50 protein-coding genes and 1 pseudogene (2 of these 51 cut by a window edge) are annotated in these 56,383 nt (G+C 68.5%); 24 read left to right on the top strand and 27 right to left on the bottom strand.

Annotated features, from left to right (window positions below; genetic code table 11):
- Positions 1-446, bottom strand: the 5' portion of a protein-coding gene (locus tag ASD78_RS21340) for a metalloregulator ArsR/SmtB family transcription factor (RefSeq protein ID WP_235566419.1). Its footprint begins 139 nt before the window's first position; only the first 446 of its 585 coding nucleotides appear in the window; it begins with the start codon at positions 444-446; the stop codon falls past the left edge of the window.
- Between ASD78_RS21340 and ASD78_RS02170 the strand changes: the two genes are divergently transcribed.
- Positions 423-1,079, top strand: a complete 657-nt coding sequence (locus ASD78_RS02170; RefSeq protein ID WP_056098049.1) for a phytanoyl-CoA dioxygenase family protein — start codon at positions 423-425, stop codon at positions 1,077-1,079. The two genes, ASD78_RS21340 and ASD78_RS02170, sit on opposite strands and share 24 nt — an antisense overlap.
- A gap of 376 nt (positions 1,080-1,455) precedes the next feature.
- On the opposite strand, the gene ASD78_RS02165 is transcribed toward ASD78_RS02170, so the two are convergent.
- The 4 genes from ASD78_RS02165 to ASD78_RS02150 form a co-directional block, all read right to left on the bottom strand.
- Positions 1,456-2,658: a Shedu immune nuclease family protein gene (locus ASD78_RS02165; RefSeq protein WP_056098047.1), complete on the bottom strand. Its 1,203-nt coding sequence runs from the start codon at positions 2,656-2,658 to the stop codon at positions 1,456-1,458.
- A 266-nt stretch (positions 2,659-2,924) separates the two neighbouring features.
- Entirely contained in the window at positions 2,925-3,710 is a 786-nt protein-coding gene (locus ASD78_RS02160; protein ID WP_056098044.1) for an NrdJb, read from the bottom strand.
- A 115-nt stretch (positions 3,711-3,825) separates the two neighbouring features.
- On the bottom strand, positions 3,826-4,356 hold the full coding sequence (locus ASD78_RS02155; RefSeq protein WP_056098042.1) for a hypothetical protein: 531 nt from the start codon (positions 4,354-4,356) through the stop codon (positions 3,826-3,828).
- 287 nt (positions 4,357-4,643) lie between these two features.
- Positions 4,644-6,797 carry an adenosylcobalamin-dependent ribonucleoside-diphosphate reductase gene (locus ASD78_RS02150; RefSeq protein ID WP_056098039.1) on the bottom strand — a complete coding sequence of 718 codons (2,154 nt, stop codon included), beginning with the start codon at positions 6,795-6,797 and terminating at the stop codon, positions 4,644-4,646.
- 608 nt (positions 6,798-7,405) lie between these two features.
- On the opposite strand from ASD78_RS02150, the gene ASD78_RS02145 reads away from it, so the two are divergent.
- The 13 genes from ASD78_RS02145 to ASD78_RS02085 all read left to right on the top strand — a co-directional run bounded on the left by ASD78_RS02145 (position 7,406) and on the right by ASD78_RS02085 (position 22,912).
- A complete protein-coding gene (locus ASD78_RS02145) occupies positions 7,406-8,836 on the top strand; it encodes a Do family serine endopeptidase (protein ID WP_056098037.1) in 1,431 nt (476 codons plus the stop codon).
- Between the two features lie 76 nt (positions 8,837-8,912).
- Positions 8,913-9,275, top strand: coding sequence for a hypothetical protein (locus ASD78_RS02140; protein WP_055908332.1), 363 nt, complete (start codon positions 8,913-8,915; stop codon positions 9,273-9,275).
- A gap of 8 nt (positions 9,276-9,283) precedes the next feature.
- Complete coding sequence (locus ASD78_RS02135) at positions 9,284-9,850, top strand: phage holin family protein (RefSeq protein WP_235565888.1); 567 nt, start codon at positions 9,284-9,286, stop codon at positions 9,848-9,850.
- 46 nt (positions 9,851-9,896) lie between these two features.
- The gene (locus tag ASD78_RS02130) at positions 9,897-10,301 is read left to right on the top strand and encodes a hypothetical protein (protein WP_056098035.1); all 405 of its coding nucleotides are present in this window, start codon (positions 9,897-9,899) and stop codon (positions 10,299-10,301) included.
- Positions 10,302-10,408: 107 nt separating this feature from the next.
- Positions 10,409-11,428 (top strand): AI-2E family transporter, encoded by a 1,020-nt coding sequence (locus tag ASD78_RS02125; protein ID WP_235566427.1) that lies wholly within the window; start codon positions 10,409-10,411, stop codon positions 11,426-11,428.
- 77 nt (positions 11,429-11,505) lie between these two features.
- The gene (locus ASD78_RS02120; protein ID WP_055908323.1) at positions 11,506-12,237 is read left to right on the top strand and encodes an HAD-IA family hydrolase; all 732 of its coding nucleotides are present in this window, start codon (positions 11,506-11,508) and stop codon (positions 12,235-12,237) included.
- The gene (locus ASD78_RS02115) at positions 12,234-13,616 is read left to right on the top strand and encodes a leucyl aminopeptidase family protein (RefSeq protein WP_056098031.1); all 1,383 of its coding nucleotides are present in this window, start codon (positions 12,234-12,236) and stop codon (positions 13,614-13,616) included. Before ASD78_RS02120 ends, ASD78_RS02115 begins: the two co-directional genes overlap by 4 nt.
- Before the next feature lie 155 nt (positions 13,617-13,771).
- Complete coding sequence (locus ASD78_RS02110) at positions 13,772-15,793, top strand: CshA/CshB family fibrillar adhesin-related protein (RefSeq protein ID WP_056098028.1); 2,022 nt, start codon at positions 13,772-13,774, stop codon at positions 15,791-15,793.
- A 455-nt stretch (positions 15,794-16,248) separates the two neighbouring features.
- Positions 16,249-18,120 carry a DUF11 domain-containing protein gene (locus tag ASD78_RS02105; protein WP_056098026.1) on the top strand — a complete coding sequence of 624 codons (1,872 nt, stop codon included), beginning with the start codon at positions 16,249-16,251 and terminating at the stop codon, positions 18,118-18,120.
- A gap of 161 nt (positions 18,121-18,281) precedes the next feature.
- Entirely contained in the window at positions 18,282-19,562 is a 1,281-nt protein-coding gene (locus ASD78_RS02100; RefSeq protein ID WP_056098024.1) for an efflux RND transporter periplasmic adaptor subunit, read from the top strand.
- A gap of 41 nt (positions 19,563-19,603) precedes the next feature.
- Positions 19,604-20,293 carry an ABC transporter ATP-binding protein gene (locus ASD78_RS02095; RefSeq protein WP_055908307.1) on the top strand — a complete coding sequence of 230 codons (690 nt, stop codon included), beginning with the start codon at positions 19,604-19,606 and terminating at the stop codon, positions 20,291-20,293.
- A 141-nt stretch (positions 20,294-20,434) separates the two neighbouring features.
- Entirely contained in the window at positions 20,435-21,592 is a 1,158-nt protein-coding gene (locus ASD78_RS02090) for an ABC transporter permease (protein WP_056098022.1), read from the top strand.
- 12 nt (positions 21,593-21,604) lie between these two features.
- Positions 21,605-22,912 (top strand): ABC transporter permease, encoded by a 1,308-nt coding sequence (locus tag ASD78_RS02085; protein ID WP_056098020.1) that lies wholly within the window; start codon positions 21,605-21,607, stop codon positions 22,910-22,912.
- A 190-nt stretch (positions 22,913-23,102) separates the two neighbouring features.
- Here the strand turns inward: ASD78_RS02085 and rarD are convergent, their stop codons facing one another.
- The 3 genes from rarD to ASD78_RS02070 form a co-directional block, all read right to left on the bottom strand.
- Positions 23,103-24,014: an EamA family transporter RarD gene (gene rarD, locus ASD78_RS02080; protein ID WP_055908298.1), complete on the bottom strand. Its 912-nt coding sequence runs from the start codon at positions 24,012-24,014 to the stop codon at positions 23,103-23,105.
- Positions 24,011-24,949 (bottom strand): drug/metabolite exporter YedA, encoded by a 939-nt coding sequence (gene yedA / locus ASD78_RS02075; protein WP_056098018.1) that lies wholly within the window; start codon positions 24,947-24,949, stop codon positions 24,011-24,013. Before yedA ends, rarD begins: the two co-directional genes overlap by 4 nt.
- Before the next feature lie 76 nt (positions 24,950-25,025).
- Positions 25,026-25,574, bottom strand: coding sequence for a GNAT family N-acetyltransferase (locus ASD78_RS02070; protein ID WP_056098016.1), 549 nt, complete (start codon positions 25,572-25,574; stop codon positions 25,026-25,028).
- A 90-nt stretch (positions 25,575-25,664) separates the two neighbouring features.
- On the opposite strand from ASD78_RS02070, the gene ASD78_RS02065 reads away from it, so the two are divergent.
- The gene (locus ASD78_RS02065; protein ID WP_055908289.1) at positions 25,665-26,165 is read left to right on the top strand and encodes an Lrp/AsnC family transcriptional regulator; all 501 of its coding nucleotides are present in this window, start codon (positions 25,665-25,667) and stop codon (positions 26,163-26,165) included.
- A 394-nt stretch (positions 26,166-26,559) separates the two neighbouring features.
- Here the strand turns inward: ASD78_RS02065 and ASD78_RS02060 are convergent, their stop codons facing one another.
- The 5 genes from ASD78_RS02060 to ASD78_RS02040 all read right to left on the bottom strand — a co-directional run bounded on the left by ASD78_RS02060 (position 26,560) and on the right by ASD78_RS02040 (position 32,303).
- Positions 26,560-27,405 (bottom strand): methylated-DNA--[protein]-cysteine S-methyltransferase, encoded by an 846-nt coding sequence (locus ASD78_RS02060; protein WP_235566418.1) that lies wholly within the window; start codon positions 27,403-27,405, stop codon positions 26,560-26,562.
- A 170-nt stretch (positions 27,406-27,575) separates the two neighbouring features.
- Positions 27,576-29,762, bottom strand: a complete 2,187-nt coding sequence (locus ASD78_RS02055; RefSeq protein WP_156087546.1) for a carboxy terminal-processing peptidase — start codon at positions 29,760-29,762, stop codon at positions 27,576-27,578.
- Between the two features lie 331 nt (positions 29,763-30,093).
- A complete protein-coding gene (gene lipA, locus ASD78_RS02050) occupies positions 30,094-31,122 on the bottom strand; it encodes a lipoyl synthase (RefSeq protein WP_055908282.1) in 1,029 nt (342 codons plus the stop codon).
- Between the two features lie 222 nt (positions 31,123-31,344).
- Positions 31,345-32,025 carry a lipoyl(octanoyl) transferase LipB gene (lipB, locus tag ASD78_RS02045; protein WP_156087545.1) on the bottom strand — a complete coding sequence of 227 codons (681 nt, stop codon included), beginning with the start codon at positions 32,023-32,025 and terminating at the stop codon, positions 31,345-31,347.
- The gene (locus ASD78_RS02040) at positions 32,025-32,303 is read right to left on the bottom strand and encodes a DUF493 family protein (RefSeq protein WP_056098011.1); all 279 of its coding nucleotides are present in this window, start codon (positions 32,301-32,303) and stop codon (positions 32,025-32,027) included. Before ASD78_RS02040 ends, lipB begins: the two co-directional genes overlap by 1 nt.
- 81 nt (positions 32,304-32,384) lie before the next feature.
- Here ASD78_RS02040 and ASD78_RS02035 point away from each other — a divergent pair, with 81 nt between their 5' ends.
- Positions 32,385-32,588, top strand: coding sequence for a hypothetical protein (locus ASD78_RS02035; protein ID WP_055908273.1), 204 nt, complete (start codon positions 32,385-32,387; stop codon positions 32,586-32,588).
- A 167-nt stretch (positions 32,589-32,755) separates the two neighbouring features.
- On the top strand, positions 32,756-33,289 hold the full coding sequence (locus ASD78_RS02030) for a transposase (RefSeq protein ID WP_056098009.1): 534 nt from the start codon (positions 32,756-32,758) through the stop codon (positions 33,287-33,289).
- 207 nt (positions 33,290-33,496) lie between these two features.
- Here ASD78_RS02030 and ASD78_RS02025 read toward each other — a convergent pair whose 3' ends face one another.
- The 8 genes and pseudogenes from ASD78_RS02025 to ASD78_RS01990 form a co-directional block, all read right to left on the bottom strand.
- Complete coding sequence (locus tag ASD78_RS02025) at positions 33,497-34,729, bottom strand: D-alanyl-D-alanine carboxypeptidase family protein (protein ID WP_056098007.1); 1,233 nt, start codon at positions 34,727-34,729, stop codon at positions 33,497-33,499.
- Positions 34,730-34,940: 211 nt separating this feature from the next.
- Entirely contained in the window at positions 34,941-36,362 is a 1,422-nt protein-coding gene (locus ASD78_RS02020) for a septal ring lytic transglycosylase RlpA family protein (RefSeq protein ID WP_056098005.1), read from the bottom strand.
- Positions 36,359-37,522, bottom strand: a complete 1,164-nt coding sequence (gene mltB / locus ASD78_RS02015; RefSeq protein WP_056098003.1) for a lytic murein transglycosylase B — start codon at positions 37,520-37,522, stop codon at positions 36,359-36,361. Before mltB ends, ASD78_RS02020 begins: the two co-directional genes overlap by 4 nt.
- 300 nt (positions 37,523-37,822) lie before the next feature.
- On the bottom strand, positions 37,823-38,938 hold the full coding sequence (gene rodA, locus ASD78_RS02010) for a rod shape-determining protein RodA (RefSeq protein WP_055908261.1): 1,116 nt from the start codon (positions 38,936-38,938) through the stop codon (positions 37,823-37,825).
- Between the two features lie 374 nt (positions 38,939-39,312).
- A pseudogene (mrdA, locus tag ASD78_RS02005) lies at positions 39,313-41,181 on the bottom strand (penicillin-binding protein 2); the annotation flags it as partial.
- 3 nt (positions 41,182-41,184) lie between these two features.
- Positions 41,185-41,670: a rod shape-determining protein MreD gene (gene mreD / locus ASD78_RS02000; protein WP_055908258.1), complete on the bottom strand. Its 486-nt coding sequence runs from the start codon at positions 41,668-41,670 to the stop codon at positions 41,185-41,187.
- Complete coding sequence (gene mreC, locus ASD78_RS01995) at positions 41,667-42,659, bottom strand: rod shape-determining protein MreC (RefSeq protein ID WP_343123530.1); 993 nt, start codon at positions 42,657-42,659, stop codon at positions 41,667-41,669. Before mreC ends, mreD begins: the two co-directional genes overlap by 4 nt.
- A 245-nt stretch (positions 42,660-42,904) precedes the next feature.
- On the bottom strand, positions 42,905-43,951 hold the full coding sequence (locus tag ASD78_RS01990; protein ID WP_055908252.1) for a rod shape-determining protein: 1,047 nt from the start codon (positions 43,949-43,951) through the stop codon (positions 42,905-42,907).
- 337 nt (positions 43,952-44,288) lie between these two features.
- On the opposite strand from ASD78_RS01990, the gene ASD78_RS01985 reads away from it, so the two are divergent.
- Positions 44,289-45,221 (top strand): carbohydrate kinase family protein, encoded by a 933-nt coding sequence (locus tag ASD78_RS01985; protein ID WP_055908245.1) that lies wholly within the window; start codon positions 44,289-44,291, stop codon positions 45,219-45,221.
- A 346-nt stretch (positions 45,222-45,567) separates the two neighbouring features.
- On the opposite strand, the gene ASD78_RS01980 is transcribed toward ASD78_RS01985, so the two are convergent.
- The 4 genes from ASD78_RS01980 to ASD78_RS01965 are packed head-to-tail and all read right to left on the bottom strand — an operon-like array spanning position 45,568 to position 49,987.
- On the bottom strand, positions 45,568-46,299 hold the full coding sequence (locus ASD78_RS01980; protein ID WP_200944109.1) for a GH25 family lysozyme: 732 nt from the start codon (positions 46,297-46,299) through the stop codon (positions 45,568-45,570).
- Positions 46,296-47,021: a hypothetical protein gene (locus ASD78_RS01975; protein WP_235566417.1), complete on the bottom strand. Its 726-nt coding sequence runs from the start codon at positions 47,019-47,021 to the stop codon at positions 46,296-46,298. The genes ASD78_RS01980 and ASD78_RS01975 overlap by 4 nt, the downstream gene beginning before the upstream one ends.
- 46 nt (positions 47,022-47,067) lie before the next feature.
- Positions 47,068-48,021, bottom strand: a complete 954-nt coding sequence (locus tag ASD78_RS01970) for an alpha/beta hydrolase (protein WP_056097999.1) — start codon at positions 48,019-48,021, stop codon at positions 47,068-47,070.
- 22 nt (positions 48,022-48,043) lie between these two features.
- Positions 48,044-49,987 carry a M1 family metallopeptidase gene (locus ASD78_RS01965; protein WP_056097997.1) on the bottom strand — a complete coding sequence of 648 codons (1,944 nt, stop codon included), beginning with the start codon at positions 49,985-49,987 and terminating at the stop codon, positions 48,044-48,046.
- 217 nt (positions 49,988-50,204) lie between these two features.
- Here ASD78_RS01965 and ASD78_RS01960 point away from each other — a divergent pair, with 217 nt between their 5' ends.
- Both ASD78_RS01960 and ASD78_RS01955 read left to right on the top strand, forming a co-directional pair.
- Positions 50,205-50,945, top strand: a complete 741-nt coding sequence (locus tag ASD78_RS01960; RefSeq protein ID WP_056097995.1) for a 3-oxoacyl-ACP reductase family protein — start codon at positions 50,205-50,207, stop codon at positions 50,943-50,945.
- 7 nt (positions 50,946-50,952) lie between these two features.
- On the top strand, positions 50,953-51,285 hold the full coding sequence (locus ASD78_RS01955; RefSeq protein ID WP_082575383.1) for a multidrug efflux SMR transporter: 333 nt from the start codon (positions 50,953-50,955) through the stop codon (positions 51,283-51,285).
- A gap of 153 nt (positions 51,286-51,438) precedes the next feature.
- Here the strand turns inward: ASD78_RS01955 and ubiE are convergent, their stop codons facing one another.
- Positions 51,439-52,203, bottom strand: a complete 765-nt coding sequence (ubiE, locus tag ASD78_RS01950) for a bifunctional demethylmenaquinone methyltransferase/2-methoxy-6-polyprenyl-1,4-benzoquinol methylase UbiE (protein WP_055908231.1) — start codon at positions 52,201-52,203, stop codon at positions 51,439-51,441.
- 182 nt (positions 52,204-52,385) lie between these two features.
- Here ubiE and ASD78_RS01945 point away from each other — a divergent pair, with 182 nt between their 5' ends.
- Both ASD78_RS01945 and ASD78_RS01940 read left to right on the top strand, forming a co-directional pair.
- Positions 52,386-52,862, top strand: a complete 477-nt coding sequence (locus tag ASD78_RS01945) for a GNAT family N-acetyltransferase (protein WP_056097993.1) — start codon at positions 52,386-52,388, stop codon at positions 52,860-52,862.
- A gap of 114 nt (positions 52,863-52,976) precedes the next feature.
- The gene (locus tag ASD78_RS01940; protein ID WP_082575382.1) at positions 52,977-53,639 is read left to right on the top strand and encodes a DUF2306 domain-containing protein; all 663 of its coding nucleotides are present in this window, start codon (positions 52,977-52,979) and stop codon (positions 53,637-53,639) included.
- On the opposite strand, the gene ASD78_RS01935 is transcribed toward ASD78_RS01940, so the two are convergent.
- A complete protein-coding gene (locus ASD78_RS01935) occupies positions 53,619-54,743 on the bottom strand; it encodes a helix-turn-helix transcriptional regulator (RefSeq protein WP_056097987.1) in 1,125 nt (374 codons plus the stop codon). The genes ASD78_RS01940 and ASD78_RS01935 overlap by 21 nt on opposite strands.
- 111 nt (positions 54,744-54,854) lie before the next feature.
- Between ASD78_RS01935 and ASD78_RS01930 the strand changes: the two genes are divergently transcribed.
- Positions 54,855-55,310, top strand: coding sequence for a nucleoside deaminase (locus tag ASD78_RS01930; protein WP_056097985.1), 456 nt, complete (start codon positions 54,855-54,857; stop codon positions 55,308-55,310).
- A 160-nt stretch (positions 55,311-55,470) separates the two neighbouring features.
- Positions 55,471-56,383 carry the 5' portion of a hypothetical protein gene (locus ASD78_RS01925; protein WP_156087532.1) on the top strand. The gene runs 335 nt beyond the window's last position, so the window shows 913 of its 1,248 coding nt (coding positions 1-913); its start codon is at positions 55,471-55,473; the stop codon falls past the right edge of the window.

Here is a 56,383-nt window from a genome sequence, read left to right as displayed (position 1 = left end):
CCGAGCTTGCAGGTCCGTACACGACCGACCTTCTCCGTGGTCACCAGCCCCGCCTGCTCCAAGACGCTGACGTGCTTCTTCATGCCCGTGAGGGTCATGTGGAATTTTTCGGCAAGATCGGTGATGGAGGCTTCCGAGCCGCCCAGGTGCTCGAGCACGCCGCGTCGGGTGACGTCAGAGAGCGCGGCGAAGGTTGCGTCGAGACGGGCTTGATAGTGAACCATGTGGTTCACTGTAGAATACGCGCGGGCGCTTTGCAAGCGGATGGCCGCATGGGCGCGAATCGCAGCCGGCGCCGGCCTCGTGGCGAGTGGCGGCCCGCGCCCGAGCGGCCGCTCATCACGTTTGGTCCGTCTTCGGGCTGTCTTTCCGCGCACCGAACCGGTAAAAGAACCGGCACGCGCAGGCGAAGCCGGAAGCCCATGATCGACCGCGAGCAACTCCATCGCGACGGATACGTCCTGCTGCGCCGCGAAATTCCGGCGCAGTGGCTGGCCGATCTGCGCCGCGCATTCGATGCGGGCGTGCAGCCATCGGAGCAATGGCCGGTCCCGCGCGATCCGGGCTGGCGTCATTCGCTGCTGGACCATGATCCGACCGTGCAGGCGGTCTGCCGGCTGCCGCGCTTGCTGGCCGCGGTCGGCGCGCTGATCGGCGAACGGTTCTTCCTGGCACAGGTCGAGGGTCGCGAGCCCTTGCCGGGATGTGGCCATCAGGGCCTGCATCGCGACCTCTCGGCGCAGCGACCCGGCGATACGGTGAACGCGCTGGCTTTCTTCGACGATTACGGCGCAGACAACGGCGCGACCCGTCTCGTGCCCGGCAGCCATCGCCCGACACGCGACGCACCGCCGCTCGGCCTCGACGACGAATCCCGGGGCACGCAACTCGCGGGCGCTGCGGGCGACATTCTGGTGTTCGACGCCGACCTGGCCCACGCGGGCAGCCGCAATCCGGGCGATCTACGCCGCCGCTCCGTGCTCATCGGCTACTTCGCGGAATCCAACTACGCAGCGCACTTGGAAACGGTGCGACTGCGCGGCATCCGGATGGACACCAGCGAGCGGTTCGAGCCGTAGGGCGCATCGGCGAAGCGTCATGCCTCAAGGCAATATCTGCAAAAGACTCTCAGGCACTACCAGATGCCCCGAGTCGACTTCATCCGAGTCGTGCCACCATTGAGTAGGCCGTCCATCAGGACCCCACTCCGCCAAATGGACCCGAAACGATTCAGGAAATGCTCGATCGAATGGATAGAGAAGACAAACAACTGGAAGCAGTCGCCAAGAAGGCTCGCCGGGAGGCGAGGTGGCGATTAGTACCTAAGGGAGCAGGATGACTGTGCCACCCATTGCTGGCGGAAGCGTGCGGATCTTCCTGCGACCAAGCTGCTCAACCAGCTAAGACTTCGATGTGGCTGCTAACAGCCCAGAGTGATCAGGCGAAGTTGCCACCTCAATCTGAGGTCTCAACCATAAGCTTTGCCCTTTCGAGCAACTCATCGAAAGTCACGATCTCAGGTCCCTGTAAGTGGCGCCGGAACAACTCGAAGCTCGTGTACTTATCTTCATTTACGCCAAGTGGCGTAACAAATTGTTCTAAGTCTCCACAAATAAGGACGGAACGCGGCCGTATGAGATACGCGTCATCGCTGATCGGGTTGCCATTGCTGTCGGTCGGCCGCAATGACTTCTCGATGGTGCGCTCTGCCAGTTGGATGGTGCGCTGGACTTGCGATATCGCACCAACTATCTGTTCGGAAGGCGCCCAAACCCCCGGCCGATATTGTGTGGACTTGAGCAATGGCGTGGTGTGGCACTTAATCTCCACGAAGCACAATGCTCCAATGCGCCCGCGCGTCCTGAGCAACGCATCGGTTCGCTTGCCATAGCCAGCTACTGAGGCACCTGCTACAGCACGCTCCAACTTACCGCTGTCGATTGATCCGGCTGAGGTCAGAAATAGAGTTCCGCCGAAGATCCAGTGATTCTCTTCGAAGAAGCTTTGCCAAACGGCTTCGGCACCGTTACCGGCGGCTCTCTCTTGCTCTTCTTTGAAGTACACGGGATCTCGGAGAAGCGATTCGAAGCGCTTGACCTGTTGCTTTCGGTAGGCCACGGCGACGACATCTTTCTCTGTCACCTCGTTTCGCAGAACGTTTTCCAAGAGTCCTGTATCTGACCCAACGAGAGCGCGAACGGCTTCGGGTGTGATATCGAGACGCTGCAACTGATTCACGCCGATACGAAACTTGCCGCTGACTTGGAAGTCTCCTTCGCGGGCTAATGAGGCGATCTCTAAAAGGTCGTCTATTTCCTGACCAAAGAGCGAAAAGTGGGTGTTCCTACTGGGGGTGTCGCCCCCATCACCCATATTGAAATTTTGTAGCACTAGGGAGCGTATGCCCCGAGGGTCTTCGACTACGTACAACTTGATCTGCCGCTTGCCCGTCGTGGTCGTCCGAAGCACGAGCTCGTGCTTCACGACTGCGAGAACTTCTCCTTCGACGTCGGGAAACACCCGGTCCAGATATCGCGCCCGTCTAGGAGGCCGCTCAGTCCGCCCCTCAGCCAGAGGTTGTTCCTTGATTTCGAACGATTTGGATCCGTAAATCCTCCCTGGAATTTTGTTCCCAACGTAATACTCATCGTCGGACATAACCGTCTCCCTGCGCCCGATTGCCTAGTCGCTAAGAACTATATAACGCCGACGATTGAGCTATCCGGACGACATGCCGATCGTCATGTTAGCTACTTCGCAGGCGGCCACTTTGCGTCGGAAGCAGTCCAGAAAAAGGGGCTCCGGAGAGCCCCATTTGGGTACTAGCGGCTTCTAGGCGCCCTACCAGCAACTTCTGGGTGCCCAACTAGCGGCTTTAAGATGCCCGCACATTTCCGTCGTTCAGCGGCGGCGCATGCCGGCGCTCAACCGCACTTGGAGTAACCGCAGTTCAGGCAGGTCGCGCAGCCGTCCATGATCACCACGGCCTTGGTGCTGCACTTGTGGCACATGGTCGCCGAGGGCGGGAAGGACACGCCTTCGCCGGTGACTTCGATGTCTTCGTGGCCGCCCTCGCCGGTGACAGCGGGAGCGGCGACGCCGACCGGGTCTACGTCAGAGTTTTTTTTTGAGCGCTGCTCGTAGGCGGAGCGCTTTTCGGCGATGAGGGCGCGCTGGGCGTCGCTCATTTCCGGGTCGTGCATCATGCCGATCGACTTGAGGTGGTCCTCGACGATGGCGCCCATTTCGGCGACCAGCGAGGGCATGTAGACGCCGCCGGGCTTGAAGTAGCCGCCGCGCGGGTCGAACACGGCCTTCATCTCGTCGACCAGGAAGGTGACGTCGCCGCCCTTGCGGAACACGGCGGACATGATGCGGGTCAGGGCCACGATCCACTGGAAGTGGTCCATGTTCTTCGAGTTGATGAAGATCTCGAAGGGACGACGCAGTTCGTGCTCGGTGCCGGCGTTGAGGACGATGTCGTTGATCGTCACGTACAGCGCGTGCTCGAACAGCGGCGATTTGATCTTGTAGGTGGAGCCGATCAGGATCTCGGGACGCTCGATGCGCTCGTGCATCTGGATGACGTCGGCGCTGGGCAGTTCTTCGACCTTGCGCGCGGCGGCTTCGGACCGGGCCGATTCCTTCGCCTTGTCTTCCGGGGTGACGACGCTGTAGCCCTTGATTTTCTTTTCGATCTTGACGGCCATGGGCCAGACTCCTGTTGCGGTGGCGCTTTTCTAGTTTTGGCGTGTGTTGCGCGACTGCGGCGCGGCCCTCGCCCCGACCCTCTCCCGCGAGCGGGAGAGGGGGCGGAGCACGGGCTTACATCTTCTTCGCGGCCTTCTTGACGGCCTTCTTCTTGGCCGGCTGGCGCGGAACCTTCTTCGCGGCCTTGGCGGCCTTCTTGACGACCTTCTTGGCCGCCTTCTTCGCAGGCTTCTTGGCGACCTTCTTGGCGGCTTTCTTAGCTGCCGGCTTCTTGGCGACCTTCTTCGCTGCCTTCTTAGCCGCCGGCTTCTTGGCGACCTTCTTCGCCGCCTTCTTGGCCGCGGGCTTCTTGGCGACCTTCTTCGCGGCTTTCTTCGCTGCCTTCTTGGCCGGCTTCTTGCCGGTGGCCTTGGCCTTCAGCGCGGTCGCTTCCTTCTTGGCCTTGGCGCTGGCCGTAGCGAGCTTCTTCTTGGCGGTGCCGACGGCCTTCTTGGCGGCCTTGCGGGCCTTGGTGGCGGTCTTCTTGACCGACTTCACCGCGTCTTCGGCGCGCGTGGCGATGGCGCTGCCGATGTTGGACGCGGTTTCTTTGACGTTCTCGGCGGCCTGGGTCAGGGTCGCCGTCACTCCATTACCGTTGCTCATATGCCCTCCTCGTGGGCGCTTTTCTCGGCGTTACGTCTTGGCTATGTGTAATCGGGGTGTTGCAGGAGCGATGCTATACCCGCTGCGCGCGCAAATAACAGTGATGTCACGCACGCGCATCCGGCCTGGCCTGAACGCGCACCGCTGGCCGGGCGGCGCGTGAGGCGATGAAAACGGTCGCCTCCGCCGTGAAACCGCGAGCTCCGAACCGGGGTCCGCGCGCAGCTGCGCCGGCGCGGTGATCCCCCTGCCCCCCTCTTCAAAAGAGGGGCAGGCGCCGGAGGCGGTCAGAACTTGCCGTAATAGCCTTCCTTGAGGGCGTCGAACAGGTTGGCGGCGGTGTGCATTTCGCCGTCGTACTCGATCTGCTCGTTGCCCTTGACCTCGAGCACGCTGCCGTCTTCGAGTTCGAAGCGGTAGGTGGTGTTCTCCAGGTCGGCTTCCTTGACCAGCACGCCCTGGAAAGCGGCCGGGTTGAAGCGGAAGGTGGTGCAGCCCTTGAGGCCCTGCTCGTGGGCGTAGCGGTAGATGTCCTTGAAGTCCTCGTACGGGTAATCCGTGGGGACGTTGGCGGTCTTGGAGATCGAGCTGTCGACCCATTTCTGGGCGGCGGCCTGGACGTCGACGTGTTCCTTGGGGGTGATGTCGTCGGCGGAGATGAAGTAGTCGGGCAGCTGGGTGGCGGCGTCTTCGCTGAACGGCATCGCCTTGGCGTTGATCAGCTCGCGGTAGGCGAGCAGCTCGAACGAGTAGACGTCGACCTTTTCCTTGGACTTCTTGCCTTCGCGGATCACGTTGCGGCTGTAGTGGTGCGCGAACGAGGGCTCGATGCCGTTGGAGGCGTTGTTGGCCAGCGACAGCGAAATCGTGCCGGTCGGCGCGATCGAGCTGTGGTGGGTGAAGCGGGCGCCGGCCTCGGCCAGTTCCTCGACCAGTTCCGGGGCGACTTCGGCCATGCGCTGCATGTAGCGCGAGTAGCGCGCGTGCAGGAGCTTGCCGGGGATCTCCTGGCCGACCTTCCAGCCGTCCTTCTTCATCTCCGGGCGCTTGCGCAGCATTTCGGCGGTGACGGCGAAGCGCTCTTCCATGATCGGGGCGGCGCCCTTCTCCTTGGCCAGGGCCAGGCCCATTTCCCAGCCGGCCACGGCCATTTCGCGGGCGATGCGCTCGGTGAATTCGCACGAGGCCTTGGAGCCGTACTTCATCTTCAGCATGGTCACGGTGCTGCCCAGGCCGAGGAAGCCCATGCCGTGGCGGCGCTTGCGCATGATCTCGGCGCGCTGCTGTTCCAGCGGCAGGCCGTTGACCTCGACCACGTTGTCGAGCATGCGGGTGAACACGCGCACGACTTCCTTGTATTCCTCCCAGTCGAACTGCGCCTGGTCGGTGAAGGCGTTGCGCACGAACTTGGTCAGGTTGACCGAACCCAGCAGGCAGGCGCCGTAGGGCGGCAGCGGCTGTTCGCCGCAGGGGTTGGTGGCGCGGATGGTCTCGCACCACCAGTTGTTGTTCATCTCGTTGACGCGGTCGATGAGGATGAACCCGGGCTCGGCGTAGTCGTACGTCGAGACCATGATCATGTCCCACAGATGGCGGGCGCGGATGTGGCCGTAGATCTTGCAGGCGACCAGGCCGTCGTCGCGGGAGATGTAGTTCTTGTGGGTCGGCCACTCGCGCCAGACGACCTTTTCGGCGTCGTTGAGGTCGAGGTCGCCGCGCTCCTTGATGTTGACCGGGAATACCAGCGGCCAGTCGGCGTCGGTCTTGACCGCTTCCATGAAGCCGTCGGTGATCAGCAGCGACAGATTGAACTGGCGCAGGCGGCCGTCTTCGCGCTTGGCGCGGATGAAGTCCTTCACGTCGGGGTGGCTGACGTCGAAGGTGCCCATCTGGGCGCCGCGACGGCCGCCGGCCGAGGACACGGTGAAGCACATCTTGTCGTAGATATCCATGAAGGACATCGGACCTGACGTGTAGGCGCCGGCGCCGGCGACGAAGGCGCCGCGCGGCCGCAGGGTCGAGAATTCGTAGCCGATGCCGCAACCGGCCTTAAGGGTCAGGCCGGCTTCGTGGACTTTCTCCAGGATGCCGTCCATCGAGTCTTCGATGGTGCCCGAGACGGTGCAGTTGATCGTCGAGGTGGCGGGCTTGTGCTCCAGCGCGCCGGCGTTGGAGGTGATGCGGCCGGCCGGTATCGCGCCGCGGCGCAGGGCCCAGACGAAACGCTCGAACCAGTACTGCTGCTTCTCGGACGTGGGCTCGGCGTCGGCCAGGGCCTTGGCGACGCGCTGGTAGGTGGAGTCGATGTCGGCGTCCACCGCCTCTCCGGTCTTGGTCTTCAGCCGGTACTTCTTGTCCCAGATGTCCTGGGATGCGGGCTGCAGCGGGATGTCCTTGTCAGCCGCTTCCGTCTTGACCGCCTCGAGGCGAACCGTACTCATGCCTGTCCTGTCTCCTTAACTGGGGCGGGCCGTGCTGTTGCGCCCGCCGCCGGGTGAGTCTTGTTTGTGATTGCTGGTAATCGGGGTGTGTCTGGGAACGCTGTTACACCGTGGGTGGTGCCTGTTGCCTGCCGCTGCCGCGATGGTGGCTGGCCACCGACGGCTACGCGCGCGATCGCGCCATTACGCGCCGCGTGCGAGATTGTGTGATGGCATCGGGCCGAGCCTGCTCCTGTCATGCGCCGCCCCCCGTTGGCGCCTAACCGACCCAAGCCGAACCCCTAAGCTTGGGCTCCCGTCGCTGCGGCAACCACTACATGTAGTGTCGAAGCGAGGCCTCAAGCTACGCCCGGCCTCGGACGGTGTCAACGGTTTTTTTGATCGCAGTCACGTGTCGGGACTAGGCTGAACACCACACGCGCGCGTTACGAAAACGCCTGCCAAATACGGCCACACCTCGTGTGCAGGCCGCGCATATGAACCCTGAAGAGGAACACTTCATCGCATATTTAACGCCGTTGCCGGACACTGCCGTTCAGCAACCCGCGGCGGGCGGTTCTGCCCGGCCGCCGGCCCCCATCACCGAACCCAACCGGAACCGTTTCACGATGCGTCCTCGTCCTTTGCCGACCTTGCTCGCCCTGACCCTGGCCGCCGCTTTCGGCGGTTTCGCCGCGACCGCGATCCGCGACGGCCTGGAGGCGCCGGCCCAGGCCTCGCCCGCCGCGGCCGCGCTGCCGGCGGTATCGGCGCTGCCGACCGCGGTCGGCGGGCAGCCGGTGCCGTCGCTGGCGCCGATGCTGGCGCGGGTGACGCCGGCGGTGGTCAGCGTGCACGCCAAGCAGACCGTGCGCACCCCGTTCGCCAACAATCCGATGTTCCGGCGCATGTTCCCGAACGTGCCGCAGGAGCGGATCAACGAGTCGCTGGGCTCGGGCGTGATCATCGACGCCAAGAACGGCTACGTGCTGACCAACCACCATGTGATCGAGGGCGCCGACGCGGTCTCGGTCACGCTCAGCGACGGGCGCACGCTCAAGGCCGATTTCGTCGGCTCCGACCCGGACACCGACATCGCGGTGATGAAGATCGCGGCCGAGAACCTGAGCGCGCTCAGCCTGACCGACTCCGACGCGCTCAAGGTCGGCGATTTCGTGGTCGCGGTCGGCAATCCGTTCGGAATCGGCCAGACGGTGACCTCGGGCATCGTTTCGGCGGTCGGCCGCAGCGGCCTGCGCGGGCTGGGCTACCAGAACTTCATCCAGACCGACGCCTCGATCAATCCGGGCAATTCCGGCGGCGCGCTGGTCAACCTCAACGGCGAGCTGATCGGCATCAACACCGCCAGCTTCAATCCGCAGGGCAGCATGGCCGGCAACATCGGCCTGGGCTTCGCGATCCCGGCCAATCTGGCGCGCAACATCAAGGACCAGCTGATCGCCAACGACGGCGTGGTCCGGCGCGGTTCGCTGGGGCTGGAATCACAGGACGTGGACGCCGCGCTGGCGCAGGCGCTGAAGCTGGACGAGCCGCGCGGCGCGCTGGTGACGCGGGTGTTCGCCGGCAGCGCCGCGACCGCGGCCGGGCTGAAGCCGGGCGACGTGATCCTGGCCGCCAACGGACAACGCATCGACAGCCGCGACGCGCTGCGCAACTTCGAGGGCCTGCAGCCGATCGGCGGGCGCGTGTCGCTGGAGGTGCGCCGCGAGGGCAAGCCGCTGCAGCTGGCCGCGACCCTGCGCGAGCAACCCAAGGCCTACGCGGGCAACGAACTCGACGAACGCCTGGCCGGCGCCCGCTTCGCCGAGCTGCCCGAGCGCCTGCGCCAGGCCGGCGCATCGGGCGTGCTGCTGGAGTCGGTGGCGCGGGGCAGCCGGGCCGAACGCAACGGCTTGCGCGCCGGCGACGTGGTGATCGCGGCCAATGCCGGCGATTTCGACGATTTGCCGGGCTTCCGCGCGAGCTTCACGCGGCCTCCGGCACAGTTGGTCCTGCGCGTCATGCGCGGCGGCGCTGTCGCCAATCTGCTGATGCAATAACGCGGCCCTGCGGCTGAGCGATCATCGCAAGGACGCGTACCGCCGACGAGTTCCGCCCCATTCCCAGGAGAACGCAATGACCCCTACCTCGACCGACGCCATGAAGGCCAACCTCGGTGAAGCCGGATCTCACCTCAAACAAGCCGCGGCCGATGCCGGCGTGGCGATCCGCGGCGCCGCCGGCGCGGCGGGCGACGAACTCAAGATCGGCAAGGCCAACGTCAAGGCCGACCTGGCCGACGGCGCGCTGGCGGGCATCGCCGCCGCCGAGCACGCGGGCGGCGCAGCGCGCGAGCAGGTCGACGTGCTGATGGACAAGGGCCGCGACCTGATCGAAAGCGCGGCCGAGCTGGTGCGGGAGCGTCCGCTGGCTTCGTTCGGCGTGGCCTTCGCGGCCGGCTTCATCATCGCCAAGCTCGCCCGCGGCAGCGACAAGTAAGCCGCCGCATGCAAGTCACGGGGGACGAACGCGAGCCGCAGCCGCCGGGCGAGGATCCCCCGCCGGCGGATGCGGCGCCGGATCTGCTGGAATCGCTGCGCCAGCTCGGCGATACCGGCCGCGCCGGCCTGGGCGCGGCCGGCGATACCGTCAAGGCGCTGCGCAGTCTGGTCGCGGCCGACATCTCGCTGGCGCGCAGCGCCTTGGGCCGCGCGCTGGCGCTGATGGGCGTGGCGATCGCGTTCGGCGGTTCGGCCTGGTTGCTGCTGATGGCGACCCTGATCGTGTTCCTCAACCGCAGCCTGGGCATGCCGTGGTCGCTCGCGCTGCTGCTGAGCGCGCTGCTGAGCCTGGTGGTGACGGGCTGGGCCGGATGGCAGGCGGCGCGCTATTTCGAACATACCCGCATGCAGGCCACGCGCCGGCAGCTGGCGCGGCTGGGCATCGGCGAACTGGCCGACGTCACCCCGACCCCGGGTTCGCCGGAGTCGGCGCGCGAGGCCACCCGGCGTTGGCCGCCGGATCAGCCCGGCGGCGACAAGGACGAGCGCGGCATCGACGTGACCCCGCCCTGAGCCGTCGCGCATCACTTCCGATCCACCGTCCTGCGAGGCACGCCCCGTGAGTTTCGAACAGCTGATCACCAAGGTGCACCAGGCCGAGGACGTGGTCGAGGCACAGGAGCGGCGCCTGGTCGCCCACTTCGACCGGATCAAAGGCTCCTGGCGCGAAGCCTGGACGCCCGGCCGGATCGTGATCGCCGGGCTGGCGAGCGGCTTCGTGGTCGGCCGCGCCGAACCCCTGCGGGTGGCGGCCAAGAGCGGCGGCCTGATGCAGGTGGTGTCGATGCTGTCGAGCCTGTTCGCCGGCACCACGGCCGGCGTCGCCGCGGGCCAGGCCGAGCGCGCGGCCGAGAACACCGAGGCGGTCGCCGCCGCGGTCGAGGACGGTGACGAAGCCGTCATGGCGCGCGCCGAGGCGACGGTGCAAGCTGTGCGTTCCACTGCCGACCCGATCGACTTTTGAACGCCGCGCCTGCCGATAACGACCCAGAACCCGAGCCCGCCGCACCTGCACCGAACGAGGACGGCGGCGCGCGGCGCTCGCCGCCGCGGCCGCGCGCACCGGCTTCGGTGGTGGTGCTGGCGACGCTGGCGGTCGGCGCCACCCTGTGGGCCGCGCAGGCGCTGATCCTGCCGATCCTGCTGGCGGCGTTCTTCGCCCTGATCGGCAATCCGATCATCCGCGGCCTGCACAAGCTGTGGCTGCCGCGTTTCGCCGGGGCGCTGATCGTGCTGATCGGCGGCCTGGCGGCGGCCGGGCTGTTGGCCAACCAACTGATCGAACCGGCCGGCGAGTGGGTGCGCCAGGTGCCGCGCGAGATGAAGCAGCTCGCGCCGAAACTGCGCGAGATGACCAGGCCGATGCAGGAAGCCAACCGCGCCGCGCAGAACATCGCCCGCGCCGCCGGCGGCGAAAGCACGGCCAAGCCGGTGCAGGTGGTCAAGACCGAACTCAACGACCCTTACAGGTCGCTCACCTCCACGCCCAAGTACGTGGCCTCGGTGCTGGCGGTGGTGCTGCTGACCTTCTTCTTCATGGTCTACGGCGAAAGCCTGCAGCGCAACGCGATCGGCTTGTTGCCGGGCTTGCGCGAGCGCAAGGTCACCGTCGACATCCTGCAGTCGATCGAGCGCGAGATCTCGCGCTACGTGCTCACCATCAGCCTGATCAACACCGCGCTGGGACTGGCCCTGGCCGGCGCGCTGTTCTGGCTGGGCGTGCCGCTGCCGGAGGCGCTGCTGTGGGGCACGATGGCGGCGGTGCTGAACTTCGCGCCGTATGTCGGCCCGCTGATCGGCATGGTGACCATGCTGCTGATGGGTTTCGTCGCCTTCGACGAGGTCTGGCGCGCGCTGCTGCCGGCCGGCCTGTACCTGGTGCTGCACACCATCGAGGGCCAGATCGTGACCCCGATCGTGCTCGGCCGGCGCATGCGCCTGTCGCCGCTGGTGCTGATCCTGGCGCTGATGATCTTCGGCTGGCTGTGGGGCATCGTCGGCCTGTTGCTGGCGGTGCCGATGCTGGTCTGCGTGAAGCTGGTGCTGGCGCGGATCGAAGGCCTGGAGAAGTGGTCCAAGCTGCTGGAGTGACGGCCTGGGTGAAAACCCCCAGGCGTTCGCCGTGGATCCGGCGGGGTCGCACAGGCAATACGCGCTAAAATGGCGGGATGACTTTCCCCGTCCGCGCCATCACCCTCGATCTCGACGACACCCTCTGGCCGATCGCCCCGGTGATGATCCACGCCGAACGCGTGCTGGGCGAATGGCTGCGCCAACACGCCCCGCGCACCGCCGAGCGCTGGCCGGCCGCCGCGATGCGCGCCCTGCGCGATCAAGTCGCGGCCGAACACCCGCACCTGGCGCACGACTTCACCCACCAGCGCAAACTCACCCTGGAACGCATGCTGCGCGATTCCGGCGACGATCCGGCCCTGGTCGCGCCGGCGTTCGATGTGTTCTTCGCCGCGCGCTGCGAGGTCGAGCACTACGACGACAGCCTGGCCGCGCTGGACCGCCTGGCCGCGCGCGTGCCGCTGGCCGCGCTCAGCAACGGCAATGCCGATCTGGAACGGATCGGGCTGATGCATCTGTTCCGGTTCCAGCTCGGCGCGCGCGAACACGGCGAAGCCAAGCCGGCCGCCAGCATCTTCCACGCCGCCTGCACGCGCCTGGACTGCGAGCCGCAGCACGTGCTGCACGTGGGCGACGACATCGAGCTGGACGTGGTCGGCGCGCACCGCGCCGGGCTGCGCAGCTGCTGGATCAACCGCGTCGACGGCGCCGGCCAACGCCGCCAATGGCCGCATGCCGGCCTGCGTCCCGACCTCGAATTCGACACCCTCGCCGCGCTCGCCGACTGGCTGGACGCGGCCCAGACTCCGGATACCGCCGCCGCATGAACCTGCCCCTGGGCTTTACCGACTCCGCCACCGACGCGCTGCCGCTGCATCTGGTCGCGCGCGCGGATTTCGCCGCCTGGCGCGCGACGCTGCCGGCGCCGGCCGCGGCCTGGATCGCTGCGCAGGGCTTCGACGCCTCGCCGGGCACGCTGCTGAGCCTGCCCGCCGCCGACGGCGGCCTGGGCGGCGCGGTGCTCGGCATCGCCGACGCGCTGGATCCGTACTCCTACAGCCATGCCGCGTTCGGCCTGCCGGCGCGGACCTGGCGCGTGGAAGGCGCGCCCGACGCCGCGACCCTGGCCGCGCTGCGCCTGGGCTGGGGCCTGGGCAGCTACCGTTTCAGCCGCTACAAGCAGCCGCCGCGCGCGCCGGCGCTGTTGCTGGTCGACGGCGACAACAGCGAAACCTTCGCCGTGCTCGCCGCCTGCGTGCGCGTGCGCGACCTGATCAACACCCCGACCGAGCACATGGGCCCGGAACAGCTGGAAGCGGTCGCGCGCGAGATCGCCCAGCAGCACGGCGCGCGCATCGACGCGGTCACCGGCGACGAACTGCTGGCGCAGAACTTCCCCGCGATCCACGCGGTCGGCCGCGCTTCGCACCGCGCGCCGCGCCTGATCCGCCTGAGCTGGGGCGACGAGGCGCATCCGCACATCGCCCTGGTCGGCAAGGGCGTGTGCTTCGACACCGGCGGCCTCGATCTCAAGCCGGCCGACGGCATGCGCAATATGAAGAAGGACATGGGCGGCGCCGCGCACGCGATCGCCCTGGCCGAACTGGTGATGGCGCGCAAGCTGCCGCTGCGCATCACCCTGCTGGTGCCGGCCGTGGAGAACGCGATCGGCCCGGACGCCTTCCGTCCCGGCGAGGTCATCGCCACCCGCCAGGGCATCAGCGTGGAGATCGACAACACCGACGCCGAAGGCCGGGTGGTGCTGTGCGACGCGCTGACCCACGCCGGCGAACTGTCGCCGGCGCTGGTGCTGGACTTCGCCACCCTGACCGGCGCGGCGCGGATCGCGCTGGGCCCGGACCTGCCGGCGCTGTACAGCAACGACGAGGCCCTGGCCCAGCGCTGGCTCGACGCCGGCCTGCAGCAGCGCGACCCGCTGTGGCGGATGCCGCTGTGGCGCCCCTACCTGCGCTACCTCACCAGCCCGATCGCCGACATCGCCAATGCCGGGCCCTCGAAGATGGCCGGCTCGGTCACCGCGGCCTTGTACCTGGAGCGCTTCGTCCCGGCCGCCCTGCCCTGGGCGCACCTGGACGTGTACAGCTGGAACGACGCCGACCGCCCCGGCCGCCCCGCCGGCGGCGAGGCCCAGGGCCTGCGCGCGGCCTACGCCCTGCTGCAATCGCAGGCGAATCCGGGGCAGTAAAGCGGCACACTAAAAACGCTTTCAGGCACAACAAATACCCGTTAGAGTGCGCGGCTTGGGCCGAGATTGTGACAGCCGTCACTAGAATCCAGCCGGCCCGCACCACCGGCGACCGCGGCCCCGTGCCGCTCGCCGGCATTCAACGGGGATAGTTTGTGAAAGCGACGATACGTCTGGCTCTGACGCTGGCGCTGGCTGCTGCCGCGCTGCTTCCGCAATTCGCGCACGCGCAGTTCGCCACCGGCGGCAGCGGCGTGCATCGCTCGCGCATCTTCTGGGTCGACTGGGGCAACAACGGCCAGGACGTCTACAACGGCGCGACCATCACCCGCGGCTTCAACATCGGCACGCCGGCGACCACGGCCAACCGCCTCGACATCACCTGCACCCTGTCGGGTGCGACCACCACCGCCGGCACCCAGGGGCTGTTCGTGTACACGCCGGGCAGCTGGCAGGGCGACGGCCTGGACGAGCTGTACAACATCGGCGGCAACCAGCCCGGCACCGGCGCCAACCCGAACACCTTGTCGGCGGGCCTGCGCGTCAACGGCGGCGCCACGGTCGAGTTCAACTTCAACTGCTCGGCGACCCTGGGCGGCGCGCCGTTCGCGTTGACCGGCCTGGTGTTCGCCGATGCGGAAGCCAGCGGCGGCAGCGAATACGTGGCCGCGCGCCTGACCAGCGGCGGCACCCTGCGCGTGATCGACCAGATCTCGCAGTGCGGCAGCTCGAGCACGGTCAACGTGATCGCCGGCACCCCGCAGGAAGTGCGCTTCAACGGCCCGACCGCACCGCAGACCAGCTGCGAAGGCAACGCCACCGCCAGTCTGCGCGCCGGCCCCTCGCTGGTCGGTTTCGTCGACGGCGCCACCGGCGCGCGCGTGATCGCGCGCGGCGGCGGCGTGTCCGCGGTCGCGGTGGGCGCGGTGCTGGAACTGGAATTCTCCGAGGCGATCCCGACCAGCTACGGCATCGCCGCGCATGTGCTCAACTCCGCCTGGACCGGCGGCGTAGCGGCCAACGGCGTCAACTTCAACAACCCGGCCAACCTGGCGACCCTGGTCTACAACGCGCGCCTGGGCGCGACCGTGCAGCCCGACTCCGACGCCACCGGCGCGGTCGGCGGCAGCGACGTCGACGCCCTGCCCAAGACCAACGGCCCGCTCGGTGCCGGCTATGCCAACGTGGCCGCGCCCAGCGCGCTGCCGGGCGGCAACTACACCATCGCCAACGTCGCCTGCGTCGGTCCGGCGCGGTTACGCGGCTGGATCGACTTCAACGGCAACGGCGTGTTCGACGCCAGCGAAGCCTCCAACGCCGGGACCTGCCCCTCCGGCAGCAACACCGTCTCGCTGACCTGGACCCTGCCCACCGGCACCGGCTACGTCGCCCAGAGCACCAGCTACCTGCGCCTGCGCCTGGCGCCGACCCTGGCCGCGGTCGCCGACCCGACCGGCGTGTCGACCGACGGCGAAGTCGAGGACTACCGCCTGGTGCTGCCGGCGCTGACTCCGACCCTGCGCATCAGCAAGATCAGCCAAACCCAGACCGGCACCTTCAACTTCACCGCGACCAATCTGAGCAGCGCCGCGTTCTCCGTCACCACCACCGCGTCGGCGACGCCGGCCACCTCGGCCTCAGCCAACGTGAGCGCGCCTGCGACCGCGGTGACGATCACCGAGACCGTGCCCGCCGGTTGGGTGCCGGCCAGTGCCAGCTGCAGCGACGCCAATGCCGCGATCACCGGTAACCCGGCCAGCTTCGGCACGCTCGCAGGCGCGGTGCTGACCGTGCCGAGCAGTGCGCTGCGCGCGCGTGCCGACATCAACTGCACCTACAACAACCGCCTGGTCACCGCCGACCTGACGATCACCAAGTCCGAGATCGGCGGCGCCACCGCTTTCACTCCGGGCGCGACCAGCACCTACACCCTGCAGGCCTGCAACACCGCCGGTCCCGACGCCGCCACCGGCGCGACCGTCAACGATCCGCTGCCCAACGGCGTGACCCTGACCGGCCCCTGGAGCTGCAACGGCAGCGGCGGCGGCATTTGTCCGGCTAGCGGCGGTGCGGCCAACGGCACCTCGGTCGCGGTCGCCGGCATCGACCTGCCCGTCGGCGCCTGCGTCAACGTCAGTGTGCCGGTGCGCTTCAGCGCCGACCCCGGCAACTACTGATACGGCCGCCGATACCGCGTCGCGCGCTATCGGCTCGGGCAACGCGGCGGCGACGATGGCTCGTCGCCGTATGCGATGGAGATGACGCGCTCCTGCGCGTCGCGCCTCCCAGGCTGCCGACGCAGCGGTCGTCCCGCTGGCACCCGCGGGGCGCAGCCTGACCCGATGGCCCCTGCAGGCCGCTACTGCAGGTCTCGATGCCGGTCCGCTTCTCTCCCATTGGCCGACCGCTGAACCGGGGCCACGGCGCCGATCCACCGCGATGGATCACCCTCCCGCGCCAGTAATGTGTAAATTGCGTGGCATCAGTAAGCCAAAAGGCGCGACCGGGGATGGCCGCGCCGAGGCGGGCGTGACGTGATCCCTTGCAGCGCGACCGCGCTGCGAGGCCCGCAATGGCCGCACTGGAACAGGCTCGCTGCCCGCGCAGGCAGCGGACGTCAGGGAGGAAGGGAATGCTGGATCACGCATCGCGCCGTCTCGGCGCCCTGGGATTGGCCGCGGTCGCGGCCGTTTTCGCACCGGACGCCGCAGCGCAGGTGCAGCGCACTTTCGTCAATCTGGGTTTCGAACAGCCGGCACTGACCGGCAACAGCTGCTACCTGATCGTCTCTTCCAGCGTGGTGCCGGGCTGGAACACCGACCACCCCTCCAATCTCGTCAGCGGCAGTTGCAGCCTCGCCGGCCAACCCGGCGGCAGCGCGATCACCGGCCCGATCGAGATCTGGCGCGGCCCCAACTTCAGCGGCGTACCGCCCCGCGCCGGCAACCAACACGCCGAACTCAACGCCTACGTCGCCTCGCGCCTGTCGCAGACCATCTGCCTGACCAACGGCGAACGCGTGGACTGGAAACTCAGCCACCGCGGCCGCAACAGCACGACCGTGCCCGATGTCATGAACTTCACTGTCGACAGCACGGCCAACACGGTCGCGGTGCTGTCGAGCACGACGCTGGCCGGCGCCCCTCCGGTCTGCGTGGACGGCGGCAGCATCAACAACATCGGTTGCACGGTCGGCGCGGGCGGCAACGGCTGGGCCGACTACTCGGGCAGCTTCAACTGGAACGGCACCAGCGGTAACCATGACCTGGGTTTCCAGGCGGTAGGCGGCAGCGGTTCGGGCAACTTCCTCGACGATATCCAGATCACCCTGCGCCCCTATCTGGAGTTCGATCCGATCACCTACACCACCCGCGAAGGCCAGGCCGTGCCCTCGGTGCCGACGATCCGCATCACCGGCACCGTGCCGGCCGGCGGCATCACCGTGCTGGTCAACGTCACCGGCGGCAGCGCGACCGCCGGCAGCGACTACAGCACCGGCGCTAACGTCAACGTCCTGATTCCCGCCGGCACCTACGACGACAACCGTTTCCCGATTCCGCTCACCGTCCTCGACGACAGCACGATCGAGGACAACGAAACCGTGCTGGTGCAGGTACTGCCCGACGCGGCCGCCTACACGCTGGCCTCGACCACCACCTGCGGCAGCGCGACGGTGCAGAACACCGCCACGCTCACCATCCTCGACAACGACGTCGACCTGCTGACCACCAAGACCGTCAGCGGCAATGCCACGCCGCCCGCCGGCGGCACCACTCAGTTCACCGTCACCTACCGCAACAACACCGCCAAGCCGACGTTCGGCGATCTCACGGCGCACGACGCGGTCGCGACGGTCTCCGACGCGGTGCCCGCCGGTTTGACGTTCGCCTCCTGGACCTGCGCGGGCGGCAATGGCGGCGTGTGTCCGGCGGCCAGCGGCAGCGGCGCGATCTCCGGCAGCGCGAGCTTGCCGGCCGGCACCGGCGGCGCCGCCGGCGGCTTCGTCACCTACACCGTCAACGCCACGCTGGGCGCGACCCAATGCACCGCGGTCAGCAACAACGCGAGCATCGCGACCAATGCGCCGCTGGCCGAAGGCACCGCGGTGCAGGCCGGATACGTTACGCCCGCACCCGGCGGCAACGCCAACAACACCGCCAGCGCCGCGGTCGATCCGATGTGCGCCGACCTGACCATCAGCAAGAGCGAAACCGGCAACGCGACCACCTACACGCCGGGCGCGACCACGACCTACACCTTGCAGGCCTGCAACCCGACCGGTCCCGACGGCGCCACCGGCGCGACCATCAACGACGCGCTGCCCAACGGCGTGACCCTGACCGCGCCCTGGACCTGCAGCGGCACCGGCGGCGGCGGCTGCCCCGCCAGCGGCGGCGCGATCGGCGGCAATACGGTCGCCATCTCGGGCGTCGATCTGCCGGTCGGCGCCTGCGTCAACGTGCTGGTGCCGGTGATCTTCGATCCGAATGCGGCGGCCTACTGACGCTGGCCGGGAGCGCGTATCGAGCTGTAACAAGATGTTACGTACCGTCTTGGCGCGACCGGCGCCTTCGCCGACTGCTGACAGAAACTGACTTCCGGCAGGTTGGCACATGCGGCGGGCTGCGGTCACACTAGCCGCTGTTTCGCGTCTAGTGTCCGCATATGAATGCATCGGCTGATCTGTTAAAGGAACTACGCATAGACCGGAGCGCGCCTCCGCCGTCTTCGGGACCGGGGCGCGGGCTGTGGATCGCGCTGGGCGCGATCGGCCTGATCGCGGTGCTCGGCGTCGCCGGCTGGGCGGTGTTCGGCCGCAGCGCCGCGCCTGAAGTCAAAACCGCAACCGCGGTCGCCATCGGCGGCGGCGGCAGCGCCTCGGTGCTCGACGCCACCGGCTACGTGGTCGCGCGGCGCATGGCCACGGTCTCGGCCAAGATCACCGGCAAGGTGCGCGAGGTGATGATCGAGGAAGGTCAGCGCGTCGAAGCCGGCCAGATCATGGCCACGCTCGACCCGATCGACGCCGATGCCGAACGCTCGCTGGCCGACGCCCAGCTCGGCGCCGCGCAGAGCGATGCCGTGCGCGTGCAGGCGCAGCTCAAGGAAGCCGAGCTCAACGCCAACCGCCTGAACACGCTGGTAAAACAGCAGCTGGTGTCGCGCTCGCAGTACGACCAGGCCGTGGCCCAACGCGATTCGCTGCGCGCGCAGCTGCTGACCGCACAACGCAACGCCAAGGTCGCCGGCGGCCGCCTGCGCATCGCCGACCTGGGCGTGGACAACACCATCGTGCGCGCGCCGTTCGCCGGCGTGGTCACGGCCAAGGCCGCGCAGCCGGGCGAAATCGTCTCGCCCTTGTCGGCCGGCGGCGGCTTCACCCGCACCGGCATCGGCACCATCGTCGACATGGATTCGCTCGAGGTCGAAGTCGACGTCGGCGAAGCCTTCATCGGCCGGGTGCAGCCGAAGATGCCGGTCGAAGCCACGCTCAACGCCTATCAGGACTGGAAGATCCCGGCCGAAGTGATCGCGATCATTCCGGCCGCCGATCGCGGCAAGGCCACGGTCAAGGTGCGCATCGCGCTCAAGACCAAGGACCCACGCATCGTGCCCGACATGGGCGTGCGGGTGAGCTTCCTGGAAGCGGCCAAGCCGGTCGCGGCCGATCAGCCCAAGCCCGGCGTGCTGGTGCCGACCGCGGCGATCGTGCAACGCGGCGGCGGCGATGTGGCGTTCGTGGTCGAGGCCGACAAGGTCCGGCAGCGTGCGCTCAAGCTCGGCCGCAGCCTCGGCGACGACCGCGAAGTGATCCAGGGCGTGTCCGGCGGCGAAACCGTCGTGCTGTCCCCGCCGGAAACGCTGGAAGACGGCGCGCGCGTGCGCGTGGCCGCGGCGGCGAGCGACGGCTCCGCCAGTGACGATTCCGCCCCTAGCAACGAATAACCCCTAAGCCGTTCCCTTATTTACGCGCGAGGAAGTCCAAGATGGATACGCTGGTTTCGATCCGCAACCTCAAGAAGACCTATCAGCGCGGCCCCGAAAAGGTCGAAGTGCTGCATGGCATCAACCTCGACATCCCCAAGGGCGACTTCGTCGCGCTGATGGGTCCGTCGGGCTCGGGCAAGACCACCCTGCTCAACCTGATCGGCGGCCTGGACAATCCCAGCGACGGCGAGATCGAGATCGAGAACCAGCGCATCGATCGCATGAGCGCGGGGCAGCTGTCGCAATGGCGCAGCAACCACGTCGGCTTCGTGTTCCAGTTCTACAACCTGATGCCGACCCTGACCGCGCAGAAGAACGTCGAGCTGCCGCTGCTGCTGACCAAGCTCAACGCCTCCCAGCGCAAGCGCAATGCCGAGATCGCCCTGCAACTGGTCGGCCTGGCCGAGCGCGGCAAGCATCGCCCGAACGAACTGTCCGGCGGCCAGCAGCAGCGCGTGGCGATCGCGCGCGCGATCGTGTCCGATCCGACCCTGCTGATCTGCGACGAGCCCACCGGCGATCTCGACCGCCAGTCGGCCGAGGAGATCCTGGCCCTGCTGCAGACGCTCAACCGCGACCACGGCAAGACCATCGTCATGGTCACCCACGATCCCAAGGCCGCCGACCATGCGCGCCGCACGATCCATCTCGACAAGGGCACGCTCGCGGCCAACGGCGGCGCGCATTGAGATCCGGACGCCCTCTCCGTCCGGAGAGGGACGCAGGCGACAGCCGGCGCATAGGCGCGGCTCGAACCTCATCCGGATCCTCATCCGCCCCTTGAGCCACTTCTCCCGCGCGGAGAAGGAAACACCTAAAGGAAAGCAGACATGAAATACCTGCACCTGATCTGGGCCGCATTGTTCCGAAGCAAGACCCGCACCCTGCTGACCTTGTTGTCGGTGGTGACCGCATTCCTGCTGTTCGGCACGCTCGACTCGGTCCGCGTCGCGTTCAACTCCGGCGGCAGCGTCGCCGGCGCCGACCGCCTGGTCGTGGCCTCGCGCCTGTCGATCACCCAGATGCTGCCCTACAACCTGCTCAGCCAGATCGAATCCCAGCCGGGCGTGAAGAAGGTCGCCTACGCGGCCTGGTTCGGCGGCATCTACCGGGACCCGAAGAATTTCTTTCCGAACTTCTCCGTGAGCCCGAACTATTTCGAGCTGTATCCGGAATACGCCTTGCCCGCCGATCAGCTCAAGGCCTGGCAAGCCGACCGCCAGGGCGCGGTGGTGGGCGCCTCGCTGGCCAAGCGCCATGGCTGGAAGATCGGCGACACCATCCCCTTGCAGGCCACGATCTTCCCGACCAAGGGCAGCAACGACTGGCCGCTGAAGATACGCGCGATCTTCGAGATCAAGGATGCCAAGCGCAAAGGCGAAGAGAACCAGCTGTGGTTCCACTGGAAGTACTTCGACGAGTCCAACGACTACGTCAAGAGCCGGGTCGGCTGGTACATGGTCAAGCTGGACGACGTGAACCAGGCCACGCGCGTGGCCAAGGGCATCGACGCGCTGTCGGAGAACTCCGACCACGAGACCAAGACCCAGACCGAACAGGCCTTCAACCAGTCCTTCGCCAAGCAGTTCGCCGACATCGGCCTGATCGTCAGCGCGATCATGGGCGCGGTGTTCTTCACCCTGTTGCTGCTGACCGGCAACACCATGGCCCAGGCGGTGCGCGAGCGCATACCGGAACTGGCGGTGCTCAAGACCATCGGCTTCAGCGACCGCAGCGTGCTGGCCCTGGTCCTGGCCGAGTCGACCTTGCTGATCGTGATAGGCGGGGTGATCGGCCTGGGCCTGGCGGCGCTGCTGATGCCTTTCATCAGCTCCGTCAGCGGCGGCGCCATCCAGCTGCCGACCGTACTGCCGCAGACCTGGATCATGGGCTTGGTCCTGATGATCGCGATCGGCGTGGCTGTCGGACTCCTGCCCGCGCTGCGCGGCATGAGATTGAAGATCGTCGATGCGCTGGCCGGCCGATAAGGAGAGATCGCGATGAAGAGAGTTCTAGTCAATATCGGGATCGCGCTGCTGCTGGCGGTCGGACTGGTCGGGTGGATATTCCTGCCGTGGTACGGCGTATTGGGCGTGGTCGCGGCGTTGCTGCTGTGGCTGTTCCTGACCAAGCGCGGGCAGCAGACCCTGGCAGTGGCCGGCGTCGGCATCTCCAGCCTGCCGCAGCGCTGGGGCGCGTCCTCGGTGATCGTGATCGGCATCGCCGGCGTGGTCGGCGTGCTGGTGGCGATGCTGGCGATGGGCGAAGGCTTCCAGAACACGCTCAAGCAGACCGGCAGCGACGACACTGCGATCATCCTGCGCGGCGGCTCGCAGGCCGAGACCAACTCGGTCATCACCCGCGACCAGGTGCCGCTGATCTCGTCCCTGGCCGGCATCGCCAAGGACGGCAACGTCCGCGCCCAGGTCTCGCCGGAACTGTCGCAGGTGATCAACCTGCCCACCGTCAGCGACGGCAGCGACGCCAACGCGCAGTTGCGCGGCGTCGGTGCCGAAGCCTGGTCGCTGCGGCCCAACGTCAAGATCGTGAAGGGCCGCAAGTTCGGCGAAGGCCTGCGCGAACTGATCGCCGGCCAGGGCGCGGCCAAGCAGTTCCGCGGCCTGGAAATCGGCAAGCAGATCGAACTGGCCAACCAGAACTGGACCGTGGTCGGCATCTTCGCCGCCGGCGATTCGCACGACTCCGAACTGTGGGCCGACGGCGAAGTGCTGGCCTCGACCTACCAGCGCACTTCGTTCCAGTCGGTGACGGTGAAGCTGGCCGGCAAGGACGGCTTCAAGCAGCTCAAGGGCGCGCTGGCGGCCGACCCGCGCCTGAAGCTGGACGTGCAGACCACCCACGACTACTACGCCAAGCAGTCCGAGGTGCTTACCAAGGTCATCAAGGTCCTGGGCATCTTCATCGGCACCATCATGGCGATCGGCGCAGTGTTCGGCGCGCTCAACACCATGTACGCCGCAGTGTCCGGCCGCGCGCGCGAGATCGCGACCCTGCGCGCGCTCGGCTTCCGCGGCGTGCCGGTGGTGATCGCGGTGATGCTGGAAACCATGCTGCTGGCGTTGCTGGGCGGCCTGCTCGGCGCGGGGCTGGCCTGGCTGATCTTCAACGGCTACCAGGTGTCGACGCTGGGCAGCAACTTCAGCCAGGTGGTGTTCCAGTTCAAGGTCTCGCCGGAGCTGCTGTGGAGCGGCCTGAAGTGGGCGCTGGGCATCGGCCTGGTCGGCGGCCTGTTCCCGGCGCTGCGCGCGGCACGCCTACCGGTGACCACAGCCTTGCGCGCGGCCTGAGCCAAGGCCATCGCAACAAGACGACGAGGCGCCGTTCGCGGCGCCTCGTTCGTTTGCGGAACATCAACGCCATGCCTTGGGGTAGGAGCGGCGTAAGCCGCGACCGCGAATCCGCAGCCGCCGCGAAACCGGCGTCGCGTGTCGGAACTCCGGGTCGCGGCTTACGCCGCTCCTACCCCAGGGCAGCGGCTCATGCGGCCGCCAGTGCCGCCTGCCGCCGTGAGCGCCACAGCCCTTCGCCGGCGAAGACCAGCAAGCCGATCCAGATGAACACGAAGCCGATCAGGCGCGAGCGGTCGAAGGGTTCGTGCAGCACCAGCACGCCGATCAGGAACTGCAGGGTCGGCGCGATGTACTGCATCAGCCCGACCACCGACAACGGCACCCGCCGCACCGCGTAGGCGAAGCCGATCAGCGGCAATGCGGTCAGCGCGCCGGCGAGGATCAGCATCAGATCCAGGCCCAGGCCCCAGCCGCCGAGGAAGCCGCCCAGGCCGTGGCTCTCGCTCCACAGCAGCACGCCCAGCGCGGGCAGGAACAGGTAGACGCTTTCGATGCCCAGGCCGGTCACCGCTTCCACCGCGACCAGTTTGCGGATCAACCCGTAGGCGGCGAACGACAGCGCCAAACCTATAGCGATCCACGGCGCCTGCCCGTACTGCCAGGTCAGCCAGCCCACGCCGGCCGCGGCCATCGCCACCGACAGCCACTGCACCCGGTTCATGCGCTCGTGCAGCAGGGCCACGCCCAAGACCACGTTGACCAGCGGATTGATGAAGTAGCCCAGGCTGGTCTCGATCACGTGGCCGGCGTTGACCGCCCAGATGTACAGGCCCCAATTGAATGCGATCAGCACGCCGCTGAGCGCCAGCATCGCCGCCTTGCGCGGCTGCGCGAGCACGCCGCGCAACCACTCGCCGCCCTGCTTCCACGACAGCCAGGCCGCGACCATGGCCGCGCTCCAGACGATGCGGTGGCCGACGATCTGCAGCGACGGCACCGCCTTGAGCAGATGCCAGTACAGCGGCATCAGGCCCCACAGCACGAACGAGGCGGCGGCGATCCACAGACCGCGCCGCCCTTCCGCCTGCGCCGGGGTCATGCCGGCGGCTCGTTCGGGGCCGGCACCACCGGCGCACGCGCGGCGCGCGCCTTGGCCAGGGTGATGATGACCACGCCGACCAGGATCACCGCCATCGCGCCCAGGTCGTGCGAGCTGAAGCGCTCGCCCGCGAGCAGGGCGCCGAACAGCACCGCGATCGGCGGGTTGACGTAGGCGTAGCTGGTCGCCAGCGCCGGACGCACATGATGCAGCAGCCAGATGTAGGCGGTGAAGCCGAAGATCGAGCCGGCCACGACCAGGTACAGCAGCGCGCCGGTGGCGCTGGCGCTGGGCAGCGCGCTCATGCGCTCGCCGGTGATCGCGGCCGCGCCCAGCATCCACACGCTGCCGGTCAGCATCTGCGCGCTGGCGGCCATGAACGGCGACGGCAGGTCCTGGTCGCGGCTCCAGATCGAGCCCCAGGCCCAGGCGATCGGCGCGATGATCAGGCAGACCAGTCCCAGCGTGGAGCCCGACAAGGCGCTGCCGGCGTTGAGCCAGATCACCCCGAGGAAGCCGATCACCAGCCCGACCCATTCGATCTTCGACGGATGGCGGCCGCGCAGCATCGCGAACACGCCGGCGAACAGCGGCATCGACGCGACCGCGATCGCGGCCAGGCCGGAACCGACTTCGGTCTCGGCCAGGTTCACCAGGCCGTTGGACAGCAGCACCATCCAGATCGACAGCAGCCACAGCGTGCGCCATTGCTTGCGGGTCGGCGGCGCGGTGCCGCGCCAGCGCAGCACGGCGTACATCAGCGCGCCGGCGACGAACATGCGCAGCGCGCCCAGGATGAAGGGCGGATAGCTCTCCAGGGCGAAACGGATGGCGAGGTAGGTCGAGCCCCACAGGATGTAGACCGATGCCAGGGCGAACGCGACCGCGATCGCGCCGGGGGCCAGTCTTGCTGCGGTGGGTGAGGCGGCGCTCATGCGGTTGTGGTTCCGAGGGGAGGAAGGGGGGAGGAGCGGATCGGTGTCGGTTGGATCGGTGTCATTTGGATCGGTGTCAGCGGGATCGGTGCACGCAGACCGCGGTGCGGCAGCTGCCGACGTTGCGGCGCATGGGGTCGTGGAAGGTGTCGACCACGACGAAACCGGCCTTGCGCATCATGCCAGCCGAACCCGCGTTCTCTTCGTGTCGTTCGGCATAGCACTCGCGCAGGCCGCGCGCGCGCAACTGCGCGACCGCCTCGCGCAGCAAGTGCGCACCGAGACCGGCGCCGCGATGCTCGCGATGCACGACCACCTCGCCGATGTGGCCGTGGCGCGCGCGCTCGCGGCCGGCGCTCTGGTAGCAGGCGAAGTCGTCGCTGACGGCGTAGGTCGCCACCGCGACCGGCACGTCGTCCAGGCTGGCCAATACCGCGTCCACGCCGTCGCCGATCGCGCGCAGGTGTGCGGACAGCGCAGGCTCGGCGAGGTAGTTCCACGGGCTGGGACCGTGCTCGCGGATCAGGGCGTGGATGGCGGCGATATCCGCGCGCGAGGCGACGCGCACCCCGTAACGCTCGACGCCGGCGCGGACTGGGGGAGCGGTGGGGGCGAGGCGCTGCATGCGGCTCTTCGGGTGGTTCGACCCATTCAGACTATCCGCGAGGGCCGACAGGCGATTGAAAATTTGCCCGCTTGAACGCAAAATTTTTGCATGGCCCGCCCTCCCCTCGCCCTCGACGAACTCGACCACAAATTGCTGGGGCTGCTGCAGCGCGACGCCTCGGCCACCCTGACCGCGCTCGGCGACGCGATCGGACTGTCGCCCAGCGCGGTCCAGCGCCGCCTCACCGGCTACCGCAAGCACGGCCTGCTCCGCCAAGTCGCGCTGCTCGATCCGATCGCCCTGGGCAGCACGCTGGCCGCGGTGTGGGTGACGATGGAGCGCGAATCGGCGAGCCGCCACGCCGCGTTCTACGCGCGCATGCGCGCCGCGCCGGAAGTGCAGCAGTGCTACGTGCTGGCCGGGCAATGGGACTATCTGGTGATCCTGGCCACCACCGGCGTCGCCCATTTCCGCCAGGTCGCGGAGCGCTTGTTCCTGGACGAAGGCAACATCAAGCGCTACGAAACCCATCTGGTGTTCGACGTGGTCAAACTCGGGCTGGAGCTGCCGACGCGCGATGCGCCGAAGGCGACACGCAAGCGGCGCTGAGGACGGCGGAGCTGAGCCAGCGCCAATCGCGCCGGCGAGCGAGTGTCGCGATCGCGGCTTACGCCGCTCCCACAGGAAGCACGGCTTTCGCGGCTCGCGCCGCTCCTACAAGCAGGCGCGGCTTTCGCGGCTCGCGCCGCTCCTACAAGCAGGCGCGGCTTTCGCGGCTCACGCCGCTTCCGCGGAAGGCGCGGCTTTGGGGTAGGAGCGGCGTGAGCCGCGACCGCACCCTCAGCGCGCCAGCGCGAGTACGACCATACCGCGTTCGCGAAACAAGCCGCGCGCTTCCTGTGGGAGCAGCGTAAGCCGCGATCGCTTTACCCGTCATGCCGCAATGCCGCGGCACCGACGTTCGCAGGACGCGATGCGCCTGCGGCTCACCCCACCCTACATCTCAAGCCGCCCGCTCGCGCTGCAGCAACTTCTCCTTCAGCGGCAGCCCCCAGCGATACCCACCCAGCGAACCGTCGCCGCGCACCACACGATGACAGGGCACGACCACCGCGACCCGGTTGCCGGCGCAGGCGCGCGCGACCGCGCGTGCGCTGCCCGGCGCGCCGATCTGCTCGGCGACCTGGGCATAGCTGCGGGTCTGCCCGGCCGGAATCTTCATCAGCGCGTCCCAGACTTTTTTCTGGAACGCGGTACCCAACAGGTCCACCGGCACCGCATGGGCCTGGCCGCCGAGGGTATCGGCGACCGCGCGCAGGCGCGGCGCCAGGAATTCGTCGCGGCCGGCGTCGACGCGTTCCAGCTGCGCCTGCGGAAACTCGGCGCGCAGCTTGGCCTCCAGCGCCACCGCGTCGTCGCCCAGTTCGACCATGCACACGCCGCGTCCGGTGGTCGCGACCAGGGCGGTACCCAGCGCGGTGCGCGCCAGGCTCCAGCGGATCTGCTCGCCGGCGCCGCCGGCGCGGTAACGTGCCGGGGTCATCCCCAGGCGCGCCGCGCCGCCCTCGTACACGCGCGAGGGCGAACCGTAGCCGGCGTCGTAGAGCGCTGCGCTGACGTCGCTGCCTTCGCGCAGCGCCGACTTCAGCGTGCCCAGCTTGCGTTGCGCCAGGTACTCGGCCGGGCTGATCCCGAAGCGCGCGGTGAAGCGGCGCTGCAGGTGCGAGGCGCTGATGCCGACCGCCGCGGCCAGATCGGCCAGGGTCGGCTCGCCGGCATCGAGCAGGGCGCGGGCGTGATCCAGTTTGTCGACTGGTGTGAGATCGCGGATCGGGGTCATGGCGTTCATGGCCTCAGGGTACGGCCGCCTGCGCAGGCGCGATATCCGATTCTTGCACCCCAGCCCTGGCCCGCGTCAGCACCCGCTCAGGCCGGGCCGGGACGTCGCTGCGGTGGCCAAAAACGACGAAGGCGCGCCCCGAAGGAACGCGCCCTGTCGATACATCGTGCAGCAGAGGCTCAGTCGGCCCAATGCCCCGGCTTGCTCGCGGTCGGCAGCACCTGCGCCGACAGCTGGCGGTCGTCGTTGAGCAGGCGCACCGCGTCGGCCAGGATGGAGGCCGATTCGCGCAACAGCGGGTCCGGACGCTTTTCGGCGGCCTTCTCGCGCGCGACTTCCTGAGCCAGGTTGCGCTCGCTGGACTGCAGGCCGTCGTCGCCGTTGTCGTCAGCCAGCGGATCCAGGTCCAGGCCCATGGTCTTGCGCTCGGCCTGGCGCTGCTTGCGCTTGCTGTCGTCGCGGTCGCGCTCGGCGCGGCGCTCGGCCTCGTTGAGCGTGATCGACTTCTTGGCACGCTCCTCGCGGAACTCGGTCACGTCCTGCGACCACCACTGGAATTCCTTGTCGCCGGCGACGCGGCTGTCGTGCAACGCCGACAGCTTGGGCAGCAGCGGCGCGAAGTTGCCGTAGCGCACGTGCGGCACCGCGGCGATCTTGGTCCACGGCAGCGCGTTGTCGTAGGTGCTCTCGCCGTATTCGCTGGCGTCGACCGAGGCCGGGAACGACAGGTCCGGCACCACGCCCTTGTTCTGGGTCGAGCCGCCGCTGACGCGGAAGAACTGGGCGATGGTCAGCTTGACCTGGCCGAAGCGCGGGCCTTCGTTGGCCGGCCAGCGGTCGAGGTCGAGCATGTTCTGCACGGTGCCCTTGCCGAAGGTGGTCTCGCCGATGACCAGGCCGCGGCCGTAGTCCTGGATCGCGCCGGCGAAGATTTCCGAGGCCGAGGCCGAACCGCGGTTGATCAGCACCGCCAGCGGACCTTCCCAGGCGATGCCGGAATCGTCGTCGCCGTTGACCTCGATACGGCCGCCGGACTGGCGCACCTGCACCACCGGGCCGCGGTCGATGAACAGGCCGGTGAGCTCGATGGCTTCGTCCAGCGAACCGCCGCCGTTGTAGCGCAGGTCCAGGACCACGCCGTCGATCTTGTCGGCGCGCAGCTTGGTCAGCAGCTTGCTGACGTCGCGGGTGGCCGAGGCGTAATCGGTGCTGTTCTTGCGGCGGCCTTCGAAGTCCTGATAGAAGCCCGGCAGCTTGATCACGCCGATGCGCTTGGCCGGGGCGTCGCCGGTGGCCGGGATGGTGATGATTTCGGACTTGGCGGCCTGGTCTTCCAGGCGCACCTTGTCGCGCACCAGCACCAGGCGGTTGGGCTTGCTGTCCAGGCCGGCTTCGGCCGGAATCACGTCCAGGCGCACCTTGGTGCCCTTGGCGCCGCGGATCTTGGCGACCACGTCGTCGATGCGCCAGCCGATCACGTCTTCCATCGCGCCGCTGTCGCCCTGGCCGACCGCGACCACGCGGTCGCCGACCTTGATCTTGCCGGAGTTGCCGGCCGGACCGCCGGGCACGATCTCGCGGATCGCGACCACGTCGTCCTGCTTCTGCAGCACCGCGCCGATGCCTTCCAGCGACAGCGACATGGTCATGTTGAAGTTGTCGGCCGACTTGGGCGTGAAGTAGTCGGTGTGCGGATCGATCGCGTTGGCGTAGCTGTTGACGAAGGTCTGGAACACGTCTTCGCTCTTGAGCTCGGAGAAGCCCTTGGCGAGATTCTGGTAACGCTTGTCCAGGGTCTTGCGGATGTCTTCGGGCTTCTTGCCGGCCAGCTTCAGGCGCAGCCAGTCGTTGCGCACCGACTGCTTCCACAGCGCGTCGAGCGCGGCGGTGTCGGCGGGCCACGGCGCTTTCTCGCGGTCGTATTCGAAGCGGTCGTTGCCTTCGAAGCTGAAGATGTCCTGCTTGAGCAGCGCGCGCGCGTAGTTCACCCGCTCGTCGACGCGTTGCTTGAAGGTGGCGAAGATCGCGTAGGCCGGGCTCAGGTCGCCGCCGCGGATGGCGTCGTCGAGCTTGGTCTTGTAGGCATCGAACTTGGCGATGTCCTGGGCGGTGAAGTACTGCTTGCCCGCGTCCAGCGATTCGAGATAACGCTTGTGCATGTCGGCCGACAGGGTGTCGTCGAGCGCGCGCGGCCGGTAGGCGTAGCGACTGTCGGACAGCACGCCGTACACGAGCTTGGCGGCGGTGGCCTGGTCGGCGGTCGGCGCGTTGGCCAACGCGTTCGGGGCGCCGCCGGCATCGGCACGCGCGAGCAGCGCGAGCGGGGCGGTCAGCAGGAAAGCGAGCAGAGTGGTCTTGGCGGTCATCGCGGGGGTCTTCATGGCCGAGCTTGGCCTAGGCGTCGAGGATGTAGCGGGATTGGACAAGCCCACAGTGCCGAAAGTTGCCGTGCCTGTCACGCGCGGCAGTAAGGGTTTCGGGCATCCGGGGGCGAATGGCGTTCAGGTTCGCGACGACGGGGGTTAGCAGGGCGTTAGCCGGGCGTTACGCTGGCACGCCGGGCCAGCCGTCGGCAGCTCGATCGGCCGCGGCCCGACGGCGGGCATTCGGCCATCGTCGAGCCCGGCCGCGGCGCGCGACCGTTCGAAAGGGGCCGGTTGGCGCACATGCGCAGCGCCCTCGCGAGGCGCGGCGCACTCAGGCGGCGGCGAAGCCGGCTTCGATCGCCTGGCGGTCGGCATGGTAGGACGAGCGCACCAGCGGGCCCGAGGCGACATGGGTGAAGCCCAGCGCCATGCCGTAGAGCTCGAGTTCCTTGAACTCGTCCGGGGTCCAGTAGCGCAGCACCGGGTGGTGGTGCGGGGTCGGCTGCAGGTACTGGCCGATGGTGATCATGTCGACGTCGTGCGCGCGCAGGTCGCGCAGCGTGGCCTGCACCTGCTCCATGGTCTCGCCCAGGCCGAGCATGATGCCGGATTTGGTCGCGACCTCCGGGTGCTGGGCCTTGAACTTCTGCAGCAGGGTCAGCGACCACTGATAGTCGGCGCCCGGGCGCACGTTGCTGTAGAGGTCCGGCACGGTCTCGACGTTATGGTTGAACACGTCCGGCGGGTTGGTGTTCAGGATCTCCAGCGCGCGCTCCATGCGGCCCTTGCCGCGGAAGTCGGGCGTGAGGATCTCGATCTTGGTGCGCGGGCTCTCGCTGCGGACCGCGGCGATGCAGTCGACGAAGTGCTGGGCGCCGCCGTCGCGCAGGTCGTCGCGATCGACGCTGGTGATGACCACGTACTTCAGGCCCATGTCGGCGACGGTGCGGGCCAGGTTGGCCGGCTCGCTCGCGTCCGGCGGCTTGGGCCGGCCGTGGGCGACGTCGCAGAACGAGCAGCGGCGCGTGCAGACCTCGCCCAGGATCATGAAGGTCGCGGTGCCGTGGCTGAAGCACTCGTGGATGTTCGGGCAGCTGGCCTCTTCGCAGACCGTGACCAGGCGGTTTTCGCGCAGCTTGGCCTTGAGTTGGGCGACCGAATTGCCCGAGGGGATACGCACGCGGATCCAGGACGGCTTGCGCAGCACCGGGGCGTCGACGAACTGCACCGGCGAGCGGTTGATCTTGTCGCCGCCGAGCTGCTTCGCACCGGGCGTCATGGTGGTCGACTGCAGCACCGCCGGCGCGTCGCTACCGCTGACTACCGTGAGCGGGATGGTCTTGGAGGCGGGATCGGTCATGGCGCTGCGTGGACTCTTGTCGTTTGGCTCCCTCTCCCGCTGGCGGGAGAGGGTTGGGCTGAGGGCGGGCACCGCGGGTTTCGCGGCGGCTGGCGGATTCGCGGGCCCTCATCCGCCCTTCGGGCACCTTCTCCCGCTTGCGGGAGAAGGAAAATCAAACACCCACTCCCGCTAGCGGGAGAAGGGGATCGAACACCCCTTCCCGAGGACAGGAGTGGGCAATCAGAAGCTCAACGGCTCGGCGGTTTCCACCGTCAGGCCGAACTGCCGGGCCAGGTGGTCGACCAGGACCGGCTTGACCGCGTCCAGCCCGGACGGGCCGCCCAAGTCTACCACCGAGGTCACCTGCAACCCCTGGTAACCACAGGGATTGATGCGCTGGTAGGGCGACAGGTCCATGGCGATATTGAAGGCCAGGCCGTGGAAGGTGCAGCCGCGGCGGACCCGGATGCCCAGGGCCATGACCTTGGCCCCGGCGACGTAGACGCCGGGCGCGCCGTCGCGGCGGCCGCCCTCGATGTTCCATTCGCCCAGGGTGTCGATCACCGCCTGCTCGATCCGGTCCACGTACTCGCGCACGCCGACCTTAAGCCGGCGCAGGTCCAGCAGCGGGTACAGCACGATCTGGCCGGGGCCGTGGTAGGTCACCTGGCCGCCGCGGTCGACGTGCAGCACCGGGATGTCGCCCGGCATCAGCACGTGCTCGTCCTTGCCGGCCTGGCCCAGGGTGAACACCGGGTCGTGCTCGACCAGCCACAGCTCGTCGGGGGTGTCGGCGTCGCGGGCGTCGGTGAAGGCCTGCATCGCACGCCAGACCGGCTCGTAGGGCTGGCGGCCGAGGTCGCGCAGTTGCGCGGCCGGCAGGCGGCCCGCGCCGCCCAGTACCGCCGCGACCGCGTCGATTACAGCGTCCACTTCACTTCCGGATGCTCGCGCAGGACCTGGTGGGCCAGGTCGTACTGCTCGCGGCTGACGGCGCGGAAGCTGATCCGCACCGACACGTACTTGCCGCTGGCCGAATGCTTCCACTGGATGGTTTCGGCCTCGACTTCGATGCCGGCGCCGATCAGCAGCTGCGGCAGCGCGCGCTCCAGCCCGGCCTCGGCCGAGCCCATGGCGCTGAGCTCGAACGTACCGGGGAACTGGAAGCCGTGATCGGGGTTGTCGGAGTTGATGTTCATGCGTCGATTATGGGTCCGCGGGAGCCCGAACCCAACCCGGCGTAGGATGCGCTCAGGCACCGGTTGCAGGAGTCACAGCAGATGAATACAGCGTCGCTCTGGTGGGGCTTGCTGTTCGGCTCGATCGGCCTGGGTTACTTCATCTACGGCAAGCGCCAGGGCGCCCCGGTGCCGCTGCTGTGCGGGCTCGGGCTGATGGTGTTCCCCTATTTCGTGTCCAACAACTGGGCGATGGTGCTGATCGGGGCCGGGCTGGCAGCGATTCCGTATTTTTTGCGGTTTTAGGGCGCGCCCGATCGCCACCATGCCAACCGTAGGATGTGGTGAGCGTAGCGAACCGCATCACCCTCCCCTCTCACGTCAGACTTCCCCCACCCTCGAACACGCCTTTTCCGGATACCGAAAGCGCATCGCAGCTACCACCCTGAGCTCACTCACTTCGAGCCAGGACGATGACCCGCTATCGCCGCCCGTTCGCGCCCGGCGCGACTTGGTTCTTCACCACCAACCTCGCCCTGCGTGGCGACAATCGACTGCTGATCGAACGCGTCGAACTGCTTCGCAGCGTGATTGCGGCGGTCAAGACGCGCCATCCCTTCCGGATCGAGGCGATGGTGGTGCTGCCCGATCATCTCCACGCCGTATGGACGCTGCCGCCGGACGACACCGGTATCGGCCTGCGCTGGGGCCTGATCAAAGCCGGATTCGCACGGCGGTTACCCCGGCTGGAACGACGATCGACGAGTCGCAGCGGGCGCGGGGAGCGCGGAATCTGGCAGCGACGCTTCTGGGACCATCTGATCCGCGATCAGGCCGATCTGAATGCACACTGCGACTACATCCACTACAACCCGGTGAAGCACGGTTTGGTGATGACGGCGAAGGATTGGCCGTATTCGAGTTTTCATCGTTACGTTCGTATCGGCGTCTATCCCATCGATTGGGGCGTGGCGCGGGATTTCGGGAGGCGGTCGTTTGGGGAGTGACGTGGGCGATGCGGTTCGCTGTGCTCACCACATCCTACGAGGGTGAGTCGGGAGGGACGTCGCCAGCGCGAGCGCGCGGTCGCGGCTCACGCCGCTCCTACAGGAATCGGCCAGGAATCGGCATCGGAACTCGCGCGCGCGGCGCCGCAACGGAAAAGGCCGGCTTGCGCCGGCCTTTCCTGATTCACGCTGCGGTGCGCGAGCCGTTTATTCCGACTCCCACCACATCCAGAACTCGTCCCACAGGCGCTTGAAGAAGCCGCCCTCTTCGATCGCGTTGAGCGCGACCAGCGGGCGCTGGGCGATGACCTTGCCGTCCAGCACGACCTTGACCGTGCCCACGGCCTGGCCCTTCTTGATCGGGGCGACCAGGGTCTTGCTGACGTCCATGCTCGGCTTGAGCTGGGCGTACTTGCCGCGCGGCACCGTGACCAGCAGCGGCTCGGCGACGCCGAGCTGGGCTTCGTCGGCCGTGCCCTTCCAGACCTTCTGCTTGGCGATGGCCTTGCCGGCGTCGTAGAGACGGTGGGTTTCGTAGAAGCGGAAGCCCCAGTTCAGCAGCGCCTGGCTGTCGACGGTGCGCTGATCGTCCGAGGTCGAGCCCATCACCACCGAGATCAGGCGCTGGTCGCCGCGCAGGGCCGAGCCCATCAGGCAGTAGCCGGCGCCGGAGTGGTGGCCGGTCTTGATGCCGTCGACCGAGGGGTCGCGCCACAGCAGCCGGTTGCGGTTGGACTGCAGGATCGGGCCGACCTTGAGTTCCTTGATCTTGTTGTACGAGTACGCGACCGGGAAGTCGTGGATCAGCGCACGCCCGAGCAGGGCCAGATCGCGCGCGGTCGAGTAGTGGTTTTCCTGCGACAGGCCGTGCGGGTTCATGAAGTGCGAGTTCTTCATGCCGATGCGCGCGGCGTACTGGTTCATCAGCGCGGCGAAGGCATCCTCGCTGCCGGCGACGTGCTCGGCCAGGGCGATCGCGGCGTCGTTGCCGGACTGCACCACCATGCCCTTTTCCATGTCGACCAGCGGCGCGGTCTTGTTGACCTCGAAGCCGGAGTAGCTGCCGTCGGTGGCCGCGCCGCCCTTGCGCCAGGCGTTCTCGGTCATCATCACCTGGTCGGTGTCCTTGACCTTGCCGCCCTTGAGCTCGGCGGCGATCACGTAGCTGGTCATGACCTTGGTGATGCTGGCCGGCTCGACCCGGGTGTCGATGTTCTCGCCGGCGAGCACGTTGCCGCTGGCGGCGTCCATCAGCACCCAGGCGCTGGCCTTGATCGCCGGCGGCGGCGGCACCGGCAGCGAATCGCTGGCCGGCGGCAGGGCCGCGGCGGGCCTCGGAACGGGCGACTGCGCGAAGACCAGGCCGGCGGTGGTCGTGACCAGGCAGGCGGCGGTCAGCGCGGCGAGCGCCGCAGCGCGGGGGGTGAAGCGGGCTTTCATCGTTCTACTACTCCGGGGAGCCGGTCTCGTGCCGGCCTGGGCTGGGAATTCTGCGCTGGAGCCGCCCGTCCGGGGCGTTCCAGATCGGCGGGGCCGGGCCTGCGCCCTCCCCGTCTGTTCGACGCGGCCGTCCCGGGCCGCGATCGACGGCGGGACGTCCTGCCCCGCGCAGCTCCGGACGCATCCGGAGCGAGATGTAGCTCCTGCGCGCTCAGTCGCGCACGCGCTGCGGTTGTCCGAACCCCAGACCGACGATGCGCGCGGCAAGTTCCGGCGCCGCGGCGGCCTGCAAGGGGCCCACGCGCAGGCGCCAGACCTTCTGGCCGTTGGCGTCGCCGTCGAGCAGACGGGCATCGTCGATGCCGGCGCTCTTGAGCATACCCAGAGCGCGGTCGGCGTTGCTGCGCGCGCTGAAGCTGGCGACCTGCAGGGTCACGTCGCCGTCGCGCGGCACGGCATTGCGTTCGATGGCGGCGGCGACCACGGTCGCGGCCTTGGCCGGAGTCGGCGGCGGCGGCGCCTTGGGCGGCGCCGGCAGCGCGGCGGCGGCGACCGCCTCGGCCTTCTGGCGTTTTTCCAGCGCGCGGCGTTCGGCGCGGCTGAGTTTGCGCGGCGGCGCCGACTCGATGCGCACGGCCTTGCCGGTGGCGACGCGGACCTGGCGCGACTTCATCCACAGCTCGAACTCGTCGGCGCTCATGGCCTTGCCGTTCTGCATCATGTCGAAGCGATAGTCGCCGCCCGGCGTCGCGGCCACGGCAGCGGCCGGCTTGGCGGCCCCGCTCGCGAGCGTGGCCGGCTTGCCGGTGGCGATGCGCGCGCCCGGCGGCAGTTCGCTCGCGGCGGCGCTGGCGACCGGCATCGCCGACACCAGCCGATCGATCGCGCTGGGCGGCGCTGCGGCCGGCGTGGCCGCAACGGCCGGCGGCGGGTTGTTGGCGGCGCGGGCGTAGGCCGGCGGCGGCGCATCGCCCGGATGCAGGGCGCGCACCTCGACCCGGCCGGTGCCGCGCTGGGTGATGCCCAGCTTGACCGCCGCCGCGTAGCTGAGATCGATCACGCGGCCGTCGTGGAACGGGCCGCGGTCGTTGACGCGCACGGTCACCGACTTGCCGTTGTCGAGGTTGGTGACGCGGGCGAAGCTCGGCAGCGGCAGCGATTTGTGCGCGGCGGTGAAGGCGTACATGTCGTACACCTCCAGGTTGGAAGTGCGGCGGCCGTGGAATTTCTGGCCGTAGTAGGACGCGGTGCCGGTCTCGACGTAGTCGTCGTGGTTGTCGAGCACACGGTAGGTCTTGCCCAACACGGTGTACGGCGAACGGTTGCCGAAACGCGAGCGCGGCTCGGCGATGATTTCGGGTTCGGGAATCGCGTCGACGTCGGGCACGTGGTCGGGCGTGCTGTCGCGCTGGCCCGGCGCGTACAGGCCGCCGGCGGTGTAGTTGCCGCGCTTGCCCACGTCTTCCTGGGCCGGCGCGTACGGCGACTTCTTGCGTCCTTGCGACGGCGGCAAATTGCTGCGGCCGACGCCGCCGCGGTCGGGCAAGGCGACCGACTGGGAAGCGGGTTTCCTGGGGGCGCTAGCGCAGGCCACCAGGGCCAGGGGCAGGATCGCGGCGATCAGCCGCTTCATGCCGGAGGCTGTCCGGTGCTGTTCGTGGCCAAGGGGTTCTCCCGTCCGGCGATCGCCTCGGACAACTGATACACCGCCATCGCGTAGTGAGCGGAGATGTTGTAGCGGGTGATCGCGTAGAAGTTGCGGAAGCCGAGCCAATACTCCGGCCCGGCGACGCCTTCCAGGTTCAGCAAGGTCGCCGTTTCGGTCGGCGCGACCGTGCCCAGCGGGCGATAGCCGCGCGCGGCCAGGTCGCTGAGCGGAATGATGGGATCCATGTTGTCGGGCTTGAAGTCCAACGCGGTGGCGTCGCGGTTGGCGCGCACCACGATCGGACCGCCGCGCACCCAGCCGCCCTTCTTGACGAAGTAGTTGGCGACCGAGGCGAACACGTCGTCGAGATCGGTGAACAGGTCTTTCTTGCCGTCGCCGTCGCCGTCGACCGCGTACTGGCGGTAGCTGGAGGGCATGAACTGGCCCCAGCCCATCGCGCCGGCGTAGCTGCCGGTCAGGGTGGCGATGTCGAGCCCGGTTTCCTTGCCCATCGCGAACAGCTGGCCGAGCTCGTCGCGGAAGAAGGCCTCGCGGCGGTTCTCGCGTTCGGCCTTGGCCGGGTCGCCGGTGCGCGGGTACGCGAACGCCAGGGTGTACAGCGCATCGATCACCGGGTAGCTGCCGGTATTGCCGCCGAAGCTGGTTTCGACGCCGATGATGGAGACGATGATTTCAGCCGGCACGCCGGTCTGCGCTTCGACCCGTGCGAGTTGCTCGCGGTGTTCGGCCAGGAAGGCGCGGCCGCCGTCGATGCGCTTTTGGGTGACGAAGATCGGGCGGTAGTCGCGCCAGGGCTTGGCCTCGGCCGGACGCGACATCGCCGCGACGATGCTGTCGCGGATCTGCGCCTTGGCCAGCACCGATTCGATGTAGGCCGGGTCGATCGAATACTTGGCGGCGGTATCGCGCACGAACGCGGCGCGGGCCTGCTCGATCGGCATCGGCACCACCGGCGGCGGCAGATGCGCCAGCGGATCGGGCTTGGCGGTCGACGTTGCAGCGATCGGCGGCGGCGGCTGGAGCTGGGCGGCAGTCGGGGGCGGCGCCTGGGTGGCGCAAGCCGCCAGAGCGAGAGTGAGCGCGCCAATCGCGGCGCGGCGTACGGTGTCGGGGCGTCGAATCATCGCCGCGAGGGTAGCACGCGAAAACAGGGGCCAAAACCGTGAATTCGTGAAGATCGCGGCCGATAGTCAGGTTTTGTTGCTTAATCGGCGCGGGAAGACGGGGGAGTTTTGGAGCGGCCCTCACCCCAACCCCTCTCCCGCGAGCGGGAGAGGGGCTATTGAGAGAGCCGCTGCTTCCGTCGGAGAGCGCCGATGCTTCCGTTGAGAGCACCGGTGCTTCCATCTGCAAGCGCCGATGCTTCCCCCTTCTCCCGCTTGCGGGAGAAGGGGCCCGAAGGGCGGATGAAGACCGCTTTACCCTTACCGCCCCCCGTGCACCGGCCGATGCGCGCGCACCGCCATCACCACGCCCAGGCCGGCCAGCAGCGAGACCGCCGAAGTGCCGCCGTAGCTCAGCAGCGGCATCGGCACGCCGACCACCGGCAGCAGGCCGGCGATCATGCCGCCGTTGACGATCACGTAGACGAAGAACGCCAGGCCCAGCGCGCCGGCGATCAGGCGCGAATAGCCGTCGCGGGCCTCGGCCGCGATCCACAGGCAGCGCCCGACCACGAACAGGTACAGGCTCAGCACCACGGCCACGCCCAGCCAGCCGAATTCCTCGCTGAGCACGGCGAAGATGAAATCGGTGGTGTGTTCGGGCAGGTAGTTCAGGTGCGACTGCGAGCCCTGCAGCCAGCCCTTGCCGGTCATGCCGCCGGCGCCGATCGCGATCTTGGACTGGATGATGTTCCAGCCCGTGCCCAGCGGATCGGACTCGGGGTTGAGGAAGGTCAGGATGCGGTCCTTCTGGTACGGCCGCAGCAGCCAGAACCAGGCCACCGGCGCGACCGCCGCGACCCCGCCGAAGGCCGCGCCGAACCACCACCACGGCAGTCCGGCCAGGTACAAGGCGAACGCGCCGCTGATGCCGACCAGCATCGCCGTGCCGAAGTCGGGCTGGAGCAGGATCAGCAGGGTCGGCACCGCGATCACCACGCCGGCGACCAGCACCGAGAACAACCGCGGCGGCAGCGCCTGGCGGTTGAGGTACCAGGCCACCATCATCGGCAGGCTCAGCTTGAGCAGCTCGGCGGGCTGGAAATAGAAGACCTTGAGGTCGATCCAGTGGCGGCCGTGCTTGCCGGTGCCGATCGCCAGCACCAGCAGCAGCGGCAGCAGCGAGACGCCGTAGACCAATGGGGTCCAGTTGCGCAGCTGCGAGGTCGGCATGCGCGACAGCGCCCACATCGCCGCCAGGCCGACCGCGAAGCGCGAGCCCTGCGCCAACACCATGCGCATGGAGTGGTCGCCGGCGCTGTACAGCACCGCCAGGCCGATCGCCATCAGCGCCAGCAGCGCGCCCAGCATGGGCAGATCGACGGTGCGCAGCGCGCGCGCGATCAGGTCGAACAACCAACGCAGGATCTGCCTCACCGGCGCGGCTCCGGCGGCGGCGCGGGGTTCCGCGGGCGCGGCGCGGCGCTCGCGGGCGCAGGCACGGGTGCGCGGCGCGCGTCAGCCGCGGCGCCTGGCCCCGGCGCGGTCGCCGCGGCCGCAGGGGTCGCCCGCGCCTGCGTCGCCGAGGCATCGCGGCGCGCATTCAAGGTCGGCGCGTTGGCGTGGCCCTTGGCGGCCTCGCGCGCCAGCGCTTCCGCGCTCAGCGCACCGACCGCGAACGCCGGCGACACCGGCGCCGGGGTGTTGACCACCACGCCGTCCTGGTTCACCGACAGCGCGACCGGCGCCGTCGTCGCCGCGACCGGAGTCGTCAGCGGCGCGATCGCGTTGGCGTCGGCCGGATCGGGCTCCGGCATCTTGCCCAGCAGCCAGGCATCGAAGATCTTGCGCGCGATCGGGCCGGCCGAACTGGCGCCGTAGCCGCCGTGCTCGACCACCACCGCGACCGCGATGGTCGGGTTATCGGCCGGCGCGTAACCCACGAACAGCGCCTGGTGGCGCAGGTGATACGGCAGCGAATGCGGATTCACGCTGACGTTGCCGCGCCGGCTGATCTTCTGCGCGGTACCGGTCTTGCCCGCACTCTGGTACGGCGCGCCGCGCACCAGGCCGGCGCCGGTGCCGCCGGGCAGCATGGTCCCGACCATGCCTTCCTGGACCGCGCGCAGGTGCGAGGGGTTGTCGGTGATGCGGGTCGGCGCCGGCTGTTCGACCGGCGTCCACGGCGTCTCGTAGCCGTCGCGGCGCTCGCGTACTAGGTGCAGGCGGCGCAGGTCGCCGCCGTTGGCGATCGCCGCGGTGCCGCGCACCAGTTGCAAGGCGGTCGCGACCCAGTAGCCCTGGCCGATGCCGGCGATCACGGTCTCGCCCGGGTACCAGCCTTCCTTGCTGCGCTTGGCCTTCCACGTCGCCGAAGGCACCACGCCGCTGTTCTCGCCGGCCAGGTCGATGCCGGTCGGCCCGCCGAAGCCGTAGCGGCGCATGTACTGCTCGAAACGGGCGATGCCCATCTCGTAGGCGAGCTTGTAGTAGTAGTAGTTCACCGACTGCGAGATCGACTTGCGCAGGTCGGTCCAGCCGGCGCCGCCGTGGGCGTCGCGGTAGCCGCGCTTCTGCCCGGGGATGTGGAACTCGCCGGTCGAGAACACCTTGTCCTCGGCGCGGCGCAGGCCGCTGTCCAGGCCGGCCAGGCCGATCAGCGGCTTCACCGTCGAACCCGGCGGACCGCCGCCGAGCACGTTGCGGTTGAACATCGGCCGCGACGGGTTGTCCATCAGCGAACGGTAGTCGGCGCTGGAGATGCCGTTGACGAACAGATTGGTGTCGTAGCCCGGCAGGCTGACCATCGCCAGCACCTCACCGGTGCGCGGATCGACCGCCACCGCCGAACCGTCGAATTCGCCGAACGCGGCTTCCATCGCCCGCTGCAGGTCCAGGTCGATGCTCAGGCGCAGGTCCGCGCCCGGCTGCGCCGGCACGTGCCCGACCTGGCCCATCGGGCGGCCGTCGACGTTGGTCTCGATCTTCTCGTAGCCGACCTTGCCGCGCAGCGCTTCCTCGTAATAGCGCTCCAGGCCGGTCTTGCCGACGTGGGTCAGGGCCGCGTTGCCCTCGGCCATCGTCTCCAGATCCTTGGTGTCGATGCGGCCGACATAGCCGATCACGTGCGAAAACAGCTCGCCGTAGGGATAGCGCCGGTTGAGGTAGGACACCAATTCCACGCCCGGGTAGCGCCAGCGGTCGACCGAGAACCGCGCTGCCTCCTCGTCGCTCACGCGCAGCTTCAGGGTGATCGGCTTGAAGCCGCGGGTGGCCTTGCGCTCGTTCTCGAAGCGCTGGATGTCCTCGGGCGACAGCGCGATCAGCTTGGCCAGCGACGGCATCCAGGTCTCGGTCTTGCCGGCCTCGCTGGGGGTGACGTCGATCCGGAACGCCGGCACGTTGTCGGCCAGGATCCGGCCCTTGCGGTCGTAGATCAGCCCGCGCCCGGGCACCACCGGCCGCAGCTTGATGCGGTTGGCGTCGGAACGGGTGACGTAATCGGCGTGCTGCAGCACCTGCAGGCGGTAGTACCAGAAGCCCAGCCCGAGCACGCCCAGCAGCACGAACGCGAACGCGACCGCGGCGCGGCGGCGGAACTGGTCCGCCTCGGCGGCGGCGTTCTTCAGCACCCGCTTCTTCAGCGGGTGCGGGCCGAACCAGCGGCGACGCGGGCCCATGGCTCAGCGCCTCCGCCAGCTGCCCAGGCGCAATGCGTCGAGCAACAGGAAGATCAGCGGCCACAGCAGCAGGCCCGACAGCGGCGCCAGCCAGAACGTCGCCGGCAGGGTCGGCTCGCCCAGGGCGACGTGGATCGCGGCGGTGACGATGCGGTCGTTGAGCATCAGGCCGCCGACCCACAGCGCCTGCTGCCACAGCGGGAAGAAGCGCAGACGGGCGCGGAAGCGCTGCAGGATGAAGGTCATCACCACCAGGCGCAGCGCCTGCTCGCCGAACAGGCCGCCGTAGACCACGTCGCCCAGCAGGCCGAGCGCGAACGCGAAGCCCAGGCCGGCGCGATCGGGGTCTTCGATCACCCAGTACGCCAGCACCAGCGCCAGCCAGTACGGACGCAGCGGCTGCAAGGCCAGCGGCAGCGGCAGCAGCCCCAGCAGCAGCGCGGCGATCAGGCTTACCGGCAACACCCAGTGTTGGCGAGTACGGGTCATCGGCGCGGCTCGCGGGCGGCAGGACCGGTGGGCGGGGTCGCGCGCGCGGGCGCGGGCGATGCCGGCGGATTCGTTGCCGGCGCGGCGTTGGCGGGCGCAGTGTTTGCAGGAGCGGCGCCGGTCGCCGTAGCCGCAGCGGCGGCCGACGCGCCGGGCTGGCCCGGCGCCGGCGCGGTGGTGTCGAATTCCTCCGGGTTCACCGGCGGCGGCATCGACAGCAGCACCAGCACTTCGCGGCCGCGGTCCAGCTGCGCCGCCGGCTTGACGTCGCCGACCAGGAAGGCGCGGCTGTCGTCGGGCCGCAGCGCGGCGATGGTGCCGACCGGGAAGCCGGGCGGGAAACGTCCGCCCAGGCCCGAGGTCACCAGTTGGTCGCCGACCTGGACATCGCTGGACAGCGGCACGCTGGCCAGGCGCAGGGTGTCGCTGCGGCCGTCGCCGTAGACCACCAGGCGCACGCCGTTGCGCGCCACCGCGACCGGCACCGCGTGCGAGGGATCGGTGATCAGCAGCACGCTGGCGTGCATCGGATTGACCCCGATGATCTGGCCGAGCAGGCCGCCGGAATCGATCACGCTCTGGCCGGTGCGCACGCGGTCGCGGCTGCCGGCGTCGAGGATCAGGCGCTGACGGGTCGGGTCCAGGTCGATGTCGAGGATCGGCGCCAGCACCACGTCGAGATTGCCGCGCTCGGCGGCTTCCAGCAGGCCGCGCAGGCGCGCGTTGTCCGCGGCCAGGGTCTGCAGCCGCGCCATCCGCGCCTGGTTGACCAGCAACTCGTTGCGCAGGCGGCGGTTGTCGTCGGTGAGCTGGCTCAGCGTGCCGGCGTCGTCGTGGATGCGCTCGGCCACGCGTCCCGGCCAACCGGCCACGGCCCACAGCGGCGCGACCGCGACACCGGCCTGCCGGCGCGCCTGGTTCAACCAGCCGCCGCGGTGATCGAGCACGATCAGCACCACCGCCAGCGCCAGGTAGGCGAGCAGGCGCAAAGTCCCTGCGACATCACCAATGCGGGCGGTGGAGGGAGGACCGGCGTAAGACGGCACGGGCGGTGTCTACGAGTCGAAAGAGGCGGACGGAAGAGGCCGCGAACGCGGCGCCTGCATCGGGACGGCGTCCTGCCCTCCCGGACCGCGGACGGCAGGCATGCTGCCGACGCGCGAATGCTGCAAAAACTGTGACAGTCGTCGCGACTTGACCCCTCCCGCTCCGACCAGCGCGGGCGCGCGTTGCGTCATTCCGGCGCGAAGAACTCGTTGCCGTGCATGTCGACCAGCTCCAGCGCACGGCCGCCGCCACGGGCGACGCAGGTCAGCGGATCGTCGGCCACCTGCACGTGCAGGCCGGTCTCCTCGCTGATCAGACGGTCCAGGTCGCGCAGCAGCGCGCCGCCGCCGGTGAGCACGATGCCGCGCTCGGCGACGTCCGCGCACAGCTCCGGCGGGGTCTGCTCCAGCGCCAGCTTGATCGCCGAAACGATCCCGGCCAGCGGTTCGCGCAGGGCTTCGAGCACTTCGTTGGAATTGATCAGGATCATCTTCGGCACGCCCTCGGCGAGGTTGCGGCCGGAGACTTCGATCGTGGCCGCCTTCTGCTGCGGGTAGGCGCAACCGATCTCGAGCTTGATGCGCTCGGCGGTGGCTTCGCCGATCAGGGTGCCGTAGGTGCGGCGCACGTAGTTGATGATCGACTCGTCGAAACGGTCGCCGCCGATCCGGACCGAAGCCGAATAGACGATGCCGTTGAGCGCGATCACCGCGACTTCGGTGGTGCCGCCGCCGACGTCGACCACCATCGAGCCGCGCGCCTCGGTCACCGGCATGCCGGCGCCGATCGCCGCGGCCATCGGTTCCTCGATCAGGTAGACCTCGCGGGCGCCGGCCTCTTCGGCCGATTCCTTGATCGCGCGACGCTCGACCTGGGTCGAACCGCAGGGCACGCAGACCAGCACGCGCGGGCTCGGACGCAGGAAGCGCGACTTGTGCACCTTGCGGATGAAGTGCTTGAGCATTTCTTCCGTATAGGTGAAGTCGGCGATCACGCCGTCCTTCATCGGCCGGATCGTGGTGATGTGCCCCGGGGTACGGCCGAGCATCTGCTTGGCCTCGCCGCCGACCGCCGCCACCGTGCGGTTGCCGCCGATCAGCCGGTCCTGGCGGACCGCGACCACCGAAGGTTCGTTCAGGACTATCCCTTGTCCACGCACATAAATGAGTGTGTTGGCCGTGCCCAGGTCAATGGACAGGTCATTGGAGAACATGCCGCGAAACTTCTTGAACATCGGGGGATAGGCCGTCAAAAGGGAGGCAAGAAGAGTTCGCTAGCCTAACGCCCGCCCCCCCTGCGAGCAAGGAAAAACAACGCTTTCCGACGCTTTTCGACGGCGAGGCTCACCCGCCGGGGTGGCCCGAAGCCGCGGCCGGTCCCGAGCCGGTCCGAGCCTGAATAGGGCTCCCTTCGCCGGACACGGCCGAATCCTGATTTGCGTCACAAACTGGCCGGCCGGCCCGGCAGCGGCTACCCTACGCCGCCGGGCGGCACAGGGCCGCCGTTTTTATGGCCGCTCCTGCGCCTGCACGGCGCCGCACCGAGCGGCTCTCAACATTGGGGTTTCATCGATGTCTGCACTGATCTGCGGTTCTCTGGCTTACGACACCATCATGGTGTTTCCCGACCAGTTCAAGAACCACATCCTGCCGGACAAGGTCCACATCTTGAATGTGTCCTTCCTGGTGCCGCGCATGCGCCGCGAGTTCGGCGGCTGCGCCGGCAACATCGCCTACAACCTCAAGCTGCTCGGCGGCGATCCGATTCCGATGGCCACCGTCGGCCAGGACTTCGGTCCGTACCGCGAATGGTTCGAAGAGCAGAGCATCCGCCTCGACCAAGTCAAGGTGATCGACGAACTGTTCACGCCGCAGGCCTTCATCACCACCGATCACGACAACAACCAGATCACCGCGTTCCATCCGGGCGCGATGATGCGTTCGTACGAGAACCACGTGCGCGACGTGGCCGGCGTCAGCTTCGGCATCGTCAGCCCCGACGGCCGCGAAGGCATGCTGCAGAACGCGACCGAGTTCGCCGAAGCCAACATCCCCTTCATCTTCGATCCGGGCCAGGCGATGCCGCTGTTCAACGGCGAAGAGCTGCGCCACTTCATCGAGCAGGCCGACTACGTCACCGTCAACGACTACGAGTCCAACCTGCTGCAGGAACGCACCGGCTGGAGCGAGAAGCAGATCGTCGAACGCGTGAAGGCCTACATCACCACGCGCGGCCCGCACGGCTCGCTGATCCATACCGCCGAGAAGACCTACGACATCCCGCCGGCGCACGAGCGCCGCGTGACCGATCCGACCGGCTGCGGTGACGCCTTCCGCGCCGGCCTGATCTTCGGCATCGAGAAGGGTTACGACTGGCTGACCATCGGCCGCATGGGCAACCTGATGGGCGCGCTCAAGGTCGAACACCCGGGCACCCAGAACCAGCGCTTCGACTACGACGAATTCGCCGAGCAGTTCCGTCAGCAGTTCGGTTACGCGCTGTAAGCCGGCGCGCGTCGCGCGCTGAACGCAGAAGAATCAACGCAGAAGAATCCCGGCCATGCGCCGGGATTTTTTTGCTTCGCGTTGGCGACGGCATGCCGCGCTGCGGCGGCGATGGGCGACGCCGATCAAACGTCCAGGCGCTTGCGGAAAACCGCGACGTCTTCGCCGCGATGGTGCGCGCTCTCGAGATACTCCCAGCCCAGCCGCCGCATCAGGCTCCGCGCGGTCGCGGTGCCGGGACCGCCTGCCCCGTAGCAGTCGGATCATTCGCTTTCGAACAGACGCTGCAGGCCGACGGTCGCCAGCGGATGGTCCGCCAGCAAGGCGACCGTTACTGCGTCCGCGCTCATGGCGACATCGCCCGCAGCGCACGCCACTGCGCGAACGCCGCGGCATCGCCCCCGAACACGTTCAGATCCACCGGCCCATCGATGCCCTGTACGCGGCCGCGATTGTGGTACTGCCATAGCGTCCAGCGCGCGCTCGCGTCGGGCGCGCGCACGATCCTGCGTCGCCACAGCGCGCGCGCCGGCAGGTCCTGGCGATGGGCGGCGAAGAATTCCGGAGTCACGTAGAGCAGCACGGGTCGGCCGTAGGCGGCCTCGACCAGCGCAAGGTAGGTATCGAGCTCACGACGCAATTGCACGCCGTCCGGACTGCGGCCGCAATTGCCGCCGAACTCCAGGTCCAGCGCCGGCGGCAGCGCGTCCGCGTCGGGCGGCGCGGCGGCGATGAAATTAAGCGCCTGCTCCGCGCCCGGCTTGCACCAGGTGAAGAAATGATAGGCGCCGACCGCGAGACCGGCCGCGCGCGCCTCGCGCCGGTTCCGATCGAAACGGCGGTCGCGATGGTCGCCGCCCTCGCTGGCCTTGAGATAGGCGAAAGCGACATCGTCCGCGGCGACGGCACGCCAGTCGATCGCGCCCTGGTGATGCGAAACGTCGATGCCGCGCAGCGGATAGCGCGTGCGGTCGGGCTGCCAATGCAGGAACCACAGCCAAGCCAGCGCCACGACCAGTACGGCCGATGCCGCCAGACCGATCGACGCGGCGGCGATGCGCCAGCCGCGTGCCTTCACTTCCAGCCCGGCAGCTGGCTCGCGTCGACGCCGCCGACCTCGAACACCGCGGTGCGGGTGCCGCCGGCCTTGACCGGGAACTCGATCGCGATGGTCTTGGCATTGCGTACGCTGCGCCACAGCGCGCGCTCGTCCTCGATGAACATGGCGATCGCTTCATCGGTCTTGGGCCGGCTCGCCGCCATCGGCTTGGGCGCTGCGTCGTCGATCTTCACCTGGACCTTGCAGCCGCTGTAGCAGTTGAAGTCGCCGGCCTGCAGCACGAGGTAACTGCTGCGGCCCCACTGCGGATGGTCGCGGAAGATCAAGCGCACTTCCTTGGCGCCGCTGCCGTCGGTGTCGATGTGGTCCTTGGCGTAAAGCGCCGCCGAGCGCTGTTCACCGCCCTTGAGCACCGCCTGGGTCTGGTACGACCACAACGCCGCCAAACGGCGCGTCTCCAAAGCCTCGACCGCCTTGACCTTGGTCTCCTCATATTGCGGCTTGATCCGCGCGGCAGCCTGGCTGTTCGGGTACTTGGCCGTCAGCACATCGCCGTGCGCGCGCGCCACGTCCCATTTGCCCAGGGCCACGGCCTCGTCGAAGGACTTGGCCATCTCGCCGGCAGCCTTTTCGTCGGCCGCGGCCTGCGCGGCGGCGACCGCCTTGGGATCCACCGCCGGCTTGCAGGCGGCGAGCGCGAGCGTGGCGGCGAGCAACAGCATCGGGGTCCTGGCGTTCATAGGGTGCATCTCGTTGTGGGTCCGTGAGGTCGGGTCGTGAGTTCGGTCAACGCGTTCCAGCCAACTCAGTCACTGCCTGCGCGACCGCGTCGGGACGTTCGACCAAGGACATGTGGCCGCAGCCGTCCAGCAATACCTGCCGCGCCTGCGGCATGCGCGCAGCGTACAAAGCCATCGCGCTGGAATCGATCACCGCATCATTCTTGCACCATAGCAGCAGCGCCGGCTGACGGATCTGCGCGGCGGCATCGCCCGGCAGGAAACGCTCCGGCCCGCGCCCGATGCGGTCCAGCACCGATTGCTCGAACGCGGCGTCGCGCTTGCGGCGCGCGATGTAGATGTCGTCGGCCGGCCACGGAATCGCGGGCTTGGCGGCGGCGTCGAAGAACACGGTGTCGAGGTAGCGCTGCAGCGAATCGGCGTCGCCGACCGCGAACGGGTTGCGCCCCGCAAGCACCTCGACGCCGAAACGGTTATCGCGAAAACGCACGCCCGCCGCGTCCAGCAGGCCGATACGGTCGACGTCGTGCGGATGACGCGCCGCGGTCAGGGCGGCGATGCCGCCGCCCATCGAATGACCGAGCAACACCACCTCGCCGCCCCGCGGCCGCGCGACCTGTTCGATGAAACGCGCCAGCCGCGCGCTCTGGGCGACGAAACCGTAGTCGCCGCCGGCGCGGCGCTGGCTCTCGCCCCAGCCCGGCAGATCGGGAATCAGCAGCCGGTAACGGCCGCGCAGGCGCTGCGCCAGCGGGTACCAATTCTCCTTGCTGCCGGTGAAACCGTGGACCATGACCAGCAGCGGCGCGTCGGCCGGCGCATCGTCGTTGTAGGCATACACCCAGCGGTGATCGCCGACCACGACGCTGTCGCGCGACAGCCCGGCGGCGATGAGCTGGCGGGTGTAGTCGGCCAGTACCACGCGATAGGGATCGCACCACAACAGCAGCGCGACGATCGCAAACGACGCGGCCGCCACGAGGGCGGCCGCGAGTTTCATGCGACGCCAGCGCACGGCGTCCTTACTTGGCCGCCTGCGGCGCGGCCTTGGCCTTGGCGATCACCGCCTCGACCGAGTCGGTCGTGATCGGGTGATAGCCGGGCTTGGCCTTGGCGAAGGTCTCCTCGGCCAGCTTCAGGCCGGCCGGCGTCTTCACCAGTTCGCTGTAGGTCGGCATGATCAGCTTGCGCCGGCCGATGCGCTGCAGGAACGCCGCGATCGCGCTATTGGCCTGGGTGTAGCCGCTGCGCACGGTCAGCGGGTACCAGCGCTGCGCGATCTCGCCGTTGGGCGTGCCGGTGATCTTGTAGGCCGCGTCCAGCGCCTTGAGCTGATCGACGCTGAGCGTCTCCGGCATGCCTTCGATGAAGTGCACCCATTCCTGGGTCGACCATTTCGCGGTCGCGGCCTTATCCGGCAAGGTGCCGGCGTCGATCCAGGCCTTGCGCGCGGCGTCGATCGCGTCGAAGCGCGCCGACGGCGTCTGCGGCGCGGTGCTGGGCACGCCCGGCTCGTACAGCCAAGCGTCGAACTCGGCCTGCGTGACCTTGCCCGGATACTTGTCGAGCAAGTTGGCCTTGGCGTAATCGACGAACTGCTGGGTCGAGATGCTCTGGAACGCGAAGTGGTCGAAGTAGCCGCGCAGGAAGGCGTCGAAGTTGTCGCGGCCGAAACGCTGCTCCAGGAATTGCAGGAACCACGCGCCCTTGGTGTAGACGGTGCCGGTGAGGTTGTCGTCCGGATCCTTGAGGTCGCCCGGCTTCACCGCCAGCCGCTGCAGCGCCTTGTTGTCCTCGGTGAACTCCGACTTGAGTTCGTTGCGGCCGATCAGGCTCTCCATGTCGGCGCGCTCCTTGCCGTAGAGCACTTCGACGATGCGGTTCTCGACGTAGCTGGTGAAGCCCTCGTTGAGCCAGGCGTCGTTGGAGGTCGAGAACGTCACCAGGTTGCCGGACCAGCTGTGCGCGAGCTCATGCGCGATCAGCGACACCAGCGACTTGTCGCCGACGATCGCGGTCGGCGTGGCGAAGGTCAGGCGCGGGTTCTCCATGCCGCCGTACGGGAACGACGGCGGCAGCACCAGGATGTCGTAGCGGTCCCAACGGTAGGGGCCGTACAGCTTCTCGGCGGTCTCCATCATCTTTTCGGTGTCGGAGAACTCGGCCACGGCCTTGGGCGCCATCGCCGGTTCCGCCCACACGCCGCTGCGCTGCGAGATCGGCTGGAACACCAGGTCGCCGGCCGCGATCGCGAGCAGATAGGACGGGATCTTCTGCGGCATCTTGAATTCGTAGTCGCCGTCGCGCGCTGCCTTGGGATCGTTGTCGGCGCTCATCAGCACCATCGCGTCCTTGGGCGAGGTCACGTGCGCGGTGTAGGTGAAGCGCACGCTCGGCGTGTCCTGTAGTGGCACCCACGAGCGCGCGTGGATCTGCTGCGACTGGCTGAACATGAAGGGCGTCTTCTTGCCCTCGGTCATCGCCGGCGTCAGCCATTGCAGGCCCGACGCGTCAGGCGAGGTCTTGTAGGTCACGCGGATGCGCGCGTTGCGCTCCGGCGTTTCGATGGTGAGCTTGCTGCCCAGCAGCTTGTCGGCCGGCGCCAGCGAGAACTTGAGGTCGTTCCACTTGCCGTCGCTGCGTTCGCCGACGATCTTCTCGATGGTCAGATCGCGCGTATCCAGCACCAGCTGGGTCGCGGCCTTGTCGACCCAGTCGAGGGTGTAGGTGGCCGAACCGCTGAGCTGCTTGTGTTCGAAATCGACCGCCAGCTGCAGGGCGAGATCGTCGATCCGGACCTTGCCCGGCTGGGCGTAGGAATGCTCGTCGACCACGGCAGGACTGGTCACGGCGGTCTCCGTCTTGGCGGCGGGGGTGGCGGCGCCGTCGGCGGCCGGCGCGGCCTCGCGCGAGCAGCCCAGAGACAGCGCGGCGGCGAGGCAAACGGTAAGGATCGAATAACGCATGGCAGGCCCACGACTTAGGGATCGAGCCTTCGAGTTTAGCGCCTAGTCCGCGCCCGGGGGCACGGCGCAGCATGGCGGTTCGCCGGCCCGCGCTCGGCGCCGGCACCGCAACGCTGATTTCCGGCCCGCGGCGCTGCAACAGTCAGTCCCGCGCGCCCGGCTGCGCCCGCGCGCGCAGAGGCCTAGCATCGGCATCCTCCCCTTTCGGAACAAGACGATGACTCCTCTCGCAGGCAAAGTGGCCCTGGTCACCGGCGGCAGCCGCGGCATCGGCGCGGCCATCGCGCAACGCCTCGCGCGCGACGGCGCCGACGTGGCGCTGACCTACGCCGCCTCGCAGGACCGCGCACTGGCGGTGGCGGCGGCGATCGAGGCCGGCGGTCGGCGCGCGCTGGCGATCCGCGCCGACAGCGCCGACCCCGACGCGGTGACCGCCGCGGTCGAGCGCACCGTGGCCGAGTTCGGCCGCCTCGACATCCTGGTCAACAACGCCGGCATCTTCATGTACGGCCCGTTCGAGGACGAGTCGCGCGAGAGCTTCGAGCGCGCGATCGCCATCAACGTGCAGGCGCCGTTCGTCGCCGCCCAGGCCGCGTCCAAACACATGCGCGAAGGCGGCCGCATCATCACCATCGGCAGCTGCCTGGGCGAGCGCGTGGGCGCGCCGGGCATGACCCTGTACTCGCTGACCAAGTTCGCCACCGTCGGCCTGAGCAAGGGCCTGGCCCAGGACCTGGGCGCGCGCGGCATCACCGCCAACGTCGTCCAGCCCGGCCCCATCGACACCGAAATGAATCCCGCCGACGGCGAAGGCGCCGACGGTCAGCGCGCGAGCCTGCCGCTGGGCCGCTACGGCGAAGCCGAAGACGTGGCCGACCTGGTCGCGCATCTGGCCGGGCCGGGCGGCCGCTTCATCACCGGCGCCGCCTTTTCGGTCGACGGCGGCTTTTCCGCCTGAGCCGGCGATGACGCGCGCGGCGATCTGGGCCTGGGCCCTGCTGGGCCGGCGCAGGCCTGCTGGAGATCGTGTGGCGATCGCGCTCAAGCACAGCGAAGGCTTCGCGCGCCTGTGGCCGAGCGCGATCGGCCTGGGCGCCGCGATCGCGAGCTTCGCCATGCTGGCGCTGGCCTTGAAGTGGCTGCCGGTCGGCACTGCCTACGCGGTGTGGGTCGGCATCGGCACGGTCGGCGTCGCGATCGCGGGCATCGTCGCCTTCGGCGAGCCTGCGACGGCAGCGCGTTTGCTGTGCCTGAGTCTGATCGTGGGCGGGGTGATCGGCTTGAAGCTGGTGGGCTGAGCCGCTACCGGAAGATCGGCCGCAGCATGCGGCCTATCCGCCGGCGAGCGCCTGCGCGCCGCTCAGGCCGAAACGGCGGGAACGGATACCGCCGCCTTGCCGAGGCCGGGCTGAAGCGCCGTTCTTCGCATCGCTTGCGCTTCGGCGCCGGGATCAGACCTTGTAGCCGGTATGGATCGCGACGATGCCGGCCGACAGGTTCTTGTAGTCGCAGCGCGCGAAACCGGCCTCGCCCATCATGCGCTTGAGCTCGTCCTGCGGCGGGTGCTTGCGGATGCTCTCGGCCAGGTACTGGTAGCTGTCGCTGTCGTTGGCGAACAGCTTGCCCAGCTTGGGCAGGATGTTGAACGAGTGGAAGTCGTAGATCGGCTTGAACCACTCGGCCTTCACCTCGGAGAACTCCAGCACCCGCGCCTGTCCGCCGACCTTGAGCACGCGCTGCATCTCGCGCAGCGCCGCGTCCTTCTCGGTGACGTTGCGCAGGCCGAAGGCGATGGTGACCAGGTCGAAGCTGGCGTCCGGAAACGGCAGCTTCTCGGCGTTCATCTGCACGTACTCGAAGCCGGCGACCTTGCCCATGTCGGTCATGCGGTCGCGGCCCACGCGCAGCATCGCGCCGTTGATGTCGCCCAGCACGATGCTGCCGGTATCGCCGACGCGGTCGCGCAGCAGCAGGGCGATGTCGCCGGTGCCGCCGGCCAGGTCGAGCACGCGGTCGCCGCGCTTGACCTGCGCGGTGGCGACGAAATAGCGCTTCCAGACCCGATGCACGCCCAGGCTCATCAGGTCGTTCATCAGGTCGTACTTGCCGGCGACCGAGGAGAACACCTCGCCGACCAGTTTCTGCTTGTCGCCCTTGGGCACGTCGCGAAAACCGAAGTGGGTGGTGTCGTCGGGTTTTTGGGTCTGTTCGCTCATGGCGGGGATTATCGCACGGCGGTCGTGGGGGCTTCGGTGGGGGGCGGCCCTCACCCCGGCCCTCTCCCGCAGGCGGGAGAGGGAGCCAAAATCGAATGCGTGCCGTGCCCCCTCTCCCGCTCGCGGGAGAGGGCTGGGGTGAGGGCAAGCGCAACCCCACGCCCCTACGGCATCATCCCCCCATGCCCACCACCCCCATCCTGCACTGGCAGGCCAAGCCCTACGCCGCCCTCGAACGCGACGAGCTCTACGACCTGCTGCGCCTGCGCGCCGAGGTGTTCGTGATCGAACAGAACTGCATCTACCTCGACCCCGACGGCAAAGACCGCCACCCCGACGCCCTGCACCTGCTCGGGCGTGCCGCGGACGGCGCGCTCGCCGCCTATCTGCGGATCCTGCCGGCCGGGCTCAGCTACCCGCAGGTGAGTTTCGGCCGGGTGCTGACCGCGCCGGCGTTCCGTGGCCAGGGTTTGGGCGACTCCATGATCGAGGCGGCCCTGGCCGCAATCGAGGCGCGCTGGCCCGGTGCCGACATCCAGATCGGCGCCCAGGCCCACCTGCAGGGCTACTACGGCCGCCACGGCTTCGCGCCCTCCTCCGAGCCCTATGTCGAGGACGGCATCCCGCACATCGACCTGTTGCGCCGCGGCCGCGGCTGAATCCGGCCCCGAACCACCCATTCCGCCGTCCGGGCGTACGAATCCGCCGATTCGGACGACGCGCACCGCCGCCACGACCACGCTGGGGCCTCCTGAATATGTCGGAGGTGCGAGATGTGGCGTGGGACGACGGTCTGGTTGCGGCGGGCGGCGGCGCTGGTATTCGGCCTGGGCTGCCTGGCGGTGGCGGTCTACGCCTTCACGTTCTTCTCCCGCGACACCAGCCTGGGCAATCCCTTCGACGCCCGCTTCGTGGTGTCCGGCTGGGACGTGCCCGGGCACATCTTCGGCGCCGGCCTGGCCCTGCTGCTGGCGCCGCTGCAGCTGCTGGGCGGCGTGCGCCGGCGCTGGCCGCGCCTGCACCGGCTCGGCGGCGGCGTGTATGCGGGCGCGATCCTGATCGCCGCGACCTCGGCACTGTCGCTGTCGCGTCACGCCCAGGGCGGCGTCGCCAGCGGTTCGGCGTTCGCGCTGCTGGCGGTGATCTGGGTCGGTTGCACCGCCATAGGCATCGGCTATGCGATCCGCCGCGATTTCGTGAATCACCGCCGCTGGATGTTCCGCAGCGTCGCCCTGACCGCCTCCGCGGTGACGCTGCGGATCATGCTCGGGGTCGGCGCGGCGGCGATGCAGTGGCCGTTCCTGCCGGTCTACATCACGGCGGCCTGGTCCTGCTGGACCCTGAACCTGGCGCTGTGCGAACTGATACTGCGCTGGCCGGCGATCCGCGCGCGCCTTGCCGCGCAGCGCAGGACCTCAGTCGACGTCGCGCGTTGAGGCCGCGCCGGCATGGCGCTGGCGGTAGGCGCTGGGTGTCTGCGCCAACTGGCGCTTGAACGCGGCGTTGAAGGTCGACTTGGAGGTGTAGCCGCAGGCGTAGGCGATGTCGAGGATGGTGCGGGTGTCGCCGGCGTCGGCCAGGCAGACGCGTGCGGCCTCGACCCGCTGGCGATTGATGTAGTCCCAGAAGTGGCCTTCGAAGCGGCGGTTGATCACGTCCGACACCAGGTATTCCGGGTAGCCGCTGCGCTTGGCGAGCTGGCCGATGGTCAGCGCGGGCTCGCGGTACAGCTGCTCCTGCGCCATCAGCTGCAACAAGCGCGCCTCGACCGCGGGGAAACGCGGATCGTCGACGCCCGCCGGTTCGAGCTTCGCATCGGCCGCAGGCTCGGGCTCGGGCTCGGCCGCCACCGCGACCTGATGCAGGCTCAGGTAACCGACCACGAACACCCAGCCCACCACCGCGCCGTAGATCAGCGGGTAGTCGATCCAGGGGATGCGCGCCAGCCACTGCACCAGCGCGATGCACCAGATCACGATCTGCGAGACCGCCATCGCATCGATCCAGTGCAGGGACATGCGGTCGGCGTCCGAGCGCCGCTGCAGCAGGCCGCGGCGGTAACGGCGCACGCGCACCAATCCGGCGATCACATAGCTCAGGCTGTAGCCGAACAGCAGGATGTCCAGCCACGGCCGGCCCGGCCAGTGAGCGCCGTGGCGCAGCGCCTCGAAGAACGCGCGGTCCTGCGCCGCGTCCTGCAGGAACAGGCCGGTGTTGGCCAGCAAAGCCACCACGAAGCCGGACAGATGCACCAGGTCGCGGCGATCCAGGCCGCGCGCCTCGGTCAGCGCGCGCGCATACAGATAGAACAGGCTGCCGTAGAGGAACGGCAGCAGACTGACCAGCCGGTAGGCCTTGAGCAGTTCCGGCGCCGGCCCATGGAAGTACACCGCCTTGACCGCCAGATCGGCGCCGATCAGCGCGACCCAGCCCGCCAGCATCCGGTTGGCCTGCGGATTGATCGGCCGCCGCCACAGGGCCAGCGCCAGCAGCGCGGCCTGGCCGGCACCGATCGCGAATACGAGACTCCAGGAAATCATGCGGCGCGGATCGGCAGCGTGGCGGCGGACGCGGCGATTATGCCTGCGCCACGACCCTCGACCGCGCCCGGTCCGCGCGCCAGACTGCGCACCTGACACCAGGAGTTCCGCATGATCGCCACCCCCGACTACCGCGCCCTGCTCGCCACCGCCGTCGCCGAAGCCCGCCAGGGCCTGGCCGAAGGCGGCATCCCGATCGGCGCCGCGCTGTACCACAACGACGGCCGCCTGCTCGGCTGCGGCCACAACCGCCGCATCCAGGAAGGCGACCCGTCCGTGCACGGCGAGACCGACGCGTTCCGCAAGGCCGGGCGTCAGCGCCGCTACCGCGACACCATCATGGTCACCACCCTGGCGCCGTGCTGGTACTGCAGCGGCCTGGTGCGCCAGTTCAACATCGGCACCGTGGTGGTCGGCGAATCGGTCAACTTCAGCGGCGGCATCGACTGGCTGCGCGAGAGCGGCGTCGAAGTGATCGACCTCAACGACGGCGAATGCATCGACATGCTCGGCGACTACATCGCCGCGCATCCCGAGGTCTGGAACGAAGACATCGGCGAAGACTGAACGACGATGCGCAGCCGCAGCGCCGACGCGCGCCGCGGCTGCGATATCGACGGCGCTTGAGACCGCGATCGACCGTCATGCGACGGTGCTACCCTTGCCCGCGCAGGGGTGATCAATGGAATGGTGCGTCCATCCATGCAGCGGTACTCAAGGAGATCGAATGAACGTAATGCGTAAGCGGGCGTCGATGTTCGGCGCCATCGTCGCAGCGGGCCTGGTTGCGGGCTCGTTCGCCGCCCCGGCCTGGGCCGGCAGCTATCAGTGCGACAACGACCGCTCCGCCAGCCAGTATCCCGATTGCAGCAACATGGGCGGCCTCAACTACGTCTACCGCAGCGGCCAGGGCGGCGACTGGAACGGCGACGACCGCCTGAACTCGACCAACAGCGGCTGGTACGGCTGGTTCTTCCCCGGCCACGAACGCTCCTACAGCTTCTACGCCTGGCTCAACAATCCGGCCTTCACCGATGCCTACGCGCGCTACAGCGTGCTCGACACCAGCAACGCCTCGCACCAGACCGCGATCATCAACCAGAACACCGCGCCCGGCGGCTGGAACTACGTCGGCTACGGCTACGGTTACCTGTTCATGGTCCAGCCCAGCGGCAACGGCCGCAACGGCGCCGACATCGTGCAGCTGTACTTCTCCTCGCTGGCCGCGGCCGACGCCAAGCCCGGCATCGTCGAGGCCGACCGCGACAGCACCGGCCGCTGCGCGTCGATGGCCCCGCAGGACGCGCGCATCGCGGCGCTGCAGCAGCGCATGCTCGATGCCGTGGACCGTTATCGCGACGCGGCCGGCTCGGTGGACGTGCATTTCGGCAACAACGGCCAGGACGAGGCGATCGATTTCGAGGTATCGCAGTCCGCGCGCAGCAGCTTCGTGCGTATCGCCCGCGGCGGCGATCGCGTCGAAGAGCACGTCAGCCGCGCCGGCAGCACCCTCAGCCTGTACCCGCAGAGCGCGTCCTATCGAAGCATCCGCAACGCCGATGCGTCCCCGCCGGCCGGTGCGCGTCAGTACCGCAACGCCCGCTGCGAACCGGTGTTCGTGCATCGCCCGGATCCATCCG

The organism is Lysobacter sp. Root667 (assembly GCF_001427715.1).
Classification (GTDB): domain Bacteria; phylum Pseudomonadota; class Gammaproteobacteria; order Xanthomonadales; family Xanthomonadaceae; genus Lysobacter.
This window is presented reverse-complemented; position numbering and strand designations above follow the sequence as displayed.

What these genes read in the sequence shown, in the direction of transcription:
- ASD78_RS02170 (WP_056098049.1), top strand. Translation starts at nt 423, where the DNA reads ATGATCGACCGCGAGCAACTCCATCGCGACGGATACGTCCTGCTGCGC.
- ASD78_RS02165 (WP_056098047.1), bottom strand. Translation starts at nt 2,658, where the DNA reads ATGTCCGACGATGAGTATTACGTTGGGAACAAAATTCCAGGGAGGATT.
- ASD78_RS02160 (WP_056098044.1), bottom strand. Translation starts at nt 3,710, where the DNA reads ATGGCCGTCAAGATCGAAAAGAAAATCAAGGGCTACAGCGTCGTCACC.
- ASD78_RS02155 (WP_056098042.1), bottom strand. Translation starts at nt 4,356, where the DNA reads ATGAGCAACGGTAATGGAGTGACGGCGACCCTGACCCAGGCCGCCGAG.
- ASD78_RS02150 (WP_056098039.1), bottom strand. Translation starts at nt 6,797, where the DNA reads ATGAGTACGGTTCGCCTCGAGGCGGTCAAGACGGAAGCGGCTGACAAG.
- ASD78_RS02145 (WP_056098037.1), top strand. Translation starts at nt 7,406, where the DNA reads ATGCGTCCTCGTCCTTTGCCGACCTTGCTCGCCCTGACCCTGGCCGCC.
- ASD78_RS02140 (WP_055908332.1), top strand. Translation starts at nt 8,913, where the DNA reads ATGACCCCTACCTCGACCGACGCCATGAAGGCCAACCTCGGTGAAGCC.
- ASD78_RS02135 (WP_235565888.1), top strand. Translation starts at nt 9,284, where the DNA reads ATGCAAGTCACGGGGGACGAACGCGAGCCGCAGCCGCCGGGCGAGGAT.
- ASD78_RS02120 (WP_055908323.1), top strand. Translation starts at nt 11,506, where the DNA reads ATGACTTTCCCCGTCCGCGCCATCACCCTCGATCTCGACGACACCCTC.
- ASD78_RS02115 (WP_056098031.1), top strand. Translation starts at nt 12,234, where the DNA reads ATGAACCTGCCCCTGGGCTTTACCGACTCCGCCACCGACGCGCTGCCG.
- ASD78_RS02105 (WP_056098026.1), top strand. Translation starts at nt 16,249, where the DNA reads ATGCTGGATCACGCATCGCGCCGTCTCGGCGCCCTGGGATTGGCCGCG.
- ASD78_RS02100 (WP_056098024.1), top strand. Translation starts at nt 18,282, where the DNA reads ATGAATGCATCGGCTGATCTGTTAAAGGAACTACGCATAGACCGGAGC.
- ASD78_RS02095 (WP_055908307.1), top strand. Translation starts at nt 19,604, where the DNA reads ATGGATACGCTGGTTTCGATCCGCAACCTCAAGAAGACCTATCAGCGC.
- ASD78_RS02090 (WP_056098022.1), top strand. Translation starts at nt 20,435, where the DNA reads ATGAAATACCTGCACCTGATCTGGGCCGCATTGTTCCGAAGCAAGACC.
- ASD78_RS02085 (WP_056098020.1), top strand. Translation starts at nt 21,605, where the DNA reads ATGAAGAGAGTTCTAGTCAATATCGGGATCGCGCTGCTGCTGGCGGTC.
- rarD (WP_055908298.1), bottom strand. Translation starts at nt 24,014, where the DNA reads ATGACCCCGGCGCAGGCGGAAGGGCGGCGCGGTCTGTGGATCGCCGCC.
- yedA (WP_056098018.1), bottom strand. Translation starts at nt 24,949, where the DNA reads ATGAGCGCCGCCTCACCCACCGCAGCAAGACTGGCCCCCGGCGCGATC.
- ASD78_RS02070 (WP_056098016.1), bottom strand. Translation starts at nt 25,574, where the DNA reads ATGCAGCGCCTCGCCCCCACCGCTCCCCCAGTCCGCGCCGGCGTCGAG.
- ASD78_RS02065 (WP_055908289.1), top strand. Translation starts at nt 25,665, where the DNA reads ATGGCCCGCCCTCCCCTCGCCCTCGACGAACTCGACCACAAATTGCTG.
- ASD78_RS02060 (WP_235566418.1), bottom strand. Translation starts at nt 27,405, where the DNA reads ATGAACGCCATGACCCCGATCCGCGATCTCACACCAGTCGACAAACTG.
- ASD78_RS02055 (WP_156087546.1), bottom strand. Translation starts at nt 29,762, where the DNA reads ATGACCGCCAAGACCACTCTGCTCGCTTTCCTGCTGACCGCCCCGCTC.
- lipA (WP_055908282.1), bottom strand. Translation starts at nt 31,122, where the DNA reads ATGACCGATCCCGCCTCCAAGACCATCCCGCTCACGGTAGTCAGCGGT.
- ASD78_RS02040 (WP_056098011.1), bottom strand. Translation starts at nt 32,303, where the DNA reads ATGAACATCAACTCCGACAACCCCGATCACGGCTTCCAGTTCCCCGGT.
- ASD78_RS02035 (WP_055908273.1), top strand. Translation starts at nt 32,385, where the DNA reads ATGAATACAGCGTCGCTCTGGTGGGGCTTGCTGTTCGGCTCGATCGGC.
- ASD78_RS02030 (WP_056098009.1), top strand. Translation starts at nt 32,756, where the DNA reads ATGACCCGCTATCGCCGCCCGTTCGCGCCCGGCGCGACTTGGTTCTTC.
- ASD78_RS02025 (WP_056098007.1), bottom strand. Translation starts at nt 34,729, where the DNA reads ATGAAAGCCCGCTTCACCCCCCGCGCTGCGGCGCTCGCCGCGCTGACC.
- ASD78_RS02020 (WP_056098005.1), bottom strand. Translation starts at nt 36,362, where the DNA reads ATGAAGCGGCTGATCGCCGCGATCCTGCCCCTGGCCCTGGTGGCCTGC.
- mltB (WP_056098003.1), bottom strand. Translation starts at nt 37,522, where the DNA reads ATGATTCGACGCCCCGACACCGTACGCCGCGCCGCGATTGGCGCGCTC.
- mreD (WP_055908258.1), bottom strand. Translation starts at nt 41,670, where the DNA reads ATGACCCGTACTCGCCAACACTGGGTGTTGCCGGTAAGCCTGATCGCC.
- ASD78_RS01990 (WP_055908252.1), bottom strand. Translation starts at nt 43,951, where the DNA reads ATGTTCAAGAAGTTTCGCGGCATGTTCTCCAATGACCTGTCCATTGAC.
- ASD78_RS01985 (WP_055908245.1), top strand. Translation starts at nt 44,289, where the DNA reads ATGTCTGCACTGATCTGCGGTTCTCTGGCTTACGACACCATCATGGTG.
- ASD78_RS01975 (WP_235566417.1), bottom strand. Translation starts at nt 47,021, where the DNA reads ATGAACGCCAGGACCCCGATGCTGTTGCTCGCCGCCACGCTCGCGCTC.
- ASD78_RS01970 (WP_056097999.1), bottom strand. Translation starts at nt 48,021, where the DNA reads ATGAAACTCGCGGCCGCCCTCGTGGCGGCCGCGTCGTTTGCGATCGTC.
- ASD78_RS01965 (WP_056097997.1), bottom strand. Translation starts at nt 49,987, where the DNA reads ATGCGTTATTCGATCCTTACCGTTTGCCTCGCCGCCGCGCTGTCTCTG.
- ASD78_RS01960 (WP_056097995.1), top strand. Translation starts at nt 50,205, where the DNA reads ATGACTCCTCTCGCAGGCAAAGTGGCCCTGGTCACCGGCGGCAGCCGC.
- ASD78_RS01955 (WP_082575383.1), top strand. Translation starts at nt 50,953, where the DNA reads ATGACGCGCGCGGCGATCTGGGCCTGGGCCCTGCTGGGCCGGCGCAGG.
- ubiE (WP_055908231.1), bottom strand. Translation starts at nt 52,203, where the DNA reads ATGAGCGAACAGACCCAAAAACCCGACGACACCACCCACTTCGGTTTT.
- ASD78_RS01945 (WP_056097993.1), top strand. Translation starts at nt 52,386, where the DNA reads ATGCCCACCACCCCCATCCTGCACTGGCAGGCCAAGCCCTACGCCGCC.
- ASD78_RS01940 (WP_082575382.1), top strand. Translation starts at nt 52,977, where the DNA reads ATGTGGCGTGGGACGACGGTCTGGTTGCGGCGGGCGGCGGCGCTGGTA.
- ASD78_RS01935 (WP_056097987.1), bottom strand. Translation starts at nt 54,743, where the DNA reads ATGATTTCCTGGAGTCTCGTATTCGCGATCGGTGCCGGCCAGGCCGCG.
- ASD78_RS01930 (WP_056097985.1), top strand. Translation starts at nt 54,855, where the DNA reads ATGATCGCCACCCCCGACTACCGCGCCCTGCTCGCCACCGCCGTCGCC.